The 55,309-nt window shown below is 66.9% G+C and carries 58 protein-coding genes and 2 tRNA genes (1 of these 60 cut by a window edge); 19 read left to right on the forward strand and 41 right to left on the reverse strand.

All coding sequences use genetic code 11. From position 1 onward, the window contains the following. Window positions 1–95: 95 nt before the first annotated feature. From aroC to BG61_RS19955, 3 genes are all read right to left on the reverse strand, one after another. Window positions 96–1,196, reverse strand: coding sequence for a chorismate synthase (gene aroC / locus BG61_RS19945; protein WP_035924519.1), 1,101 nt, complete (start codon window positions 1,194–1,196; stop codon window positions 96–98). Window positions 1,197–1,305: 109 nt separating this feature from the next. After that, complete coding sequence (locus BG61_RS19950) at window positions 1,306–3,246, reverse strand: MFS transporter (protein WP_035924517.1); 1,941 nt, start codon at window positions 3,244–3,246, stop codon at window positions 1,306–1,308. Between the two features lie 222 nt (window positions 3,247–3,468). After that, window positions 3,469–3,921 (reverse strand): CBS domain-containing protein, encoded by a 453-nt coding sequence (locus BG61_RS19955; RefSeq protein ID WP_035924515.1) that lies wholly within the window; start codon window positions 3,919–3,921, stop codon window positions 3,469–3,471. 234 nt (window positions 3,922–4,155) lie between these two features. Between BG61_RS19955 and BG61_RS19960 the strand changes: the two genes are divergently transcribed. From BG61_RS19960 to BG61_RS19970, 3 genes are all read left to right on the forward strand, one after another. Then, window positions 4,156–5,475, forward strand: a complete 1,320-nt coding sequence (locus tag BG61_RS19960; protein ID WP_035924570.1) for an O-acetylhomoserine aminocarboxypropyltransferase — start codon at window positions 4,156–4,158, stop codon at window positions 5,473–5,475. Then, the gene (locus BG61_RS19965) at window positions 5,472–6,305 is read left to right on the forward strand and encodes an alpha/beta fold hydrolase (protein WP_035924513.1); all 834 of its coding nucleotides are present in this window, start codon (window positions 5,472–5,474) and stop codon (window positions 6,303–6,305) included. Before BG61_RS19960 ends, BG61_RS19965 begins: the two co-directional genes overlap by 4 nt. Window positions 6,306–6,418: 113 nt before the next feature. Then, on the forward strand, window positions 6,419–6,739 hold the full coding sequence (locus tag BG61_RS19970) for an Mpo1-like protein (protein WP_035924510.1): 321 nt from the start codon (window positions 6,419–6,421) through the stop codon (window positions 6,737–6,739). A 104-nt stretch (window positions 6,740–6,843) separates the two neighbouring features. Here the strand turns inward: BG61_RS19970 and BG61_RS19975 are convergent, their stop codons facing one another. Next, a complete protein-coding gene (locus BG61_RS19975; protein ID WP_035924509.1) occupies window positions 6,844–8,160 on the reverse strand; it encodes a YihY family inner membrane protein in 1,317 nt (438 codons plus the stop codon). A 110-nt stretch (window positions 8,161–8,270) separates the two neighbouring features. Between BG61_RS19975 and wrbA the strand changes: the two genes are divergently transcribed. From wrbA to BG61_RS20000, 5 genes are all read left to right on the forward strand, one after another. Next, window positions 8,271–8,882: an NAD(P)H:quinone oxidoreductase gene (gene wrbA / locus BG61_RS19980; protein WP_035924507.1), complete on the forward strand. Its 612-nt coding sequence runs from the start codon at window positions 8,271–8,273 to the stop codon at window positions 8,880–8,882. Window positions 8,883–8,887: 5 nt separating this feature from the next. Continuing rightward, on the forward strand, window positions 8,888–9,295 hold the full coding sequence (locus BG61_RS19985; RefSeq protein ID WP_035924504.1) for a DUF2069 domain-containing protein: 408 nt from the start codon (window positions 8,888–8,890) through the stop codon (window positions 9,293–9,295). A gap of 102 nt (window positions 9,296–9,397) precedes the next feature. Beyond that, window positions 9,398–10,900 (forward strand): FAD-binding oxidoreductase, encoded by a 1,503-nt coding sequence (locus BG61_RS19990; RefSeq protein WP_081868132.1) that lies wholly within the window; start codon window positions 9,398–9,400, stop codon window positions 10,898–10,900. Next, on the forward strand, window positions 10,897–11,700 hold the full coding sequence (locus BG61_RS19995; protein WP_035924502.1) for a metallophosphoesterase: 804 nt from the start codon (window positions 10,897–10,899) through the stop codon (window positions 11,698–11,700). Before BG61_RS19990 ends, BG61_RS19995 begins: the two co-directional genes overlap by 4 nt. Window positions 11,701–11,736: 36 nt before the next feature. Next, entirely contained in the window at window positions 11,737–12,507 is a 771-nt protein-coding gene (locus BG61_RS20000; RefSeq protein ID WP_081868133.1) for an SOS response-associated peptidase, read from the forward strand. 34 nt (window positions 12,508–12,541) lie between these two features. Here the strand turns inward: BG61_RS20000 and BG61_RS42865 are convergent, their stop codons facing one another. Next, window positions 12,542–12,706 carry a hypothetical protein gene (locus BG61_RS42865; protein WP_158447124.1) on the reverse strand — a complete coding sequence of 55 codons (165 nt, stop codon included), beginning with the start codon at window positions 12,704–12,706 and terminating at the stop codon, window positions 12,542–12,544. 129 nt (window positions 12,707–12,835) lie between these two features. Further along, complete coding sequence (locus tag BG61_RS20005; RefSeq protein ID WP_035924500.1) at window positions 12,836–13,786, reverse strand: LysR family transcriptional regulator; 951 nt, start codon at window positions 13,784–13,786, stop codon at window positions 12,836–12,838. A gap of 164 nt (window positions 13,787–13,950) precedes the next feature. On the opposite strand from BG61_RS20005, the gene BG61_RS20010 reads away from it, so the two are divergent. The 4 genes from BG61_RS20010 to BG61_RS20025 are packed head-to-tail and all read left to right on the forward strand — an operon-like array spanning window position 13,951 to window position 18,835. Continuing rightward, complete coding sequence (locus BG61_RS20010; RefSeq protein ID WP_035924498.1) at window positions 13,951–15,495, forward strand: efflux transporter outer membrane subunit; 1,545 nt, start codon at window positions 13,951–13,953, stop codon at window positions 15,493–15,495. An 8-nt stretch (window positions 15,496–15,503) separates the two neighbouring features. Beyond that, window positions 15,504–17,732, forward strand: coding sequence for an FUSC family protein (locus BG61_RS20015; RefSeq protein ID WP_075584191.1), 2,229 nt, complete (start codon window positions 15,504–15,506; stop codon window positions 17,730–17,732). Then, entirely contained in the window at window positions 17,722–17,922 is a 201-nt protein-coding gene (locus tag BG61_RS20020; RefSeq protein ID WP_035924495.1) for a DUF1656 domain-containing protein, read from the forward strand. Before BG61_RS20015 ends, BG61_RS20020 begins: the two co-directional genes overlap by 11 nt. A 49-nt stretch (window positions 17,923–17,971) precedes the next feature. Then, window positions 17,972–18,835, forward strand: a complete 864-nt coding sequence (locus BG61_RS20025) for an efflux RND transporter periplasmic adaptor subunit (protein ID WP_035924492.1) — start codon at window positions 17,972–17,974, stop codon at window positions 18,833–18,835. Window positions 18,836–18,857: 22 nt separating this feature from the next. Here the strand turns inward: BG61_RS20025 and astE are convergent, their stop codons facing one another. The 12 genes from astE to BG61_RS20085 all read right to left on the reverse strand — a co-directional run bounded on the left by astE (window position 18,858) and on the right by BG61_RS20085 (window position 32,108). After that, window positions 18,858–19,880: a succinylglutamate desuccinylase gene (astE, locus tag BG61_RS20030; protein ID WP_035924490.1), complete on the reverse strand. Its 1,023-nt coding sequence runs from the start codon at window positions 19,878–19,880 to the stop codon at window positions 18,858–18,860. Next, on the reverse strand, window positions 19,864–21,204 hold the full coding sequence (astB, locus tag BG61_RS20035) for an N-succinylarginine dihydrolase (protein ID WP_035924558.1): 1,341 nt from the start codon (window positions 21,202–21,204) through the stop codon (window positions 19,864–19,866). Before astB ends, astE begins: the two co-directional genes overlap by 17 nt. A 2-nt stretch (window positions 21,205–21,206) precedes the next feature. Continuing rightward, entirely contained in the window at window positions 21,207–22,697 is a 1,491-nt protein-coding gene (gene astD / locus BG61_RS20040) for a succinylglutamate-semialdehyde dehydrogenase (RefSeq protein WP_035924488.1), read from the reverse strand. Window positions 22,698–22,736: 39 nt separating this feature from the next. Next, window positions 22,737–23,774, reverse strand: a complete 1,038-nt coding sequence (gene astA / locus BG61_RS20045) for an arginine N-succinyltransferase (RefSeq protein WP_035924486.1) — start codon at window positions 23,772–23,774, stop codon at window positions 22,737–22,739. Continuing rightward, window positions 23,771–24,820 (reverse strand): arginine/ornithine succinyltransferase subunit alpha, encoded by a 1,050-nt coding sequence (gene aruF / locus BG61_RS20050; RefSeq protein ID WP_035924555.1) that lies wholly within the window; start codon window positions 24,818–24,820, stop codon window positions 23,771–23,773. The genes astA and aruF overlap by 4 nt, the downstream gene beginning before the upstream one ends. A 69-nt stretch (window positions 24,821–24,889) precedes the next feature. Then, the gene (locus BG61_RS20055; RefSeq protein ID WP_035924484.1) at window positions 24,890–26,119 is read right to left on the reverse strand and encodes an aspartate aminotransferase family protein; all 1,230 of its coding nucleotides are present in this window, start codon (window positions 26,117–26,119) and stop codon (window positions 24,890–24,892) included. A 325-nt stretch (window positions 26,120–26,444) separates the two neighbouring features. Next, window positions 26,445–27,410, reverse strand: a complete 966-nt coding sequence (locus BG61_RS20060) for a GlxA family transcriptional regulator (protein WP_232255944.1) — start codon at window positions 27,408–27,410, stop codon at window positions 26,445–26,447. A gap of 73 nt (window positions 27,411–27,483) precedes the next feature. Then, window positions 27,484–28,275, reverse strand: a complete 792-nt coding sequence (locus BG61_RS20065) for an ABC transporter ATP-binding protein (protein ID WP_035924480.1) — start codon at window positions 28,273–28,275, stop codon at window positions 27,484–27,486. A gap of 61 nt (window positions 28,276–28,336) precedes the next feature. Then, window positions 28,337–29,050 (reverse strand): ABC transporter permease, encoded by a 714-nt coding sequence (locus tag BG61_RS20070; RefSeq protein WP_035924478.1) that lies wholly within the window; start codon window positions 29,048–29,050, stop codon window positions 28,337–28,339. Window positions 29,051–29,062: 12 nt separating this feature from the next. Then, window positions 29,063–29,752 carry an ABC transporter permease gene (locus BG61_RS20075; RefSeq protein WP_035924475.1) on the reverse strand — a complete coding sequence of 230 codons (690 nt, stop codon included), beginning with the start codon at window positions 29,750–29,752 and terminating at the stop codon, window positions 29,063–29,065. A gap of 267 nt (window positions 29,753–30,019) precedes the next feature. Continuing rightward, window positions 30,020–30,451 (reverse strand): hypothetical protein, encoded by a 432-nt coding sequence (locus BG61_RS20080; protein WP_035924471.1) that lies wholly within the window; start codon window positions 30,449–30,451, stop codon window positions 30,020–30,022. A gap of 79 nt (window positions 30,452–30,530) precedes the next feature. Then, window positions 30,531–32,108 carry an EAL domain-containing protein gene (locus BG61_RS20085; protein WP_035924551.1) on the reverse strand — a complete coding sequence of 526 codons (1,578 nt, stop codon included), beginning with the start codon at window positions 32,106–32,108 and terminating at the stop codon, window positions 30,531–30,533. A gap of 457 nt (window positions 32,109–32,565) precedes the next feature. Here BG61_RS20085 and BG61_RS20090 point away from each other — a divergent pair, with 457 nt between their 5' ends. The 4 genes from BG61_RS20090 (at window position 32,566) to rpsU (ending at window position 34,634) form a co-directional block, all read left to right on the forward strand. Further along, entirely contained in the window at window positions 32,566–33,117 is a 552-nt protein-coding gene (locus BG61_RS20090) for a GNAT family N-acetyltransferase (RefSeq protein ID WP_035924470.1), read from the forward strand. Window positions 33,118–33,283: 166 nt separating this feature from the next. Continuing rightward, a complete protein-coding gene (locus BG61_RS20095) occupies window positions 33,284–33,877 on the forward strand; it encodes an IMPACT family protein (protein ID WP_035924467.1) in 594 nt (197 codons plus the stop codon). A 22-nt stretch (window positions 33,878–33,899) separates the two neighbouring features. Then, complete coding sequence (locus tag BG61_RS20100; protein WP_035924465.1) at window positions 33,900–34,229, forward strand: 2Fe-2S iron-sulfur cluster-binding protein; 330 nt, start codon at window positions 33,900–33,902, stop codon at window positions 34,227–34,229. 192 nt (window positions 34,230–34,421) lie between these two features. Further along, window positions 34,422–34,634 carry a 30S ribosomal protein S21 gene (rpsU, locus tag BG61_RS20105; protein ID WP_006999077.1) on the forward strand — a complete coding sequence of 71 codons (213 nt, stop codon included), beginning with the start codon at window positions 34,422–34,424 and terminating at the stop codon, window positions 34,632–34,634. 410 nt (window positions 34,635–35,044) lie between these two features. Here rpsU and BG61_RS20110 read toward each other — a convergent pair. The 3 genes from BG61_RS20110 to BG61_RS20120 form a co-directional block, all read right to left on the reverse strand. Further along, window positions 35,045–35,121: transfer RNA gene (locus BG61_RS20110), tRNA-Met, on the reverse strand. Window positions 35,122–35,234: 113 nt separating this feature from the next. Further along, window positions 35,235–35,873: a LysE family translocator gene (locus tag BG61_RS20115; protein WP_035924459.1), complete on the reverse strand. Its 639-nt coding sequence runs from the start codon at window positions 35,871–35,873 to the stop codon at window positions 35,235–35,237. An 81-nt stretch (window positions 35,874–35,954) separates the two neighbouring features. Next, window positions 35,955–37,037, reverse strand: coding sequence for a porin (locus BG61_RS20120; protein WP_035924548.1), 1,083 nt, complete (start codon window positions 37,035–37,037; stop codon window positions 35,955–35,957). A 321-nt stretch (window positions 37,038–37,358) separates the two neighbouring features. Between BG61_RS20120 and BG61_RS20125 the strand changes: the two genes are divergently transcribed. Next, the gene (locus BG61_RS20125; RefSeq protein WP_035924456.1) at window positions 37,359–38,105 is read left to right on the forward strand and encodes an SDR family oxidoreductase; all 747 of its coding nucleotides are present in this window, start codon (window positions 37,359–37,361) and stop codon (window positions 38,103–38,105) included. Window positions 38,106–38,107: 2 nt separating this feature from the next. On the opposite strand, the gene BG61_RS20130 is transcribed toward BG61_RS20125, so the two are convergent. The 15 genes from BG61_RS20130 to napE all read right to left on the reverse strand — a co-directional run bounded on the left by BG61_RS20130 (window position 38,108) and on the right by napE (window position 49,861). After that, complete coding sequence (locus BG61_RS20130; protein WP_035924453.1) at window positions 38,108–38,779, reverse strand: ribonuclease HI family protein; 672 nt, start codon at window positions 38,777–38,779, stop codon at window positions 38,108–38,110. Window positions 38,780–38,846: 67 nt separating this feature from the next. Continuing rightward, the gene (gene ccmI, locus BG61_RS20135) at window positions 38,847–39,740 is read right to left on the reverse strand and encodes a c-type cytochrome biogenesis protein CcmI (RefSeq protein WP_051672670.1); all 894 of its coding nucleotides are present in this window, start codon (window positions 39,738–39,740) and stop codon (window positions 38,847–38,849) included. Then, the gene (locus tag BG61_RS20140; protein ID WP_035941805.1) at window positions 39,737–40,219 is read right to left on the reverse strand and encodes a cytochrome c-type biogenesis protein; all 483 of its coding nucleotides are present in this window, start codon (window positions 40,217–40,219) and stop codon (window positions 39,737–39,739) included. The genes ccmI and BG61_RS20140 overlap by 4 nt, the downstream gene beginning before the upstream one ends. Continuing rightward, window positions 40,216–40,752, reverse strand: a complete 537-nt coding sequence (locus tag BG61_RS20145) for a DsbE family thiol:disulfide interchange protein (protein ID WP_035924448.1) — start codon at window positions 40,750–40,752, stop codon at window positions 40,216–40,218. Before BG61_RS20145 ends, BG61_RS20140 begins: the two co-directional genes overlap by 4 nt. Further along, complete coding sequence (locus tag BG61_RS20150) at window positions 40,749–42,845, reverse strand: heme lyase CcmF/NrfE family subunit (protein WP_075584190.1); 2,097 nt, start codon at window positions 42,843–42,845, stop codon at window positions 40,749–40,751. The genes BG61_RS20145 and BG61_RS20150 overlap by 4 nt, the downstream gene beginning before the upstream one ends. Continuing rightward, window positions 42,842–43,309, reverse strand: a complete 468-nt coding sequence (ccmE, locus tag BG61_RS20155) for a cytochrome c maturation protein CcmE (RefSeq protein ID WP_035924445.1) — start codon at window positions 43,307–43,309, stop codon at window positions 42,842–42,844. Before ccmE ends, BG61_RS20150 begins: the two co-directional genes overlap by 4 nt. Continuing rightward, complete coding sequence (gene ccmD / locus BG61_RS44045) at window positions 43,299–43,511, reverse strand: heme exporter protein CcmD (RefSeq protein WP_035924442.1); 213 nt, start codon at window positions 43,509–43,511, stop codon at window positions 43,299–43,301. Before ccmD ends, ccmE begins: the two co-directional genes overlap by 11 nt. Further along, the gene (gene ccmC, locus BG61_RS20165) at window positions 43,508–44,266 is read right to left on the reverse strand and encodes a heme ABC transporter permease CcmC (protein ID WP_035924440.1); all 759 of its coding nucleotides are present in this window, start codon (window positions 44,264–44,266) and stop codon (window positions 43,508–43,510) included. The genes ccmD and ccmC overlap by 4 nt, the downstream gene beginning before the upstream one ends. Before the next feature lie 49 nt (window positions 44,267–44,315). Beyond that, window positions 44,316–44,984 (reverse strand): heme exporter protein CcmB, encoded by a 669-nt coding sequence (ccmB, locus tag BG61_RS20170; RefSeq protein ID WP_035924437.1) that lies wholly within the window; start codon window positions 44,982–44,984, stop codon window positions 44,316–44,318. Next, window positions 44,972–45,670 (reverse strand): cytochrome c biogenesis heme-transporting ATPase CcmA, encoded by a 699-nt coding sequence (gene ccmA / locus BG61_RS20175; RefSeq protein WP_051672671.1) that lies wholly within the window; start codon window positions 45,668–45,670, stop codon window positions 44,972–44,974. Before ccmA ends, ccmB begins: the two co-directional genes overlap by 13 nt. An 11-nt stretch (window positions 45,671–45,681) precedes the next feature. Beyond that, window positions 45,682–46,296 (reverse strand): NapC/NirT family cytochrome c, encoded by a 615-nt coding sequence (locus tag BG61_RS20180; RefSeq protein WP_035924435.1) that lies wholly within the window; start codon window positions 46,294–46,296, stop codon window positions 45,682–45,684. Between the two features lie 9 nt (window positions 46,297–46,305). Further along, window positions 46,306–46,800: a nitrate reductase cytochrome c-type subunit gene (locus BG61_RS20185; protein ID WP_035924432.1), complete on the reverse strand. Its 495-nt coding sequence runs from the start codon at window positions 46,798–46,800 to the stop codon at window positions 46,306–46,308. A gap of 9 nt (window positions 46,801–46,809) precedes the next feature. Then, the gene (gene napA / locus BG61_RS20190; RefSeq protein ID WP_035924538.1) at window positions 46,810–49,311 is read right to left on the reverse strand and encodes a periplasmic nitrate reductase subunit alpha; all 2,502 of its coding nucleotides are present in this window, start codon (window positions 49,309–49,311) and stop codon (window positions 46,810–46,812) included. Then, window positions 49,283–49,618 (reverse strand): chaperone NapD, encoded by a 336-nt coding sequence (locus BG61_RS20195; protein WP_051672672.1) that lies wholly within the window; start codon window positions 49,616–49,618, stop codon window positions 49,283–49,285. Before BG61_RS20195 ends, napA begins: the two co-directional genes overlap by 29 nt. Window positions 49,619–49,690: 72 nt before the next feature. Continuing rightward, complete coding sequence (napE, locus tag BG61_RS20200) at window positions 49,691–49,861, reverse strand: periplasmic nitrate reductase, NapE protein (protein ID WP_035924536.1); 171 nt, start codon at window positions 49,859–49,861, stop codon at window positions 49,691–49,693. A gap of 436 nt (window positions 49,862–50,297) precedes the next feature. Here napE and BG61_RS20205 point away from each other — a divergent pair, with 436 nt between their 5' ends. Beyond that, complete coding sequence (locus BG61_RS20205; RefSeq protein ID WP_035924427.1) at window positions 50,298–50,795, forward strand: PRC-barrel domain-containing protein; 498 nt, start codon at window positions 50,298–50,300, stop codon at window positions 50,793–50,795. Between the two features lie 125 nt (window positions 50,796–50,920). Here BG61_RS20205 and BG61_RS20210 read toward each other — a convergent pair whose 3' ends face one another. Next, a complete protein-coding gene (locus BG61_RS20210; protein ID WP_035924424.1) occupies window positions 50,921–51,166 on the reverse strand; it encodes a hypothetical protein in 246 nt (81 codons plus the stop codon). 106 nt (window positions 51,167–51,272) lie between these two features. Between BG61_RS20210 and BG61_RS20215 the strand changes: the two genes are divergently transcribed. Next, window positions 51,273–51,497 carry a hypothetical protein gene (locus BG61_RS20215; protein ID WP_035924421.1) on the forward strand — a complete coding sequence of 75 codons (225 nt, stop codon included), beginning with the start codon at window positions 51,273–51,275 and terminating at the stop codon, window positions 51,495–51,497. A gap of 104 nt (window positions 51,498–51,601) precedes the next feature. Here BG61_RS20215 and BG61_RS20220 read toward each other — a convergent pair. The 4 genes from BG61_RS20220 to acs all read right to left on the reverse strand — a co-directional run. Continuing rightward, window positions 51,602–51,691, reverse strand: a tRNA-Ser gene (locus BG61_RS20220). A gap of 48 nt (window positions 51,692–51,739) precedes the next feature. Further along, a complete protein-coding gene (locus tag BG61_RS20225; protein ID WP_035924418.1) occupies window positions 51,740–53,803 on the reverse strand; it encodes a sodium:solute symporter family protein in 2,064 nt (687 codons plus the stop codon). Next, complete coding sequence (locus BG61_RS20230) at window positions 53,800–54,150, reverse strand: DUF4212 domain-containing protein (RefSeq protein WP_035924415.1); 351 nt, start codon at window positions 54,148–54,150, stop codon at window positions 53,800–53,802. The genes BG61_RS20225 and BG61_RS20230 overlap by 4 nt, the downstream gene beginning before the upstream one ends. 121 nt (window positions 54,151–54,271) lie before the next feature. After that, window positions 54,272–55,309 carry the 3' portion of an acetate--CoA ligase gene (acs, locus tag BG61_RS20235; RefSeq protein WP_035924413.1) on the reverse strand. Its footprint extends 948 nt past the window's final position, so only the last 1,038 of its 1,986 coding nucleotides appear in the window; its start codon lies off the right edge, out of view; the stop codon is at window positions 54,272–54,274.

Raw genomic sequence — 55,309 nt, forward strand, 5'->3', positions numbered from 1 at the left:
ATCCGAACATGTGAGCGGAAGAACGCCCATGTAAAAAAGGCGTCGGCCCACAGCCGACGCCTTTTTTCATTCCACCGCCAGAGCGCGTTCGACGCTCACGGCACGTGCGGCGCGATCTTCGGCGTGTTCACCGACACGTCGCCGCATTGCGCGCGATGGCGCAGCGCATGATCGATCAGCACGAGCGCGAGGAGCGCTTCTGCGATCGGCGTCGCCCGAATGCCGACGCACGGGTCATGGCGCCCGAACGTCTCGACGACGGCGGGGTTCCCCGCCTTGTCGATGGAATGCCGCGGCGTGCGGATGCTCGACGTCGGCTTGATCGCGATCGACACCGTAATGTCCTGTCCGCTCGAAATGCCGCCGAGCACGCCGCCCGCGTTGTTCGCCGCGAAACCATCGGGCGTCATTTCGTCGCCGTGAACCGAGCCGCGCTGCGCCACGCTCGCGAATCCCGCGCCGATTTCGACGCCCTTCACCGCGTTGATGCCCATCATCGCCTTCGCGATGTCGGCGTCGAGCCTGTCGTAGAGCGGCTCGCCCAGTCCGACCGGCACACCGGTCGCGATCACGCTGATGCGCGCGCCGATCGAGTCGCCGTCCTTTCGCAGCGCGTCCATATACGCTTCCAGTTGCGGCACGACGTCCGCGTTCGGCGCGAAAAACGGATTCTGATGCACGTCATCCCACGACACGAACGGCACCTCGATCTCGCCGATCGCGCTCATGTAGCCACGCGTCTCGATGCCCATGCGCTCGCGCAGCCACTTCTTCGCGACCGCACCCGCCGCGACGGTCGGCGCGGTCAGCCGCGCGGACGACCGGCCGCCGCCGCGATAGTCGCGGATGCCGAATTTCTGCCAGTACGTGTAGTCGGCGTGGCCGGGACGGAACGTCTCGACGATATTGCCGTAATCCTTGCTGCGCTGATCCGTGTTGCGGATCAGAAGCGCGATCGGCGTGCCCGTCGTCCTGCCTTCGAACACGCCCGACAGGATCTCGACCTGGTCGGCCTCCTGGCGCTGCGTGACGTGCCGCGACGTGCCGGGGCGGCGGCGATCGAGCTCGACCTGGATGTCGGCTTCGGTGAGCGCCATGCCGGGCGGGCAACCGTCGATCACGCAGCCGATCGCGGGCCCATGCGACTCGCCGAAGTTCGTGACGGTGAAAAGCGTGCCTAACGTGTTGCCGGACATGTGCGTCGCCCTGGAAAGTTGAATCGGGGAAACCGATATTATGCCAGCGGCCGCCCGAGCGAGCCGCGCGTGCCGGAGGCCGCGCCGCCGCGCCCCTGCTTGCGCGCCCTTATTTGCGCACGCCCCGCAGCGCGCTCACCACCCGCTGCAGGTGCTCGGGGGTCGCGTCGGCGGGATCGAGCGGCTCGCCGACCGTGAGCGTCAGCCGGCTCATCACGCCGCGCCGGATCGGGCGCGGCACGCGCCCGCCCTCGTCGCGTGAAAACACGCTGCCCCACAGCCCGCCGAGCGCCATCGGCACGACGGGCGCCGCACGCCGCAACAGAATTTCCGAGACGCCGCGCCTGAACTGATTGATCTCGCCTGTGCGCGTAAGCTTGCCCTCCGGGAAAATGCAGATCAGTTCGCCGGCTTCGAGCGCGCGGCCGCAGGCGTCGTAGGCGCGTTCGAGCAGCGCGGCGTCTTCGTGCGCGGGCGCGATCGGAATGGCCTTCACATGGCGAAACAGCCAGCCGATGAAACGCGCATGAAAGATCTCGTGATCCATCACGAAGCGGATCGGGCGCGGGCTTTCGCCCATGATGACGATCGCGTCGACGAAACTCACATGGTTGCACACGAGCACCGCGCCGCCGCGCCGCGGAATGCGCTCGGCGTTGACGAGCCGGATGCGGTAGAACGTGTGCACGAGGAGCCACGCCAGAAACCGCAGCAGGAACTCGGGCACGAGCGAGTAGATGTAGGCGGCCACGACGACGTTCAGCAGCGCGGTGACAAGGAAGATCCCCGGAATGCCGACGCCGAGCGACGTCAGCCCGAGCGCCATCAGCGACGACACGATCATGAAGAACGAGTTGAGGATATTGTTCGCGGCGATGATGCGCGCACGGTGCGTCGGCTGGCTGCGGCTCTGGATCAGCGCGTAGAGCGGCACGCTGTAGAACCCGCCGAACATCGCGAGCAGGAACAGGTCCGCGAGAATGCGCCAGTGCGAGGCGACCGCCAGGAACTCGCCGACATCGAGCAGATGCCCGGCGGGCGGGATGCGATGGCTCGCGAAGAAGAGGTCGATCGCGAACACGCTGATACCGATCGAGCCGAGCGGCACGAGCCCGATCTCGACGCGCCGCTTCGACAGCTTCTCGCACAGGAGCGACCCGGTGCCGATGCCGATCGAAAACGTCGCGAGCAGGATGGTGACCACGTCCGGGTTCGCCGACAGCACGTCCTTCGCGAAATTGAAGAACGATGTGAGAAAGGTCGCGCCGACGAACCACAGCCACGAAATGCCCAGCAGGCTCAGGAACACGGTGCGGTCTTCCCTCGCGAGGGCGAGATTGCGCCAGGTTTCGCTAAACGGATTCCAGTTGATGCGCAGGTCCGGCTGCGGCGCTTCCGACTTCGGCACGAAGCCCGACACCGCCCGCCCGATCAGCGCGAACGCGAGGCACGCCGCCGCGAGCAGCGTCGCGCCGTGCGCGGCGAGCCCCGCCGCCGCCCCGCCGACGATCGTCCCGACCAGGATCGCGACGAACGTGCCCATCTCGACGAGCCCGTTGCCGCCCACCAGTTCCGACGACTTCAGGTGCTGCGGAAGATACGCGTACTTGACGGGCCCGAACACCGTCGAATGCACGCCCATCAGGAAGGTGCAGACATAGAGCAGCGGCGCGCTGTGCAGCATGAACCCCGCGCCGCCGACGAGCATCACCGCGATCTCGAATGTCTTGACGAGGCGCGTGAGCGTCGCCTTGTCGTATTTGTCCGCAATCTGGCCGGAAGTCGCGGAAAAGAGCACGAACGGCAGGATGAAGATCGCGGAAATGAGGAAGGCGGCGGTGTTCGGATCGACGCCGGAAAAGCGCGCGGCCTGGAACGTCACGAGCGACGAGAAGCCGACCTTGAACACGTTGTCGTTCATCGCGCCGAGAAACTGCGTCCAGAAGAACGGTGCGAAGCGGCGTTCGCGCAGCAGGCGAAACTGGCTGTCGCCGTCGTCGCCCGCGCGGCGGGACGCCTCGCGCGAAGCGGGAAGCGGGTGCTCACTCATGGATTGTTGAATGTGTTGGCTGAGGGGGTCGAAGCTGGCGCCGCCAGTGTGCGGCAAACCCGGAAAAACCGCTGGTACGGCGACGCGGCGAGCGCGCACCGCGCCGGACGAAAAAAAGGCGCGCCGAGCGCAGCGCGCCTTCTATTGCCGATGTCCTGCTGTGCCGGGTGATGCGTACGTCTCGACGAGGATGAGGATCAACGCACTGAAAGCACTGAAAGATCAGCGCGCTTCTTCCTGCTGCTCCGGCCAGTCGCGGATATAGGCCTTCAGCATGCGGTTTTCGAAGCTCTGCTCCTCGACCACGGCGCGCGCCACGTCGTAGAACGAGATCACGCCCATCAGCGCGCGGTTTTCCATCACCGGCAGATAGCGCACGTGATGCTCGAGCATCATGCGGCGCACCTCGTTCACGTCCGTTTCCGGCGTGCAGGTGAGCGGATGGTCGTCCATGACCTTGCGGATGGCCGTGGTGCCGACGCTGCCGCCGTTGTCGCGCAAGGTCAGGATGATCTCGCGGAACGTGAGCATGCCGACGAGGTCGCCGTACTCCATGACGACGAGCGAGCCGATGTCGTGCAATGCCATCGTATTGATTGCATCGTGCAGCGGCGTATCGGGTGTTACGGTAAAGAGCGCGTTGCCCTTCACCTTGAGAATGTCGCTGACTCGCATGATTGTCTCCTCGCGAAAAGCCGAATCTTGGGTCGATCCTAGCGGAAAGACCGTTAAAAGGAAAGCGCGGCGGGGCCTTCTCCGATTGCCCGCGCGGCCCGTCAGACAAGCTTTTCGCGCTTTCGCCCGGGTTCGCGCCCTAGGTCTGCGCCCTAGGTCCGCGCGACCCGCCCCGATGTTACGATAATTGACCTTCGACCCTTGCCGGCCGCCCCGCGCGGCCCGCCGCCCACGATGCCCGCCAACCGTTTCGACACCCTCGTGCTGCACGCGGGCGCCGCCCCCGACCCGGCCACGGGCGCCCGGGCGACGCCGATCTACCAGACGACGTCGTTCTCCTTTCGCGACACCGACCACGCCGCCGCCCTCTTCAACATGGAGCGCTCGGGGCACGTCTACTCGCGCATCTCGAACCCGACCGTCGCAGTGTTCGAGGAACGGGTCGCCGCGCTCGAGGGCGGCGTCGGCGCGATCGGCACGGCAAGCGGCCAGGCAGCGCTGCACCTCGCGATCGCGACGCTGATGGGCGCGGGCTCTCACATCGTGGCATCGAGCGCGCTCTACGGCGGCTCCCACAATCTGCTGCATTACACGCTGCGGCGCTTCGGCATCGAAACGACGTTCGTCGCGCCGCACGATCTCGACGCCTGGCGCGCCGCCGCGCGGCCGAATACGCGGCTGTTCTTCGGCGAGACGCTCGGCAATCCGGGGCTCGACGTGCTCGATATCGCGGGCGTCGCCGAGATCGCGCATGCGAACCAGGTGCCGCTCCTCGTCGATTCGACGTTCACGACGCCCTATCTGCTGCGGCCGTTCGAGCACGGCGCCGACCTCGTCTATCACTCCGCGACCAAGTTCCTGGGCGGCCACGGCACGACGATCGGCGGCGTGCTGGTCGACGGCGGCACGTTCGACTTCACCGCCACCGATCGCTTTCCCGAATTCACCGAACCCTACGACGGCTTTCACGGCATGGTGTTCGCCGAAGAGAGCACGGTCGCGCCGTTCCTGCTGCGCGCGCGCCGCGAGGGCCTGCGCGACTTCGGCGCGTGCCTGCATCCGCAGGCGGCGTGGCAACTGCTGCAGGGCATCGAGACGCTGCCGCTGCGCATGGACCGCCATGTCGCCAATACGCGCAAGGTGGTCGAGTTCCTGCTCGCGCATTCGGCGGTCGAGGCGGTGGCGTACCCCGAGCTGCCGACGCACCGCGATCACGCGCTCGCCGGGCGCCTCCTGCCGCGCGGCGCGGGCGCCGTGTTCAGCTTCGACCTGCGCGGCGACGTCGCCGCCGCACGCCGCTTCATCGAGACGCTCAGCCTCTTTTCGCATCTCGCGAACGTCGGCGATGCCCGCTCGCTCGTGATCCACCCGGCGTCCACGACGCATTTCCGCATGGACGCCGCCGCCCTCGCCGCGGCGGGCATCTCGCCGGGCCGCATTCGCCTCTCGATCGGCCTCGAAGACCCGGACGACCTGATCGACGACCTGAAGCGCGGCCTCAAGGCGGCGCAAAAGGGCGATTCCGCCGCGCCCTCGCCCTGGAGCCGCGCATGATCCTCGACGTCCACGGCAAGGCGGCCTACGCCTACACCGGCGGCAAGGCATTCGACGCCAGCCGTCCGGCGGCGGTATTCATCCACGGCGCCGAGCACGACCACAGCGTGTGGGCGCTGCAGACGCGCTACTTCGCGCATCACGGATTCGGCGTGCTCGCGCTCGATCTGCCCGGCCACGGCCGCAGCGACGGTCCCGCGCTGCGCGACGTCGCGTCGCTCGCCGACTGGGTGATCGCCGCGCTAGACGCCGCCGGGGCCCGTGAGGCGCTCGTGATCGGCCACAGCATGGGCTCGCTCATCGCGATGGATGCCGCCGCCCGCCATCCGGCGCGCGTCTCGAAACTCGCGCTCGTCGCCACCGCCGTGCCGATGGCCGTCTCCGACGCGCTGCTCGACGCCGCCCGCGAGCACGAGCCGCAGGCCATCGACATGGTCAACCAGTGGTCGCATTCGACGATTGCCGCCAAGCCCTCCAGCCCCGCGCCCGGCTTCTGGCTGCACGGCATGAACCAGCGCCTGATGGAGCGCGTCTCGGCGCGCGGCGAGGGCCAGCTCTTCCATACCGATTTCACCGCGTGCAACGCCTACGCCGACGGCCTCGAACGCGCGGCGGCCGTGCGCTGTCCGGTGCTCGTGCTCTGCGGCCGGCGCGACCTCATGACGCCGCCAAAAGCCGCGCGCGCCGTCGCGATCGCGATGTCGAAAGCCGGGGTTCAGGTCGATACCGTCTCGCTCGACGCCGGCCACGCGCTGATGGCCGAGCAGCCCGACGCGACGCTCGACGCGCTGTTCGGCTTCGCCACACGCCAGGAACACGCTCGAGAATAAGCGGCCGGAAAGCGCTTCGCCATCGGCCGAACGGCCAGGTTGCGCCGCGCCGCCCTTCGGTCGCACAATGGATCGTGCCTGCTTGCCGGGCATCGATCGAAAGGGAGGCAGCCATGGCTCATACGGCACACAGCGACCACTTCACGAATTTCGCCGAGTTCTATCCCTACTATCTGGAAGAGCATCGCAATCTCGTGTCGCGCAGACTGCACTTCATCGGCTCGCTCGGCGTGATCGGCTGCCTCGCCATGGCGCTCGCCACGGGCGACTGGCTCTGGCTGCCCGCGGCCGTCGTGTGCGGCTACGGGTTCGCGTGGATCGGGCACTTCTTCTTCGAAAAGAACCGCCCCGCCACGTTCCGTCATCCGGTCTACAGCCTGATGGGCGACTGGGTGATGTTCAAGGACATCTGCGTCGGGAAGATTTCGCTTTAGGGCGCGGCCCGGGCGGTGCGTCCCGCGTGCGTTTTGCCGACCTTTTGCGTGCCTTTTACGTACCTTTTGCGTACCTTTCGCTTGCCGCGCGGCCGCTCATGACTTCACGCGCCGAGTCCGGCCGATGAGGCGTCGGGCATGCGCGACGGGTCCCGAAGACGCGCGTTCGTGAGCGCAGAGGTGCGCGCCGCGATCAGCGACCCGAGCGTGATGTCGAGCTTCTCGTTCTCGAGCGCGCTCATCAGCGCGGCCCGGTCGACCTGCGTGGCGTCGAGCCGCAACTGATAATCGAGCTCCTCGCGGTCGATCACGAAGAGGTCGAACAGCATCGTCACGGTAATCTGGCTCGGGTTCGCGATCAGCACGTAGCGCGGCGCGTGCGCGTCTTCCAGCCGCCCCACCCAGCCCTCTGCCTCCACGCGCGCGAGAAGCCGCGTCGACGTGTCCATATCGCAGCGCAGCATTTTTGCGAGCTGCAGCGCCGTGTAGCCGGGCTTTCCCTCTTCGCGCGTTTCGACGAGCCTCGCCAGCAGTTCCAGCGTGTCGAGCAGATCGCTGCCGGGAAAATCGCGCCGATGAAACTGGCCGATGCGGATCGCAGGCAGCGCCGACGTCACCATCGCGCCGATCAGCGCGATCATCCAGCACAGATACACCCACAGCAGGAACACCGGCAGCGCCGCAAACGCGCCGTAGACGGCCGTGTAGGTCGGAATCCGCCGCACGTAGGAGCCGAAGCCGCGCTTGCCCAGTTCGAACGCGACCGCCGCGATCAGGCCGCCGATCGCGGCGTCGCGCCATTCCACCTTGCAGTTCGGCATGTACACATAGAGCATCGTGAACGCAAGCACGGTGAGCGGCAGCGAAACGCCCGTGAGCGCCCATTCGACGATCGGCGGCAGCAGGTTGTGGGAGCCCGCGAACGCGATCGACTGCGCGAACAGGTACGACGAGATAGACAGGCTCACGCCGAAGAAAATCGGCCCGAGCGTGATGATCGCCCAGTACACGAGCACGCGCTGCGCGAACGGCCGCGCCTTGCGCACCCGCCAGATCACGTTGAACGCGGACTCCACGGTCATCATCGTCATCACGGCGGTCACGAACAGGATGATCATGCCCGCCGTGGTCAGCCCCTTCGCCTTCGACGCGAACTGGTTCAGGTACTTGAAGATCTGGCTGTTGATCTGCGAGGGCATCAGATGCACGGCCAGAAAGTCCTGCAGCGACGACTGGAACGAACTGAAGATCGGGAACGCGGTGAAGAGCGCGAACGCGACGGTCGCGAGCGGGACGAGCGAGAGCACGCTCGTGAACGTGAGGCTGCCGGCGACCTGGGCGACGCGATCCTCGCCGAGGCGCCTCGCGACGAAGCTCGCGAGGCGCCTGACGGTGGCGAGATCGATGGAAGGCTTCCGCAAAAACGATTCTCCTCAAACGTGGCTTCTCGCGGCGAGCATGATCGCCGAAATCCCCCGAACGCCACGAACGTGAACCCTATCCCTATAATACCCGTTCACTAAAAAGGCTTATGAACGACATTCTTGTGCTCTATTACAGCCGGCACGGCGCAACGCGCGAACTCGCCCTGGCGATCGCGCAGGGCATCGACAGCGTGCCCGGCATGCAGGCGCGCGTGCGCACGGTCCCGCCCGTGTCGGCCGTCTGCGAGGCGACCCAGCCCGACATTCCCGCCGACGGCCCGCCCTACGCCGAAGTGCGCGATCTCGAGGAATGCGCGGGACTCGCGCTCGGCTCGCCCACACGCTTCGGCAACATGGCGGCGCCGCTCAAATATTTCCTCGACGGCACGACACCCCAGTGGCTCTCCGGCGCGCTCGCGGGCAAGCCGGCGTGCGTGTTCACGTCGACGGGGAGCCTGCACGGCGGGCAGGAGACCACCCTGCTCTCGATGATGCTGCCGCTTTTGCATCACGGCATGATGATCCTCGGCATCCCGTACACCGAGACAAAGCTCACCACGACCCAGACCGGCGGCACGCCCTACGGCGCCTCGCACTACGCGCGCGCGAGCAACGAGGACGGCAACGGCCACGGCATCTCCGCCGACGAAAAGGCGCTCGCGGTGGTGCTCGGCGCGCGCCTTGCACGCGCCGCTTCGCAACTCGTGCGCGGCGCATGAACCCCATGGGCCAGCCCATAGTCCGCCCCCCCGCCACGGTCCGAACCGGCTTTGCCACCGGCGCGCTGCTGAGCCTCGTCGCGCTGATCGCACTGTCGCTCGCGTGGGAACTCTGGCTCGCGCCGCTGCGCCCGGGCGGCTCCGCGCTCGCGATCAAGGCACTTCCGCTCGCCTTCGCCCTGCCCGGCGTGTGGCGGCGCAGCGTCTACACGCTGCAATGGACGTCGATGCTGGTGCTGCTCTATCTGGCCGAAGGCGTCGTGCGCGGCATGACCGACGGCGGCCTGTCCGCGCGTCTCGGCTGGGCCGAAGCGCTGCTCTCGCTTGCCTGCTTCACCTGCGCCCTCTGCTACGTCGCGCCGTTCAAGCGCGCCGCGCGCGCCGCGAAACGCCTGCGCCAGGACGCTTTGTAACACGGATGCCCGCGTGCGTTGCGGGCCTATGCCATTCGGCCAGGCATCGCGCCGGCGCGGGCTGCGCGATACTGTGAACTATGCTTTTCGATTTCGAACGCCATGACCGCTGCTGACCGACCATCCGATACCCGCGCCTTCGTCGCCGCCTGCGGGCAGGCGCTCGGCGCAGCACACGTGCTGACCGACGCGCACGACACCGCACCGTTTCTCGCCGACTGGCGCCGCCGCTACCTCGGCCGCGCGTGCGCCGTGCTGCTGCCCGCCGACACGCGCGAGGTCGCGGCCGTCGTGCGCCTCGCGCGCGAGTACCGGGTGGCGCTCGTGCCGCAGGGCGGCAACACCGGACTTGCGGGCGGCGCGACACCCGACGCAAGCGGCGCGCAGGCCGTCATCAGCCTGAAGCGCCTGAACCGCATTCGCGACGTCGATGCGCACAACAACACCATCACCGTCGAGGCGGGCGTCGTGCTCGCCGAGATCCAGGCGCGCGCGCAGGCCGAAGCGCGCCTTTTCGCGCTGAGTCTCGCTGCCGAAGGCAGCTGCACGATCGGCGGCAATCTGTCGACCAACGCGGGCGGCACCGGCGTGCTGCGCTACGGCAACACGCGCGAGCTGTGCCTCGGGCTCGAAGTCGTGACGCCGCAAGGCGAGATCTGGGACGGCCTGCGCGCCCTGCGCAAGGACAACACCGGCTACGACCTGCGCGACCTCTTCATCGGCGCGGAGGGCACGCTCGGCATCATCACGGCCGCGGTCATGAAACTGCATCCGGCGCCCGTCGCGAAGGTAACGGCGCTGGCGGGCCTCGCGTCGCCGCACGCCGCGCTCGATTTCCTCTCGATGGCGCAGCGCCACGCCGGCGCGCTCCTCACCGGTTTCGAGTTGATGTCCGATTTCTCGCTGCGGCTCGTCGGCCGGCATTTTCCGCAGATGCGCTATCCGTTCGCCCACACGCACGCGCAAACCGTCCTGCTCGAACTCTCCGACAGCGAAAGCGAGGAGCACGCCCGCGCCCTCTTCGAGCGGCTGATGGAAGAGGCGCTCGAAGAGGGCATCGTCGCGGATGCGGTAGTCGCGGAGAACCTGTCGCAGTCGCGGGCGTTCTGGGACCTGCGCGAACACATTCCGCTCGCGCAGGCCGAAGAAGGGCTCAACATCAAGCAGGACATTTCGGTGCCGATTTCGAGCATCGGCCGCTTCATCGAGGAAACCGACGCGCTGATCGCAAGGGCCGCGCCCGGCGCGCGCATGGTGACGTTCGGCCATCTCGGCGACGGCAATCTGCACTACAACGTGCAGTCGCCCGAGGGCGTCGATCCGAAGCGCTTCCTCGACGAATACCAGGCGCGCATCAACACGCTCGTCTACGAGCAGGTGCATGCGCATCGCGGCAGCATCAGCGCGGAACACGGCCTCGGGCAACTGAAGGTGAACGAGGCGATGCACTACAAGTCGCCCGTCGAGGTGCGCCTCATGCAGACCATCAAGGCCGCGCTCGATCCCGACAATCTCATGAATCCCGGCAAGGTCGTCCCAGAGGCGCGCCCTTCCGGCCTGCGCCCCGGCACCGCGCCCGACCATACCGAGGAGAGCGCACCGTGAAAATTCGCGTTCTGTCCGACCTGCATCTCGAAGCCGACGAGCCCCTCGCGATTCCCTACGCGCAGGCCGATCTTGTCGTGCTCGCAGGCGATATCCACAACCACGCGGAAGGCGTGCGCTGGGCGGCGGAGAACTTCGATTCCGACGTGCCCATCGTCTACGTGCCGGGCAATCACGAGTACTACGACGGCGAGTTCGGCGCGCTCGAAGCCGCGATGCAGGACGCGGCGCGCAGCGTCGACAACGTGCATTACCTGAACAACGCGACGCTCGTCGACCGGTACGGCAAATGGCGCGTGCTCGGCACGACGCTCTGGACCGACTTCGCGCTCTTCGGCGTGTCCGGCGACGCGCTCACCCGCGCGCAGGAAGCGTGCGCGCGGGTGATGCTGGACTATCGCGGCGTCATCCAGATTTCCTGGCCCGAGCCCGACGGCGAGCCGCGCTCGTTCGCCACCAGCGACTCGCTGGCGCTTCACGAACACGCGCGGGCGTGGCTCGAAAGCGAACTGGCGAAGCCGTTCGGCGGCAAGACCATCGTCGTCACGCATCACGCGCCGTTCAAGGAAAGCCTCGCGGAAAAGTACGCGCAGGACGTGGTGTCGGCGGGGTTCGTGAACGACCTGCCCTCGCTCGCGCGCGAGCCGGTGTCGCTGTGGATTCATGGCCACACGCACACGGCTTTTGATTACACGGTGGGGAACACGCGCGTCGTCTGCAATCCGCGCGGCTATATCGACCGGCGCACGCGCCAGCTCGAAAACCCGCACTTCGCGTGGGATAAGATCGTCGAGGTCTGAAAGTCGGAAATCCGTTGGACTTTGCGGAGGAACGCCATGTGTGGCCGAATCAGCCAGTACCGGTTACCGATGCACTATGCGCAGCGCCTGCATCTGAAAAATCCGTTCGTGCTCGTCGATGCCGCCGACCGCCGCCCGGGCTACAACCTTTCGCCCGGCACGCATCCGCTCGCGATCTACCCTGACGAGACGATTCGCGCCGTCCACTGGGGCTACTGCCCGCCGTGGGCAATCCAGAAGAAGCTTCCGCAGACGATCAACGCCCGCGTCGAGACAGCGGCGACCAGCGCATATTTCAAGGCATTGTGGAGAAAGGCGCGCATCCTCGTGCCCGCCGACGGCTGGTTCGAATGGCGCGTCGAAGCGGGCCCGGCCGGGGCGAAGCCGTTCAAGCAGCCCTACTTCATCCGGCGCACGGACGGCGAACCGATGTTTCTCGCCGCGCTCACCAGCATCCAGACCGAGGACGATGCGCTCGTGCCGGGCGCGGGCCTCGTCATCGTGACAGCCGCCGCCGACGAGGGGCTCGTCGACGTGCACGACCGGCGCCCACTCGTATTGCCGCCCGCGGCGGCGCGCCGCTGGCTCGATCCGGCGCTCGGCGCGGAAGAACTCGCGGCGCTCGGCAGCAAGGAAGTCGTGGCGGCGTCGCAGTTTTCGTGGCATCGCGTGTCGAGCGACGTCAACCGCGTCATCAACGACGATCCGCGTCTCATCGAGCCGCTGGAACCGGAGCAAGCCGCGCAACCCGGGCAGGCGTCGCTCGAATTCCCGCTCGACGTTCCGCTCCAGTCGCCGCGATCATGAAAAAGGGACTGACGAATCAGTCCCTTGTGGTAAATCAGCGATCCTGCGGGTCGCGCGGGCGATTGGCGCGCTCGATCCGGATCGGCACGAGCCGGCGTCTCGCCGACTGGTCGCGCTTCGCGCGAAGCAGTTCACGGGTGGCAGGCACGGCGATCAGCGCGAGCAGCGTGGCGAGGGCGAGTGTCAGCGGCGTATTCATCAGGCTTCCCCGGTCGTGAACGAGTGGACATGGCTCGAAAGTATCAAGATGCGGTCGAAAATAAAAGTAAGCAAGTGTTGCACCGCACATATTGATTGTTACGAGACATCCCGCGGCGCTTGTTCGCGCTCATGTGCCCGCTGAATCGAGCACGAACTCTTTCAGCGATTCGACGTCGCGGGCGAGCGTGGCGGGCAGTTCGTCGCGCATGAAATCCACCCACGTGCGGATCTTGGCGTCGAGATACTGCCGCGACGGATAGAGCGCGTACACGCTCAGTTCCTGCATCGTGTATTGCGGCAGCACGCGCACGAGCTTGCCGGCGCGCAAGCCCGGCAGCGCCGACGGAGTGGGCAGCACGCCGATTCCCATACCTTCCTGGATCGCCACCGCCAGCGCGTCGGCGACGTTCACCGTGAAGGTCGTCGGCCCGAGCCCGACGGTTTCCTGGCCGTTCGGGCCGTCGAAGGTCCATTTGTCAGGAGGAAATACGGGCGTGATCAGTTGCAGGCACGCATGGCTCGCCAGATCGGAGAGCACGTGCGGCGTGCCGTGCCGGGCGATGTACGCCGGCGAAGCGCACACGATGCTGAACACACTGCCAAGCCGCTGCGACACGAGCCCCGAGTCCGGCAATTCCGACGCGAGTACGAGCGACACGTCATAGCCCTCGTCGAGCAGGTCCGGCATGCGCTGCGCGAGCGTCAGATCGACCTGCACCGACGGATGGCGCGCCTGATAGCGCGAGATCATCGGCACCGCGTAGTGCTGGCCGAAGCTCGTCATCGAATGCACCTTGAGCTTGCCCGACGGCCGCGCGTGGGCGTCGCCGGCTTCCGCCTCGGCCTGGTCGACGTACGCCAGGATCTGCTCGCAACGCTGCAGATAGCGCTCGCCCGCCTCCGTGAGCGCGATGCGCCGCGTCGTGCGGTTCAGGAGCCGCGTGCGCAGGTGCGCCTCCAGGTCGGAAACGGCGCGCGATGCGTAGGCGGTGGTTGTATTGAGGTGCTGAGCCGCCGCAGTAAAGCTTCCGGCCTCGACCACGCGCGAGAACACCCGCATGTTTTGAAGCGTATCCATACGCCTTTACTCGTTCATCAATATCGTGACTGCATTGTTGCACGAGCAGCAATAAAGATTGTCACATATCCCGTAAAAATGCTTTGCATCGTTACGGGTTATTCGATAATCACCGGGAAAATATAATTGCTACCCATAGTCTAATTCATTTTTGGGAGCGAATCGTGCGAGCCCGGTTGTCGAAAAGCGCTGCTGCGGCCGCGGTTCTTACAGTTATCTTAACAATAGCCGGTTGCGCCAGCACGGGAAACGTCGCCCCCGAAAATACGCTCAAGGATGCTTCCACGCTCGACGCCGGCGCGGCCATCCGCGCGGCGAACGCGGAGGCCGGCTGGCCGTCCGCCCAGTGGTGGCGCACCTACGGCGATTCCCAGCTCGACCAGTGGATCGAGCGCGCGCAGGCCGGCAGCCCCACGCTCGCGATGGCGGCGGCGCGCGTGCGCGAGGCTCGGGCGATCGCGGGCATCGCGCGCTCGGCGCTTGCGCCGCACGTCGACGGCTCGCTGGAAGTCACGCGCCACGGCTGGCCGAGAAACGATTACTACGGCCCCGGCAGCTTCAACGACACGACGACGTGGGACAACACGGCGGCGCTCACCCTCTCCTACAACCTCGATCTCTGGGGCCGCGACGAAAACGCGACCGAACGCGCGCTCGACGCCGCGCACGCCCGCGCCGCCGACGCGCGCGCCGCGCAGCTCGAACTCGAGGCGAACGTGGTGCGCGCCTATATCGGGCTCTCGCAGAGTTTTGCGCTGCTCGACATCGCCCGCGCGACGCTCGAACAGCAGCAGCAGATCGTGGATCTGGCCCGCCGGCGCCTCGCGGGCGGGATCGGCACGCAGTTGGACCTGAGCCAGGCCGAAACGCCGCTGCCGGAATACGAGCGCCAGGTCGACATCTACAACGAGGAAATCGCGCTTGCCCGCAACCAGCTTGCCGCCCTCGCCGGCGAGGGCCCGGGCGCGGGCGCGTCGCTCACGCGCCCGGTGCTGTCGCTCGCGCAGCAGCGCGGGCTGCCATCGGCCCTGCCCGCGGAACTCGTCGGGCATCGGCCCGACATCGTCGCAGCGCGCTGGATCGTCGCCTCGCAGGCACGCGGCATCGATGTCGCGAAGGCGGAGTTCTATCCGAACATCAACCTGCTCGCGTCGGTGAGCCAGATGGCCGCCGGCGGCGCGCTGCTGACGTTCCTCGGCAGCCAGGGAACCGGCTTCAGCGCGGGCCCCGCGATCACGCTGCCGATCTTCGAAGGCGGCCGCCTGCGCGCGCAGCTGGGCGCGGCGTCGGCGCAATACGACCAGGCGGTCGAGCATTACAACGCCACGCTCGTCGGGGCGCTGAAGGATATCGCCGATCAGGTCGTGCGCGTGCGCTCGCTCGACTCGCAGCTCGATGCGTCGGGCCGCTCGGTCGCCGCCGCGAGCAAGAACTACCGGCTCGCGAACGAAGGCTACCGGCGCGGACTGACCGACTATCTCAACGTGCTCGCCGCGCAGACGCAACTGCTGCGCGCACAGGACGGAGAAGCGCGCGTGCGGGCGCAACGGCTCGCGGCGTATGCGTCGCTGTCGGCGGCGCTCGGCGGCGGGCTCGACGATCCGGCGAATGGCCCGGAGCAGACCGCGCTCGCGCCATCGAAGCATATCGGACCCTTGCGTGCGCTGAGTGCGCTGAGCGGGTCCAGCGGATCAAAGGACGCGAAGTGAGGCGCGCCGTGCCCCCCTCCTCCGTGCCCGGCAACGCGCCGCGCGAGTCGCTTCGCAGCGTACTCGCGAACTGGGCGCAGACCGAAGGTCTCGCGTGGGTCTACATCTTCAAGGCAGCGCTCGCCGCGATGCTCACGCTCTGGATCGCGATGCGCCTCGACATGCCGCAGCCGCGCACCGCGATGACGACGGTGTTCGTCGTGATGCAGCCGCAAAGCGGCATGGTGCTCGCGAAGAGCTTCTACCGCTTTTGCGGGACGATGGTCGGGCTCGCCGTGATGCTGGTGTTCATCAGCCTCTTCTCGCAGCAGCCGGTGCTCTTTCTTACCGCGACGGCGCTGTGGGTCGGCATCTGCACGGCGGGCGCCGCGCGCAACCGCAATTTCCGCTCGTACGGCTTCGTGCTCGCCGGCTACACCGCCGCGCTGATCGGCATTCCGGCCGCGCAGCATCCGGACGGCGCGTTCCTCTCGGCGCTCACGCGCGTCGCCGAGGTGACGATCGGCATTCTCTGCGCGGGCACCGTGAGCGCCCTCGTGTTCCCGCAGCACGCGGGCGAGCAGATCAAGGCGACGGTGCGCACGCGCTTTTCCGGCTTCGTCGATTACGTCTGCCGCGCGCTCTCGGGCAGGATGGACCGCTCGCAGATCGAGACGACCAACGCCGCGTTCGTCACGGATATCGTCGGCTTCGAGGCCGTGCGCAGCGTGGCCGTGTTCGAGAATCCCGAGACGCGCATGAAAAGTGGCCGTCTCGCGCGGCTCAACAGCGAATTCATGAGCGCCTCGACGCGCTTTCACGCGCTGCATCAGCTGATGAACCGGCTGCGCGAGACCGGTTCGGCCGTCACGATCGCCGCGCTCGAACCGTATTTCCGCGAAGTCGCGCCGCTGCTCGGCAAGTCGGGCGAACCCGTGATGAACGCCGCCGATGCCGCCCACGCCACCGCGCAGCTCGCAGCGTTCAAGGCCGCGCTGCCCCGCCGCATCCGTGTAACACGCACGGAACTCGAGGCCCGGCCCGGATTTGCGCAACTCGAATTCGACACCGCTTCCGAACTGCTCTACCGCTTCGTCGACGACCTGCTTGCCTACACGCAGACCTACGCATCGCTCGCCGTGCCGATGCACGCGCGCGAGCGCTGGTTCGCGGGCTACGTGCCGAAGACCAATCTGCTCGTGGCCGCCATTGCCGGCTTGCGCGCGGCCGTCGTGATCCTCGCGCTCGGCGCGTTCTGGATCGCGACCGCCTGGCCGAGCGGCGGCACGATGGTGCTCAACGCGGCGGCGGTGTGCGCGCTCGCGTCCGCGTCGCCGCGCCCGACGCTGATGGCTTTCCAGATGGCGTGCGGCACGGTGCTCGCCACGATTGCGGGCATGATCGTCGTGTTCGGGCTCTATCCGCGCATGGACGGCTTCCTGCTGCTCTCGGTCACGCTCGTGCCCTTCCTGCTGCTCGGCTCGTACCTCAGCACGCGGCGCGGGCTCGCAGGCGTGGGCGTCGGCTACTGCATCTTCTTCTGCTTTCTCGCGGGCCCGGACAACCTCGTCCACTACGATCCGGCCGGCTTCATCAACGATGCGATCGCGCTGATCCTCTCGATGATCGTGTCCGCGCTCGCGTTCGCCGTGCTGCTGCCGACCGACGCGCCGTGGCTGCGGCGCCTGCTGCTGCGCGACCTGCGCCGCGAGGTCGTGCTCGCATGCCGCGGCCGCCTCACGCGTCTCGCGACGCGCTTCGAGAGCCGCACGCGCGACCTGCTCTCGCAGATCAACGCGCTGCCCGCCGCGCGGCCCGAGCTGCGGCGCGACGCGCTGCAGTGGCTCTTCGCGGTACTGGAAGTGGGCCACGCCGTCATCGACCTGCGTCACGAGCTGAGCGCCGTCGGCCACGACGCGCGCCATGCGGCGGGCACGCCGTGGCGGCGCGCGATCGCCGCGACGTTCGCCGCCGTCACGCATCTCTTCGACCGGCCGGATGAGGCGCGCTTCGACACGGCGCTGTCGTCGACGAGCCGGGCGATCGCCGATGTCCGGACCTTGCTCGACACCGCGCACCCGCGCGAGGAACGGCACCGGCTGCAGCGCATCCTGAGCCATCTGCATTTCATCCGTACCGCACTGCTCGACCCGCAGTCGCCGCTCGAACCGTTCGCCGGCAACGCACGCGAAGCAGGAAAAGCGCGCGAGGCGGGCAAGGCGCGTGAAGCGCGCGAAGGAGCCCACCATGCCACGTAACATCGCGATCCTCGACGCCTATGTGCCGACCATCCTGCTGCTCTTTCTCGCGGGTGCGCTCTTCACCTGGCTCTTCGACCGCGTGCTCGCGCTGACCGGGCTCTATCGCGTCGTATGGCATCCGGCGCTTTTTCGCGCGAGCCTGCTCGTGTGCGTGTGCGGGCTGCTCGGCCTCGCCGTGTATCGATGAGCCGCGCGCATCACATCACAAGCAATCTGGACTCTGGACGAATCGCATCATGCTGATCAGAAAAATCATGGGTTTTCTCCTGACGGCGCTCATTTTCGCCGCCGCCATCCTGCTCGGCCGGGCGCTATGGGTGCACTACATGGACGAGCCGTGGACGCGCGACGGCCGCGTGCGCGCCGACGTGGTCAACGTTGCACCCGACGTGTCGGGCGCGGTCGTAACGATGCCCGTTGCCGACAACCAGTTCGTGAAGAAAGGCGACCTGCTGATGGAAATCGATCCGTCGCACTACCGGATCGCCGTGCAGCAGGCGCAGGCGAACGTCGCGGCGCGGCAGGCCGAGTTGCGCATGCGCCGTGCGGACGCCGCGCGCCGCGCGGACCTCGACAGTCTCGTGGTATCGAAGGAGCAGCGCGAGAACGCGATGCAGACCGCCTCCACCGCCGAGGCGCAATTGCAGCAGGCGCAGGCCGCGCTCGACGCGGCGCGGCTCAATCTCGAACGCACGCGGGTGGTGTCGCCGGTCGACGGCTATGTGACCAATCTGAACGTGCATCGCGGCGACTATGCGAACGCCGGCACGCCGAAGCTCGCCATCGTCGACAGCCATTCGTTCTGGGTCTATGGCTACTTCGAGGAGACGAAGCTGCCGCACGTGCGCATCGGCGACAAGGCGGAAATGCGCCTGATGAGCGGCGGCGTGCTGAAGGGTCGCGTGGAAAGCATCTCGCGCGGCATCTACGACCGCGACAATCCGCAAAGCCGCGAACTGCTGGCCGATGTGAACCCCACGTTCAACTGGGTGCGGCTCGCGCAGCGCGTGCCGGTGCGCATTCGTATCGACGAGGTGCCGGCGGGGACGGTGCTATCGGCGGGGACGACGTGTACGGTGGTGATTGCGCCGTCGGTGTGAGCGGGAGACGAAGCGAAAACGCCTAGCGCAGCGACGCGAACGTCTCCTCGGTCGTATCGACGACCATCAGTCCGGCGCGCAGGCCCGGCTTGACCTTCGGATTCGGAAACACGATGCGCTCCACGTCGTGCGTGACCTGATAGCGATACGCGCCGTCGCGGGCAAGCACGGTTCCCGCCGGGAACGGCGTGAAGTTCGGCACGTCGCTCGCGACGTCCAGTTCGAACTGCTCGGAGAGCTTGTCGATCTGGCCGACCACGGTGAAGACGCGCAGCGGCCGGGCGGCGCCGGCCGCGCCCTCGCCCGCGATCAGCCGGCGCAGCGCTTCATCCGACGCGGCGAACCGCGCAAGGTCGTTCTGCCCGAACGGACGCACCTTGCCGAGTTCGAGCGTGCAAGAAAGCGCCCCCGAGCGCTCCGCCGTGAAATGCGTGAACGTGTTGGACTTCTCGCGATGCAGGAGCACCGCTTCGAGACGCGCGTCGCGCAGCCAGTTGAACATCGCGCGCGAGAGCGGCGCGCCCGTGTACGGCAGAAGCGCGAACTGCTCGAAGACGGATGCGCGGATCGCCGTGTGCATGTCGATGTGCCACTTCGGATGTGTGACGCCGTCGAGAAAAGCGAGCGCCGCCCGTTCCAGTTCGGCCGCGCGCGGTGCCTCGCGGCTTGCCGGCAGCGACAGATGGCGGCCGTTGAAGAGCCGGTTCAGGTCGTCGTCGAGGTAGCGGTCAGCCGCGCGCATCGCGTCGATGTTGCCGAGGATCACGAGCAGCCGGCTTTCGAGCTTCGCCGCGCCGATCGCGATATCCGCGACGAGCGCCGAGAGGATTTCGATCGGCGCCGTTTCGTCGCCGTGAATGCCCGCCGACGCAATCACGCTCTGCGCCGCGTCGCCCTGCGGTTCGAGGCTCAGGATGCCGTCGCCGAGCCACGTCCAGCGCACACCCGATGCCGCCGTCCCTTCGCGCAGCGCCGGGCGCTTCGCCGCGAGCACGAAGGCGAGGAAACCGGCGAGCATGCCGTCGTGCTCAGCGCTGGAAGTCATACACGGCACCCAGGCTCAGGATCGTCGTCAGTTCGTCGAGCGCGGCACGCGACTCGTCGAGCAGCTTCGGGTCTGCGAGATCGTCCGGTGCGAGCCGGTCGCGGTAGTGCGTGTCGATCCACGCGTCGAGCCGCGCGAAGAGCCGGTCGTTCATCCACGCGGCCGGGTTCACGGCCGCGCGCTCGGCGTCGTTCAGCACCACGCGCAGACGCAGGCACGCCGGCCCGCCACCGTTCTTCATGCTCTCGCGCAGGTCGAAGACGAGGACGTCGTCGATCGGCGACGCGCGGCGCCCGAGCGAATCCAGATACGCCGCGACGCGCGCGTTCTCCCGGCACTCCTGCGGCACGACGAGCACCTGGCGGCCGTCCGTGCGCGTCAGCAACTGGCTGTTGAAGAGATACGACGAAACCGCATCCTCGACGCTCACCTCGTCTTCCGGCACCTCGATCGCGGTGAATGCGGCGCCGTGCGCGTCCAGCTTCGCGCGCAGTTCGTCGTAGACCTTCGGCTGATCGAGAAACGCCCGCTGGTGGCAAAAGAGCGTCGTGCGGTTGCCGACCGCAATCACGTCGTTGTGAAAGACGCCCGCGTCGATCACGTCGGGAAGCTGCTGCGCGAAGACCGTCGCGTCGTCGCTGAGGCCGTGCAGGCGCGCGACCGCGCGGCTCGCCTCGAGCGTCTGGCGCGCCGGAAAGCGCTGCGGCTGCGGGCCCTGGCCGTACTCGCTGCGTCCATAGACGAAGAACTCGACGCCCTTCGCGCCGTACTCGCTGCAAAAGCGCGTATGGTTCGCCGCGCCTTCGTCGCCGAGCGCGGGCGTGCCGGGCAGCGCGTGATGGATCTTGAAGCGCGCTTCGTCAGCGAAGATCGCGGACAGCGAGCGCCGCGTCTCGCCGTGCTCGATCGCCCGGTGCAGCTTGCTCGCGAGGTTCGCGGGCGTGAAGTGCACACGCTGGTCGGCCGTGTCCGCCGACGGGCTGACGGTCGCGGCGTTGGCCGTCCACATCGCCGATGCGGAGCTCGCCGCGGCAAGCAATTCGGGCGCTTCGCGCGCGGCGCGCTCGATCACGCTCGCGTCGGTGCCGGTGAAGCCGAGTTCGCGCAGCAGCTTGAGCGACGGCCGCTCGAGCGGCGGCAGCACGCCCTGATGGAAACCGAGCTCCGCAAGCTGCTTCATCTTGCGCAAGCCCTGTTTCGCCGCGGCCTTCGGGTTCGCCACCGACTTCTCGTTGTTGCGCGACGCGACATTGCCGAACGACAGCCCCGCGTAGTTGTGCGTCGGGCCGACCAGCCCGTCGAAGTTCGCTTCGAATGCTTGCATCATCAGTCCTTCGCGGGTCTTTGGAATTCGAGTCCGGGCGAAACGGTCGCCGGCATCTGCAACTGCGTGCTTTCGACCGAGGCCATCGGATACGAGCAGTAGTCAGCCGCGTAGTACGCGCTCGGCCGCTGGTTGCCCGAGCGTCCGACACCGCCGAACGGCGCCGCCGACGATGCTCCGTTGGTCGGCCGGTTCCAGTTCACGATGCCGGCGCGAATCGTGTGCTGGAACTGCACCCAGGCGGCTTCGTCGTCGGCGAGAAGGCCCGCGGACAGGCCGTAGGCCGTATCGTTCGCGCGCTCGATCGCTTCGTCGAACGTCCTGTAGCGCGTGACCTGAACCATCGGGCCGAAGTGCTCTTCGTCGGGGACGTTGCGCGCGTTCGTCACATCGAGGATCGCGGGCGAGACGAGGCCGAGATGGGCCTCGCGCTGCTTCATGGCGAGCACTGGCGCAGCGCCCGCCTCGATCAGCTGGGCCTGCGCGGCGACGAGCTTCGCCGCGGCGCGCGCCGAAATCACGGCGCCCATGAAGGGCTGCGGTTCGGCGTCGAAGGCGCCGAAGCGGATGGCCGACGTCACTTCGGTGAAGCGGGCCATGAAACGCTCGCCGAAGGCGTCGTCCGGAACGAAGAGCCGCCGCGCGCAGGTGCAGCGCTGCCCCGCCGACAGGTACGCCGACTGGATCGTGTGATGCACGGCGGCGTCGATGTCCTCCACCTTCCCGACGACGAGCGGGTTGTTGCCGCCCATTTCCAGCGCGAGCACGATCTCGGGGCGGCCGCCGAACTGCCTGTGCAGGAGCGTGCCGGTGTCCGAGCTGCCGGTGAAGAAGAGGCCGTCGATCTGCCGATGATTCGCGAGCGCGACGCCCGTGTCCTTCTCGCCCTGCACGAGGTTCAGCACGCCGGCGGGGAGCCCCGCCTGCGTCCACAGCGCGACGGTCGCGGCGGCCACGCCCGGTGCGAGTTCCGACGGCTTGAACACCACCGCGTTGCCCGCGATCAGCGCCGGCACGATGTGTCCGTTCGGAAGATGGCCCGGAAAGTTGTACGGCCCGAATACCGCGACCACGCCATGCGGGCGATGCCGCAGCACCGCGACGCCGTCGGCCATCGGCGCGCGCTTTTCTCCGGTGCGCTCGTGATAGGCCTGCACCGAGATGTCGACCTTCGCGGCCATCGATGCCACTTCCGTGCGCGCTTCCCAGAGCGGCTTGCCGGTCTCGCGGCCGATCGTGTGCGCGAGCGCTTCCTTGTTTTCGGTGAGGAGCGCGGCGAAGCGCCGCGCAATGCCCACGCGCTCGTCGAACGTCAGCGCCGACCACGACGCGAACGCGCGGCGCGCAGCCGTCACTGCGCGATCCACGTCCGCCGCGTCCGCGCTCCTGCCTTCCCACACGCGCTCGTCCGTGGCGGGATTGCGCGACGCGAACGGCGCACCCTTGCCCTCGGCCCACGCGCCGCCGATATACAACTGATTCGAGATTTCCATTGTCTGTCCTTGATCCCCTGATCCCTGAGCCCTGATCCTTCAGGCTGCCTGTCTTGCACGCGGAGGCGAAGCGAGCACGCGCACGGTGTCGCCTTCGTTCACGCGCAGCGCGGCGGCTTCTTCGGCGGTGAGCAGGAACGTGCCGTCGTGCGGCACGCCCGCTGTCGCCCCGACGCGAAAGTCGTCGAGCGACGTATTCGACACGAGGCTGCGCGCGTCGCCCTCTTCCCCGCGCTCGCCGATGCGCACCTTCGCCAGCACGCTCTCGCGCACCGTGCGCAAGTCGGCGATGTGGCATTCGAGGACCGGGCCGGCATCGAAGATATCGACGTGGTTTTCATAGCGCAGCCCTTCCGCTTCGAGCATCTTGCGCGCGGGCGCCGTGTCCTTGTGCGTGACGCCGACCACCTTCTGCGCCGCTTCCGGCAGCAGGTCGACGTACACCGGATAGCGCGGCATCAGTTCGGCGAGAAACGACTTCTTGCCGTGCGAGCTGAGATAGTCGGCCTCGTTGAAATCGATCTGGTAGAAGTGCGAGCCGACCGCGTTCCAGAACGGCGATTCGACGCGCTCGTCGAAATGCCCGCGCAGTTCCGCGCAAAGCCGCTGCGGAAATCGTTCGCGAAACTGCGCGATGAACATGAAGCGCGAACGCGACAGCAGGCCGCCGACGCCCGCCGTGCGGTAGCGCGGGCTCAGGAAGAGCGAGCACACTTCGGCGTAGCCCGTCAGGTCGTGCGAGATGTTGAGCAGCGACATCTTGGTCCACACGCCGAGATCCTTGCTCGCATGCACGACCGTCGACACACGGTAGTTGTAGAACGGCTGCTCCAGGCCGACTTCCGTCTCGATGCCGCAGACGCCCGCGATATCGCCCGTCGCCGTGTCTTCCATCGCGAAGAGATAGCCCGCCTCGTACGGCTTCGCGACGCCCGCGAGCGTGCGGCGCGCACGTTCGACGCGCGCCGTGAGCGCTTCGCGGTCCGGCTTGAAAGTGGTGAGTCCGGGGCCCGTCTCCAGAGCGAGCGCGACGAGCGCGTCGACGTCCCCGGGCTGCACGCAACGCACGACGATCATTGCAATTCTCCCGACGCAAGATGCAACGGCACACAGCGCACCGTATCCTTTTCGTTCACGCCGAGCGCCTCGCGCATCGGCGCCGTGAGGGTCGCGCCGTCGGCGCGGGTGGGCGGCAGCGTCGCGAGCGCGCAGCGAAACGAATGCGCGCCGCCCGCGGCCACGAGGTACGGCGTGCCCGCCGACGGCACGCCGTCGTGCACGGTGCGCAACTCGTTCGTCGTGACCGACGCGCTGCGCTCCACCGCGATGGTGAGCACGGGGCCGGCGTCGAAGATATCGACGAAGCGGTCCGGCTCGAAGCCTTCCTCCAGATGGATGTCGTAGGCGAGCAGTGCGCCCTTCGCGGGCTCGCCCAGCACGCGCTGCGCTTCCGCGGGCAGGAGCGGCACATAGAGCGGATAGCTCGGCATCACTTCCGCGATGAACGTGCGGCTGCGTCCGCCCGACTCCAGCTCCACCTGCTCGAAATCGCGCCCGAAGAACTTGCGCCCGACCGCTTCCCAGAACGGCGAGACGCCCGCGTCGTCGGTCACGCCGAGCATCAGCGAGAACACCTCGTCGGAAAAGCGCTTGCGGTTCGCCGCGACGTACATCATGCGGGCGCGCGAGAGCAGGTGCGCGGCGGCGTCATCGTGCGCCTCGTCGCGCAGCGCGGGGTCGATGTAGAAGCCCGTCAGACGGCTCTTGCCCGTCAGTTCATGCGACATCGTGAGCGCGTGGATCTTGCGGTTCACCTTGAGCTCGCGCGACGCGTGGATGAGCGCGTCGTTGCGAAACGCGTAGAACGGCTCCGAGTATCCCGCTGACGCCACGATGCTCGACGTGCCGTGCAGCGCGCCCGTGTCGGTGTCCTCCAGTACGAAGAGATAGAACTCCTCGCCCGGAAAATCGACTTCGGCGCGAAACGAGTCCTCGGAAAGCGCGACGCGCGTTTCCAGCGCCCGGCGGTCGCGCGGCAGCGAGTGCAGCACGGGTTGGGCCGCGCGAGCCATCCGCTCGAGCGCGTCGAGATCGGAGAGTCTTGCCGGTCGGACGAATAGCATCATCGGTTCCAGTGTCTAGGGTTGCCAGGTACGCGGGAGAATGCGGCGGCGCCGGTTTCAGCGTGAATTTCAGCGCGCCGCAACGGCTTCGCCCGCCACTTCGGCGATTGCCTTCTCGATCCGCCTGAAGCCTTCATCGAGATCGGCTATCGGCATGATGAGCGACGGCGCGAAGCGCAGCACGTTCGGCCCCGCGATCAGCATGATCACGCCGTTCGCCGCCGCCGCGTTGAGCACGTCCTTTGCGCGGTCCTTGTAGGCATCCGCGAGCTCCGCGCCGATCAGCAGGCCCTTGCCGCGAACCTCCCTGAACATCGAGAAGCGCTCGTTGATGCGCGCGAGATGCGCGCGGATCGCCTCGCTGCGCTCGGTGACGCCCGCGAGCAGCTTCGGGTCGCTGATCAGCTCGACCACCTTTTCCGCGATCGACGCGCCAAGCGGGTTGCCGCCGTAGGTCGTGCCGTGCACGCCGACCTTGAAGTGCGAGGCGATGTCGTTCGTGGTCAGCATCGCGCCGATCGGAAAGCCGTTGCCGAGCGCCTTGGCGGTCGTCAGGATGTCCGGCGTCACGCCGTACTGCATGTACGCGTAGAGCGAGCCGGTGCGGCCGACGCCCGTCTGCACCTCGTCGAAAATAAGGAGCGCGCCGTGCTGGTCGCACGCTTCGCGCAGGCCTTCGAGAAACGCCGGATCGGCCGGCAGCACGCCGCCCTCGCCCTGGATCGGCTCGACGATCACCGCGCAGGTCTTCGCGCCGATCGCCTCGCGCGCCTTCTCGAGATCGTTGTATGGCAGATGGCGGATGCCCTGCGGCTGCGGGCCGAAGCCTTCAGCGTACTTCGGCTGTCCGCCGACGCTCACCGTGAAGAACGTGCGGCCATGGAACGACTGCGTGAACGAAATGATTTCGATCTTCTCGGGGCCGAACTTTTCGATGGCGTAACGGCGCGCGAGCTTGAGCGCGGCTTCGTTCGCTTCCGCGCCGGAGTTCGCGAAGAAAGCGCGGTCGGCGAAAGTCAGGTCGGTGAGGCGCTTCGCGAGCCGCAGCACCGGCGCGTTCGTGTAGCCGTTGCCGATGTGCCAGAGCTTCTCGCCCTGTTCGTGGAGCACCTTCAGCAGTTCCGGATGCGCGTGGCCCAGCGCCGTCACCGCGATGCCGCCTGCGAAATCGATGTAATCCTTGCCCTCGGTGTCCCAGACGCGCGAGCCGCGGCCGCGATCGGGCACGAAATTCGCCGGGGCGAATACCGGGACCATCACTTCGTCGAAGGTGCCGCGCGTTACGTTGATGTCGGTCATGAGCCACTCCTTGTCTGGGTTCAGTGCTTCGTTACTACTGATATTAGGTAATGACGCGGTTTCCGTCTTGCGCGTTCGCGACATGCTTCAGGCGGTATCGCGGGATTTTTTATGCACAAGGGAGTTCGCTGGCGCTTGGGGTTTGGGGTTCTACACCGTTTGATGCACATAGGCTCCGATGAAACTTGCTTTGTCTTTGGTCTATTAGCTGGCCCCTGTCCGGGGCGAGCTAATAGACCGCGAACAAGGCAAATTTCATAGAGGCCGAAGTGCATCAAACGGTGTAAACAACAAACCCCAACCCCCAGCGCCAGCGGCCCTCCCCTCACTCGCCTGCTTCAAGCAGCGCACCACCCCGCGGCTCATCGGATGCACCGCCGCGGTGCTTCTCGATCCAGTTGCGGCGGTCCTCGCGCGGCGTCACGCCGAAGCGGTCGCGGTACGCGTTCGAGAAGTGCGCCGCTGACGAAAATCCGCACGCAAGGCTGATCTGCACGACCGACTTGCTCGTGCGCTGCAACTGCGTGCGCGCCTTCGCGAGCCGCAGGTTGAGGTAGTACTTCGAGGGCATCGAGCCGAGGTATTGCCGAAAAAGCCGCTCGAGCTGGCGCCGCGAGATGCCCACGAGGCCCGCGATCTCGTCGGTGGCGAGCGGGTCCTCGATGTTCGCTTCCATCAGTTGCAACGCGTCGTTCAGGCGCGGATGGCGCTCGCCCGGCGCCGTGACGAACGGAATGCGCTGGCGCTCCTCGCCCGCGCGCAGCACGCCGATGCCGAGCGAGTCCGCAATCCGCTCCGCAAGGTCGCGCCCGTGCTCGCGCGCAATCATCGCAAGCATGAAGTCGACGCTTGCCTGGCCGCCCGCGCACGTCGCGCGGTCGCGGTCGATTTCGAAGATCTGCTGCGTAACGATGGAACGCTCGAACTCCTCCGCGAACTGCTGGTAGGTTTCCCAGTTCACCGCGACGCGATAGGCGCTCAACTGGCCCGCCATCGCAAGCCACCACACGCCGTGGTGGATGCCGGTGACAAGCGGCGTGCGGGTCGCAACCCGCGCGAGGCTCGCGAGAAAGAGCCGGTAGTCGGCGAACTGCTGATAGCGCTCGGAGACGACGATCAGCCAGTCGCATCTGACGGCGTCGCCGAAGGCGGCGTCGGCCGGAAGCTGCGCGCCGCCCGTGAGCGGCACCGGGCGGCCGTCCCACGAGCAGATGGTCCAGTCGTAGAGCAGATGGCCGTCGATCTCGTTCGCGAGATGCAGGCTGTCGACGATCGGCCCGATACCGCTCATCGAACAGGGCGGCAAGGCGACGATCGCGACCTGCAATGGCTTCGGCGCCGCGCCCGGATTGACGCTCACCGCGTTACTTGAGGCTGCCGGAGAGGAACTGCCTGAGCCGCTCGCTCTTCGGCGCGCTCAGCACGTCGGCGGGCGCGCCCTCTTCCTCGGTGCGGCCCTGATGCAGGAACATCACGTGATTCGACACGTTGCGCGCGAAGCCCATCTCGTGCGTCACGACGATCATCGTGCGGCCTTCCTCCGCGAGCTTCTGCATCACCTTCAGCACTTCGCCGACGAGTTCCGGGTCGAGCGCGGAGGTGGGCTCGTCGAACAGCATCACGTCCGGATGCATCGCGAGCGCGCGGGCGATGGCGACGCGCTGCTGCTGCCCGCCCGACAAATGCGACGGATACTGCTTCTCCATGCGCGGCGCGAGCCCGACCTTCTCCAGATACGTGCGCGCACGCTCCTCGGCTTCCTTCTTCGAGAGGCCGAGCACGTGCATGGGCGCTTCCATCACGTTCTCGATGGCCGTCATGTGCGACCACAGGTTGAAGTGCTGGAAGACCATCGCGAGCTTGGTGCGCACGCGCTGCAACTGCTTGTGATCGGCGACGTCGAGATTGCCCGCACGGTCGGCTTTCGTGCGCACGGTCTCGCCGTCGACGACGATCTGCCCCGCGTTCGGCTTTTCCAGAAAATTGATGCAGCGCAGGAACGTGCTCTTTCCCGAGCCGCTCGCGCCGATGATGCTGATCACATCGCCGGCCTTGGCCGCAAGCGAAACGCCCTTGAGCACTTCGTTGTCGCCGTAGCGCTTGTGAATGTCCTGCGCGACGAGTTTCGTCGCGACGTCTTTGGCGGTTGGCTCCAACTCATCTCTCCCGGGGTGACATGTGGTCCTGCATTTCGACACTGCGAATTCTAGCCGTACATCAGCGGCGGCCGGCGCCGAGATAGCCCAGCCAGCGCTTTTCCGCCCGCCTGAACGCCGCGACGAGCGCGAACGAGATCGCCAGGTACATCAGCGCGGCGATCCCGAACGATTCGAACGACTGGTACGTCGCCGAATTGGCGTCGCGCGCGACCTTCAGGATATCCGGCACGGTCGCCGTGAACGCGACGGTGGTCGCGTGCAGCATCAGGATCACTTCGTTACTGTACAGCGGCAATGAGCGGCGCAGGGCGGACGGCAGGATCACGCGGCGGTACATCGTGAACCAGCCCATGCCGTAGGCGCGCGCCGCCTCGACCTCGCCGTGCGGAATCGCGCGGATCGCGCCGGCGAAGATCTCGGTCGTATAGGCGCAGGTGTTGAGAGCGAACGCGAGGATCGCGCAATTGAAGCCGCTGCGGAAAAACGCGTCCAGCAGCGAATGCGTGCGCACGAACTCAAGGCTGTACATGCCGGTATAGAGCAGCAGCAACTGCACATAGAGCGGCGTGCCGCGAAACACGTAGGTGTAGAAGCGCACCGGCGTGGAAACCCAGCGGTTTCGCGACACCCGCGCGCACGCGAGCGGCACCGCCGCGACGAAGCCGAGCGCAATCGACGCGACCAGCAGCCACAGCGTGACGACGAGGCCCGATGCGCGCATTCCGTCGGAATAGAGAAACGGTCGCCAGTATTCGGCAAGGATCTGGATCATGACGGGCCCCGGTTACAGTTCAGCGTGCCGCACGCCGATGGAATAGCGGCGTTCGAGCATCATCAGCACGATGTTCGAAGCGGTGGTGATGACGAGATACGCGAGCGCCGCGATCAGGATGAAGAAGAACATGTTGAAGGTGCTCTTGCCCGCGTCCTGCGCGGCCTTGACGATATCGGCGAGGCCGATGATCGACACGAGCGCCGTCGCCTTCACGAGCACCTGCCAGTTGTTGCCGATGCCCGGCAGCGCAAAGCGCATCATCTGCGGAAACATGATGCGGCCGAACACGCGCATGCCGCTCATGCCGTACGCGCTGCCCGCTTCGAGCTGGCCGCGCGGCACGGAGAGAAACGCGCCGCGAAACGTCTCGGTGAAATAGGCGCCGTAGATGAAGCCGAGCGTGAGCACGCCGGCGGTGAACGGATCGATGTCGAACTGCGGGAGGCCGAATGCGTCGGTGAGGTTGTTTATCGCGATCTGGATGCTGTAGAAGAGCAGCAGCATCAGGACGAGATCGGGCACCGAGCGGATCAGCGTGGTGTAGGCGGTGGCGATGCCGCGCAGGAACGCATGCCGGGACAGCTTCGCGCTCGCGCCGAAGAGGCCCAGCACGACCGATACCGCGAGGGAAAGCACCGCGAGGGCGATGGTCTGTTTGGCGCCCGCGAGAAGCAGCGGGCCATAGCCGTATAGGAACACGTGCGTCTCCGTCTGGATATGAATCGGCGTCGGCTGGATTCAAGCGGTTTCCAGCGATTGGCGCCGATAGTCGCAGGCGAAAATCAATTGCTCAAATGCGGCGGGACCGTTTTATTGCGGCGCAACACGAGGCGCGGCACGCCGCAGCCGGGCGCAATCACGCTTGCGACAAGGCTCGCGCCCGGTGGCAATCATGAAAACCCGAACACGCGCGGCGGCGTGAATTCGCAGGTTTTTGGTCGCTTTTTCGATAGAACGCGGCGCCCCTCAGCGGCCGTCCGCCTCGCCCGGGAGTTTGTCGCCGGCGGGCGCGGCCGCCCGCACGAGCTGCGCCACCCGGCCGTTCGCGAGCGCGATTTCAGGGCTGTCCTGCAACAACGGCAGGTATTGTTGCGCGAACTCGGCGCTGCGCGTCTTCGCCGTGAACATCGCGACGACCGCCGAGGCGATCTCGATACGCCCCGCCGCCGTGGCCTCCTTGTCGTCGAGGACGTCGTCGAGCGCGGCGATCAGCGTGGAAAGCGGCGACAGCCAGCGATAGGCCGTGCCGTTGATCACGATCTGCAGGAATTCTCCCGGCGACACCGGCCCGAACTCGGCCTCGTGCCGCGCGCGCAGTTCGCCGAGCACGCTGCGGTGCAGCGCGAGAAGCGGATGGCGCACGTCGTTGAGAAAGGTCGTGGCGGCTTGATCGTTCATGGCGGTGGCTCGTCGGTGAAGAGGGATGACATGACAAGTCATGACAGATGCGTCCGCGCGCGCGGATTTCAATGCCGGCTCAGGCGCCGCGCGTCCTGCCCGCGTAGCGGATGAATTCGGCGGCGGTAAGCGGCGGCGAAAAGAGCCAGCCCTGGCCGAACTGCGCGCCGCGCGCATGCAGGTAGATCGCCTGCTCCTCGCGCTCGATGCCCTCCGCGACCACCTGCACCTCGAGCGTCGCCGCCATCTCGATGATATGCGACGCCACGCTGCTCGATGCCGCGTCCTGCCCGATCGTATCGACGAACGACTTGTCGATCTTGAGCCCGTCGACGCGAAAGTTCTGCAGATGCGACAGGCTCGAATAGCCGGTGCCGAAGTCGTCGATATAGACCGGGTGGCCCGCCTCGCGAAACGCGCTGATCACTTCCTTCGCGGCCTCGGCGTCGAGAAAGCCGCGCTCGGTCGCCTCGATGCGGATCTGGTCCGGCTTCACGCCCTGCTCGGCGACGGCGGGCCTGAGATTGTCGAGAAAGCGCGGCGTGGTGAGATCGATCGCGCTCAGGTTGATCGACACGTAATACTCGCGATAGCGCGTGAGAAATTCGCCCAGTTCGAGCAGCACGGTGTCGAGCACCTGGTCGGTGATCGCCTGGATCAGCCCGCCGTGCTCGGCAAGCGGGATGAAGTCGTCGGGACGCACGATGCGGTCGTGGTGCTTCCAGCGCACGAGCGCCTCCGCGCCCACGCAGCGGCGCGTCGCGAGATCGACGATCGGCTGGTACGCGACGATGAACTCGTGGCGGCGCACAGCGTCGGTCAGCTGGCCGCGCGGCGACATCCGCTGCACGATGAGATACGCCACCCAGCACGCGAGCGCGATGCCGGTCGCGACGCCGCCGAAGAGCCATCCCCACGGCAGGCTGCGGATGCGCTCGGGCAGCGCCTGGCGCGGCGCGCTCACGACGACGGCGAGCGGCATCGATGTCGAACGGCGCACGACGTAGGGAGTGGTGCAGCGCACGCCGTCGTCGGGACGGCGGTAGAGCGCGAGCAGGCGCGAGGGATCGGCGCTCGGCGTCGTCGCGATCACGCGGCTCGCCTGCGTATTGATGATGCCGAGGCCGCTCGCGGTGCCGTCGACGTAGGCCGCCGGATCGGCTGCGACGTAGGAGCCGCTGCGCCCCAGCACGAGCGACGTCTCGCCGCCCGGCAGATGCAGCGGGCCGAACCACGCGCTCAGGCCGTCGCTGCCGCGCCAGTCGGGCGGCGGCAGGCGCTCTGCGTCGGGCGATGCCGCCTCCGGCCCGTGCGCGCCGCGCAGCGACGAGCATTGCAGGCGGCCGTCGTTCCCGTAGGCGCCGGCATCGCGCACCTGCCGGTGCATCAATGCGATGCGGCGAAGCTCCGTCAGGTACGAGGCCGTGCACGGCTCGCCCGCCACGCGCGCGATTTCCGCGAGCGCGCTCGACAGGCTTCGTGTGACGTCTTCTGCGCGCGCGAGCGCGGCATCGGCGACTCTGCTGAGCCGCTCGGTCTCGTCGAGCCGCAGGCTGCGTTGCGCAAGGATAAAGCCCGCTGCCGCCGGCGCAAGCGCCGCGGCCAGCACGACGACGACCAGAAGCGCCGCCAGTCCCCCGCGTTGTAGTTTGTTCATTGCGTGTTGTCGCCCGGCGCCGCGTCGCGTCTTCGGCACAACGCGCGCGCCGCTGAAATGCCATCCCGTACGTATCCCGTCGCGCTCGTCGCGCGCGCCAGGCGTGCCCGACAGGCATCCGATACGTACCCGATCCGTACCCTTTCGCGCGTTCCCCCAGCGTGAATCCGGCCCGTTCGCAGCTTTGTGCAAACGACCTAGTGTAGAGGGCCGCCGGGCCGTGGCTCAACGCTTTCTTTTATTGAAAGCATGGCTGTTTGGTGGTCTGCCGCACGGCCGCCGCGACGTTTTTTTGCGTGCGAATCAGAGTGCGCGGGACGGTTCGCCGGACAGTGGGCCGGACGGGTGCGGAACGGGCGCAGAACGGGCGCCGGGTGTGCGCTGGCAACGCGCCGGCGTGCGAAAATCGGCACCTCCACGATGCAAGCGCGCGTCTCACGCTTCAGGAATCGCTCCGATGACCACCCGCACCGCAAACGAGCCCGCCCGCCCCGTCGTGCGCGACGCACGCCCCGCCGACTTCGACGCCATCGCCAGAATCTATGCGCACTACGTGGAGAACGCGCTCGCGACGTTCGAGGAAATCGCGCCCGCCGTCGACGAAATGCGCGCGCGCCACGCGTCGATCACCGGCGCCGGCCTGCCCTACGTCGTCGCCGAGTTGGAGGGCGCGGTGGTCGGCTATACCTATGCGACGGCGTACCGGGCGCGCTCGGCGTATCGTCACACGATCGAGGACTCGGTCTATATCGCCGACGGCTTCAACGGACGCGGCATCGGGCTCGCGCTCCTCTCGGCGTTGATCGCGCGCTGCGAAGCGGGGCCGTGGCGCCAGATGATCGCGGTGATCGGCAACAGCGGCAACGCGGGCTCGATCGCGCTCCATGCGCGGCTCGGGTTCGAGCACGTCGGCGTGCTGCGCAACGTCGGGTTCAAGCATGGCAGGTGGGTCGATACGGTGCTGATGCAGCGGCCGCTCGGGGCGGCTTCGGCGGAGGCGGCCGCGTGAAGGCGGCTGCGGCGCCTTCCGATCCGGTTCCGCGCACGCGCTGAAGGCCGCTCCCCGCGCGATGGCGCCGCTTGCAAGAGCGCATCGCCGGGAATATGTACCGCGCGGCGTGCGCCCCTTTCCCGTTACCATTTCAGCTTCGCCGTCCATCCAGCGCGTTTTCCAGTTGCCAACCTACACGCTTGCCGCCCCCGTCACCGCCGAAATCGACATCCGCAAGAGCCGGTTCATCGCGCTCGCGATTCCCGTTGCGGACCGCGCCGCCGCGATGGCCCGGCTCGAATCGCTGCGCGCCGAGCATCCGGCGGCGACGCACGTCTGCTGGGCGCTGCTCGCGGGCGGCCAGTCGGGCATGTCGGACGACGGCGAGCCGTCCGGCACCGCCGGGCGTCCCATTCTCGAAGTGCTGCGGCATCACGAAGTCGACGGCGTGCTGGCCGCCGTCGTGCGCTACTACGGCGGCATCAAGCTCGGCGCGGGCGGGCTCGTGCGCGCCTACACCGACGCGATCGCAACCGCGATGCAGGCCGCCGAGCGCATCGAGCGCGTCGCGCGGGGCACACTGCGGGTGCAGACCGATTACGCGGACGAAGCGCGCGTGCGCCGCTGGATCGAGCAGGAAAACGGCGAACTGGTCGAGATCGCGTACGACATGGGCGTGCGGCTCGTGATCCGCGTTCCGCTCGCGTCGCGCGAGAAGGCCGCGGCCGAGTTGCGCGACCTCACCCACGGCCGCGCGACGATCGCGCTCGACGCATGACGGGCGCATGCGAGGCCACCCCATGACCGGCCGCCGCTTCACACTGCGCATCGAGCCGCTCGCGCGCACCGTCGAGGTGGCCGGAGACGCGTCGCTGCTCGAAGCCGCGTCGCAGGCGGGCATCCGTCTGCCGAGTTCGTGCCGCAACGGCACGTGCCGCGCGTGCCTGTGCCGGCTGAGTTCCGGCGAAGTGCGCTACCGGATCGAATGGCCGGGACTTGCCGCTGACGAAAAGGCGGACGGCTGGATTTTGCCGTGCGTCGCCGTCGCCGCATCGGACGTGACGATCGAGCAGCCCGCGGCGTCCGAGGAAACTGCTGCCGCCCGCCGGGTGAACTCCCGCGGCTTCTGATTCCGTTCTTTGCACATTCCTTTCAGCGGACGCGGGTAATTCAGGATTGTCGTCTCTATTCAACGACCTACGATGTGATTCCCGAGCGTCGGCACGTGATGGTCGACTCGAGCCCGTGCCGTTCGGCTCTCAAAAAGTGTACAATTGCCCTTTGCCCTAATTTCTGGCAGGGCCAGATCAACCGAGAACTCAATGACTAAAGTACTGTTGAAAGAGAACGAGCCTTTCGACGTCGCCATGCGTCGGTTTCGCCGTACCGTGGAGCGCACGGGCCTGATTCAGGAACTCAAATCGCGCATGGCTTACGAAAAGCCCACCACCGAGCGCAAGCGCAAGAAAGCTGCTGCTGTCGCTCGTCTGCGCAAGCAGATCCGCCGCGCGCAATTGCCGAAAAAGTTTTATTGATGCACGACACGCGTAATCGCTGATCCCGATCAGGCAGAGCGCGGCCGAGCGAAACAGCAGCCGGTCTGCTGACTGCGCCGCCGCATCGATACAGCGATTTGCGTGAATGCCCGCCCTGCCCGCGGCTCGACGCAGCGGCGTGCCCCGAAGCATGGCTTCATGCATTACAGCGACACGGCAAGTTCATCGCGATAGCGGTTCGTACGCCGATCGTCGCGCATCAACGAATGACGAATACAAAAAGCCTGCATGACTTCGCGTCATGCAGGCTTTTCGTGCTTTGGGTATCGGCTTTTGCGGGAATTTACTCGTTCTGATTATTCGCCCACCGTACTTTAGCTTCGCACGACATACGAACACGCGACGCAAAAACAAAAAGCCCGGCGAGCCGGGCTTTTTGTTTGAAAACTTGGTTGCGGGGGTAGGATTTGAACCTACGACCTTCGGGTTATGAGCCCGACGAGCTGCCAGACTGCTCCACCCCGCGTCTGAAGAATTAAAGTATAGCTGAAAAGCGCGATTCAGGTCAAACGAAGATTGGCGTTTTCCCTGATGCCGGCATCGACGGGGAGCCGCAGCGATCCGAAGATCGAGCGCCGATCACGTTGCCGGACGGCGAACGAACGCAAGCATGATGCCGAAGCCGATCATCAGCGTTCCGCTCACGCGGTTGAACCACTTGAAGCCCCGGGCGCCGTTCGCAACCGACCCGAGCCGCGCGCCCAGCGCCGCATAAACCGCGATGGCAACGAGTTCGAGCACCAGAAACGTGACGCCCAGCACGGTAAAGCTCGTCGCATAGGCGGAGCGGTCGACGAATTGCGGGAAGAACGCGGTAAAAACGAGAATCGCCTTCGGATTGCCCGCCGCCACCAGAAACTCCTGCTTCGCAAGCTTCGCGAGGGGCGTCGGCGCATGCGGCGCGCCGTCGCCGTTTGCGTGCGCGACGAGCGCCGGCCCCGAGCGGATCAGCTTGATGCCGATCCACACCAGATAAGCCGCGCCGCCGAACTTGATCAGCGTGAAAAGCGTCTGCGAAGCCATCAGGAGCGCGCCGAGCCCGAGTCCCGCGATCGCGATCATGATCGCGAAGGCGACGAGCCGCCCGGCCGACGCGAGCACCGACGTGCGCACGCCCTCGCGCGCGCCGTTCGACAGCGAGAGCACGTTGTTGGGCCCGAAGGCCATGTTGATGGCGAAGCACGCCGGCACGAACAGCGAAAAGGTCTGCAGCGACATCCGCGTCACCTTCGATAGCGCAAAAGAATCAAGCCGTTACGCTACCAGATTCGCGTGCGCGTGCCGAGGGCCGGCGCGCGCTCAGAAGCGATGCCGGATGCCCATCGCCACCATCAGCTGGTTGTTGCCGCTCGCCGGGTCGTTGGTGTTGATCACCGCCGGCGCGCCCGACGAGGCCCGCTGATAGATCGACTCCAGATACACGTCGGTGCGCTTCGACAGCAGATAGTCCACCTGCACGGCGCCCTGATGCCAGTGCACACCGCTGCCGTTCGTGTAGTTGTACATGCCGGCGAGCGCGATGGCCGGCGTCAGTTGATACGTCGCGTTGATTTCGTAGTTGTTCAGCGCGATCGACGAAGCCGGGTCGCCGGTATCCGCATTGGTCACGCCGGAGTTGATCGAGCGCGAAAAAGCGCCCGCCACCGTGAGTTCGCCGATCACGTAGCTCGCGCCGACGCCGAACGTGTTCTGGCGCTGAACGTTCGCGCTGAAGACCGTCCGGTCGGGGCCGGGCAGGTTGAGCGGCTCGTATGCGCCGCCCGCGGTGTTGCCGCGCCCATTGTTGTGCAGATAGGCGGCGCCCGCGGAGAACGGACCCAGCGAGTAGTTGGCGCCGACGCTCCACGCGCGGTTGTTCGCAAACTGCCCCGCCTCATTCGAGAACGCGTACAGGCCGCCGAAACTGAAGCCGGCGTACGTCTCGCTCGTGTATTTGATCGAGTTCGACGCGAGAAACGAGTTGTTCGCGTTGTCGTTGTCGAAGGGATGCGCGAACGCCGTGCCGCCCGTGCCGCCGGTGAGCGTGAAGGGGGCGAAGTAGTCGTGGATCGAATCGTACTGATGGCCGAGCGTGATCGTGCCGAGCGTGTCGGTGCCGAGCCCGACGTAGTACGGATGATCGTTGAAGCCCTCGCCCGTCGCGATCGAGAAGCCGCGCTCGAGCTTGAAGACCGCCTTCATGCCGCCGCCGAGGTCCTCGGTGCCTTCCAGGCCCCAGAAGCTGCCGTCGATCACGCCCGTCGTGAACTTGTAGAGCGCGTGATCGGCAACGTTGTTGACATAGGCCAATCCGCCGTCGATTTCGCCGTAAAGCGTTACCGAGCTTTGCGCCGATGCCGCGCCGCTCGCGAGCGCGAGGGAGCAGGCGCACAAGGCCGTCATGCCATTGCCGTTCCTGAGGCGGTTATGCATGGTTCGTTCTCCAGTTGTTAACAACGTGAATACGAGAGACAGGCACCTGTAATGATAGTGATTGTCATTTGGAGATAAGCCGCCGGCAACGAGAATCCTTCGCATTTCAACGTTTTCGCGGCTTCGACGCTTCGCGATTCCCAAATTCGTTGCTTGCACGCATCAGACGCTCGATTCATAGGACGATTGACGCGCAATCGGAGGGGCGAAACGCCCGCTTTTTGCGCGGCCGGACGGCTGCGCGGCTCGCGAGTAAGATCACGGCTTTCCCCGACTGGATCAGGCACCGGCATGAACAAACCCATCACGAAGGCAATCGTCACCGGACACACGCGCGGACTGGGCGCGGCGCTCGCGGAGTACCTTCTGTCGCTCGATATCCCCGTGCTCGCGCTGTCGCGCTCGCGCAACCCGGCGCTCGCCGCGCGGCATGCGGGCAGGCTCGAAGAAGCGGAGCTGGATCTCGCCGATCTGGCGGGCCTCGAAACGTGGCTCGCCGGCGACGGTCTGCGCCGCTTTGTCGCGGGCGCTCGGACCGTCTTGCTCGTCAACAACGCCGGCATGCTTCAGCCGGTCGGTCCGATCGAGGGCCAGGACGCGGGCGCGATCGCGCGCGCCGTGAGCGTGAACGTGGCGGCGCCGCTGATGCTCGCGAGCGCGCTCGCGGCGGCGAGCGGCGAGGCGCAGGACCGGCGCATCGTCCATGTGTCGAGCGGCGCGGCGCGCAACGCGTATCCCGGCTGGAGCATCTATTGCGCGACGAAGGCCGCGCTCGATCATCACGCCCGCGCGGTCGCGCTCGACCCGAACCGCGCGCTGCGCATCTGCAGCGTGGCGCCGGGCGTGATCGATACGGACATGCAGGCCGAGATCCGCGCAACGGGCCTCGACCGCTTTCCGCAGCGCGAACGGTTCGAAGCGCTGAAAAACGAGGGCCGCCTCGCGACGCCCGACCAGGCGGCGAAAAAGCTCGTGGACTACGCATTGAGCGACGCGTTCGGCACGACGCCTGTCGCGGATGTTCGCGAGCTCGCCTGAACTCAGGCCGGCGCGCCGGCCCGAACAGCCTGAAGCGCCTGGCGCGACAGGACATCGGCGCTCGCGTTCCCGCCGCGCGGAATCCAGTGGAGGCGGACATCGCCGAGCTCACCGATCAGCCGCCGGGCATGCTCCGCATGCCCGGCGAGCACGGATGAGCCCGTGTCGCTGTCGCGCCGCACGTCGTCGATGACGACGCGGCTGTCGCCATAGATCACGAGCCTCGCCGGGCGCACGCGCAACGCGGCTTCGAGCACCGAGATGAGCGCGAGGTACTCGGCCTTGCTGCTGTCGCCGTGCCCGGCGGCGGCGCTGATTGCCACGACCTCGCCCTCCGGGCTCTGCAGCACGCCGCCGATGCCGATGCGCCCCGGATTCGGCAGCGCCGAGCCGTCGAACCACGCGAGCCACGCGCCCGGCGGATGGTCATGCCGCCCGGCGGGCGCGCGCGAACGCGACCTGCGCTCCCCGCGCGCGACGAGCGCCGCGTGCGCCCTCGCTTTTGCCGCCTTGCGCGCGTGCACCAGATCGCCCAGCGACTGGACGCCCGCCGCCTTCTCCAGCGTTTTCACGAGCGCGTCGTGCGCGGATATCGACCCGCCCTTCGCGAGGCGCCGGCTGAGCGCGCGCTCCTTCTTGTAGGCGATGGCAAGCAGCTCTTCGAAAGCGATCATGGGCGCGCGCGTAATGGACGAACGCCGAGCTTAGCAAAAAACGGGGCGCGGTCGCGCGCACCGGCTCTCACTTCGCCGGTGCCCGCCCGGCGAGCCGCGCACGCGTCTCCTCGACTTTCCGGCGCGCCTGCTCCGCCGCCGGGGAATCGGGCGCGAGCGACGCCTCGAGCCGCTGCCAGTATCCGAGCGCGGCGCCGAAGTCGCGCCGGTCCTGAGCCGCCGATCCGGCAAGCGCCAGCGCCTTCGGGTTCGTCGGATCGATGGCGAGCGCCGCGTCGATCTGCTGCTGCGCCGGCCCGGCGAGACTGCCGTCCTGCGCGCTCGCGAGCGCATCGGCGTAATCGGCGCGCAATTGCGCGTCGCCCGGCGCCAGCGCGACCGCGCGGGCGTAGGCGGCGGCCGCGTCGTCCGGGCGCTCGAGCACCTGGTAAGAGCGGGCGAGCATCGACCAGCCCGGTGCGTCGTCCGGCTGATCGCGCAGGCGCATCGCGAGCCGCGACACCATCAGTTCGACCGAACCCGTGGTCATCTCGTGCGGCTCGACGCCGGCGTCATCGAGCATCAGCGCGGCGGGCGCGCCGAGTTGCAGATAGAGTGCGAACGCTCCGGCGGGAATCAGCGCGATCAGGAGCGCCGCGGTGCCCGCCCGAGTCGCGAGGCTGCGCGCCGTGGCGGCGGCCGACGCCGGCGCTTCAGCCGGCGCCGCCGCGGACTGCGCCGGCCCCACGTCCTCCAGGAGCCGCGCTTCGATGTCGCGCCGCGTCACGGCATGCAGTTCGGGGGACAGCGTGCCCGCATGAAGCTCGGCATCGGCGCGTGCCAGCTCGCCCTGATACAGCGTGACGAGCAGCGCACGGCCGCCGGGCGTGCTCCCCTCCTCCGCGCGCCGCATCAGCGGACGAGCCACGCAGAAAAGCGCGCCGGCGAGCATCGCGCCGGCCGCCAGCCAGAAGCCGATCATGGTCCGCAATCCTCCGATGTACGGTTGAGCAGCGCATCGGCGCGGCGGCGCTCGTCGGCGGAAAGCTGCGGCGGTCGCATCGCGCGGCGGCGCGCCACCACGCGCGCGAGCACGAGCGCACCCGCGCAAAGCAGCAGGAACGGTCCGAGCCAGAGCAGCCACGTGAGCGGCTTGAACGGCGGCTTGTACAGGACGAAATCGCCGTAGCGCCGCACCATGTAGTCGCGCACCTGCGCGTCGGTCGCGCCGTTCGCCACCTGCTCTGCGATCTTGCCGCGCAGATCGGCGGCGAGGTCGGCGCTCGAATCGGCGAGCGCCTCGTTCTGGCACACGAGGCAGCGAAAACTCTGCTCCAGCTCGCGGATGCGCACGGCGTCGCTCTCCGCCGCCCGCGACGGGCCGCCGTGCAAGGCGCCGCAAAGCACGACGCAGAGCGCCGCGCGAACCGTCCATCGGGTGAGGTGAAGGCGTGGTTTCATCGGACCTGCTCGCTCTGCAGCCTGCGCACGAGCGGCACGATGCGCGTATCGAGCGCCGCCGCGGTGAGCGGCCCCGCGTGCCGGTAGCGGACCACGCCGTGCTTGTCGATGACGAACGTCTCCGGCACGCCGTAGACGCCATAGTCGATGCCCACCTGCCCGTTGCCGTCGACGATCGACGCCACGTAAGGATTGCCCGAGCGCGAGATCCATTCGCGCGCGGCGTCCGGTTCGTCCTTGTAGTTGAGCCCGTAGAGCGGCGCGACCCCGCGCCGCGCGAACTCGACGAGCAGCGCGTGCTCGTCGCGGCAGGACACGCACCACGACGCCCAGACGTTCAGGAGCCAGACCCGTCCCTTGAGGTCGGCATTCGAGAGGCGCGGGCCGTCCGGCTGCAGTTGCGGCAGATCGAACGCGGGCGCGGGCTGCCCGATCAGCGCGGACGGCAGGCGCCGCGGGTCGTGCGACAGCGCCGCCGCCAGAAAGGCGCTCAGCACGGCGAACACGGCGAGCGGCAGGAGAAAGCGCTTCATCGGCTGGCCTCCCCCGCTTCGGAGCCCGTGCCGGCTTCACGCGTGGCCGTGCCGGGCGCAGGCGCCGCGCCGCGCGGGCTGCGGGGCACGGTCAAAGACACAGACGCAGACGCAGGCGCAGACACAGACACAGGCGCAGGCACGGCCGCGCGCCGCTTGCGCGGCACGAGCCGGTAGCGGCGGTCGCAGGCGGCAAGCGCGCCGCCCAGCGCCATCAGGAGGCAGCCGGCCCAGATCCAGTTCACGAACGGCTTGATATGAACGCGCATCGTCCACGCGTTCCCCGCGCCGACCTGCTCGCCCATCGCGACGTACAGATCGCGGAACACGCCGCGGTCGATCGCGGCTTCGGTCATCGGTGTCTGCTGCACGATGAAAAGGCGCTTCTCCGGATGCAGCACCGCGACCGTGCGACCGTCGCGGCTCACTTCGACGGTCGCGCGCGCGGCGCGATAGTTCGGGCCGTCGATCTCGCGGGTGCCGGTGAACCGGAACGCGTAGCCGCCCTCGGTCAGCGACTCGCTCGGTTCGAGGCGCACGTCGCGCTCGGTCTCGTAGCCCTTCACGAACGTCACGCCGACGATGAACACGCCGATTCCCACATGCGCGAGCAGCATGCCGCAGAAGGCGGACGGCAGGCGCGAGAAGCGCGCGGCGAGCGGCCCCTGCTGTTGCGCGATGCGCTCCCACAGCGCCACCGCCGACGCGCTCACGCACCACGCGGCAAGCAGGATGCCGAGGCCGACGAGCGGTTTCCAGCCGCCGACCACCCACGGCAGCGCAAGCGCCGCGACGACGCTCGCCGCGCCCGCCCAGCGCAGCCGCACCGCGAGTTCGGGCAGGCGCGCGGACTTCCATCGCGCGATCGGGCCGATGCCCATCAGGAACACCGCGGGCGTCATCAGCGGCACGAAGATGCTGTCGAAATACGGCGGCCCGATCGAGATCTTGCCGAGACCGAGCACGTCGAGAAAGAGCGGGTACAGCGTGCCGAGCAGCACCGAGGCCGTGGCAACCATCAGCAGCACGTTGTTCGACAGCAGCAGCGACTCGCGCGAGACGGTGTCGAAGCCCCCGCCGAGCCCGATCTTCGGCGCACGCCAGGCGAACAGCAGCAGCGCGCCTCCCGCCACGATCGAGAGAAACGCGAGGATGAAGATGCCCCGCGCGGGGTCGGCCGCGAACGAATGAACCGACGTGATCACGCCCGAGCGCACGAGGAACGTGCCGAGCAGGCTCAGCGAGAACGTGCAGATCGCGAGCAGCACGGTCCAGCTTCGGAAGGCGCCCCGTTTTTCCGTGACGGCGAGCGAGTGGATCAGCGCCGTGCCGGCGAGCCACGGCATGAACGAGGCGTTTTCCACCGGGTCCCAGAACCACCAGCCGCCCCAGCCGAGCTCGTAGTACGCCCAGCCGCTGCCGAGCATGATGCCGAGCGTGAGGAAGATCCAGGCGGCCGTCGTCCAGGGACGCGACCAGCGCGCCCACGCGGCGTTCAGCTCGCCCGAGAGGAGCGCCGCGATCGCGAAGGCGAACGCCACCGCGAAACCCACGTAGCCCATGTAGAGAATCGGTGGATGCGACACCATGCCCGGGTCCTGCAGCAGCGGATTCAGATCGCGGCCGTCGACGGCGGGCGGCAGAAGCCGCGCGAACGGATTCGACGTGAACAGCATGAAGAGCAGAAACCCCGCCGCAATCCAGCTCATCACGCCAAGCACGCGCGCGACCATCGCGCGCGGCAGTTGCCGGCTCAATACCGACACGGCCGCCATCCACAGCGTGAGCAGCAGCGTCCAGAGCAGCAGCGAGCCTTCATGGCCGCCCCAGACGGCCGTTACGCGGTACACGGGCGGCAGCATGGAATTCGAATGGCTCGCCACGTACAGCACCGAGAAATCGTTGCCGAGAAACGACGCGGCGAGACACCCGAACGCGATCGCGACCAGCACGAACTGCGCGCGCGCGACCGGCCAGGCCACGCGCATCCAGTGGGTCCAGCCGCGCGCCGCGCCGACGATCGGCAGCACGCCGTTCACGAGCGCAAGCGCGAGCGCGACGATCAGCGCGAAGTGGCCGATTTCCGGGATCATCGCCGCGCCTCCGCCGACGCCCCGCCCGACACCCGCAGGGTCGAGCGCGCCCTGTTGACGGCATCGGCGGCATCGGGCGGCATGTAGTTCTCGTCGTGCTTCGCGAGCACCTGATCGGCCACGAACGTGCCGTCCGGCATCAGCGTGCCCTGCGCGACCACGCCCTTGCCCTCGCGAAAGAGATCGGGCAGGACGCCGCGATAGACGACCGGAATGGCCCGCGCCGTATCGGTGACGCTGAAGCGCACCGTCAGCCCGTGTTCGTCGCGCGAGAGCGAGCCCTTCTCAACCAGGCCGCCGACGCGCAGCCGCGTGCCGCTCGCCACGTGTCCTTCGACGATCTGCGTCGGGCTCACGAAGAACATCACGTTCGACTGGAAGGCGTTCAGCACGAGCGCCGACGCCGCGCCGAGCGCCGCCAGTGCGCCCGCGATCCAGGCGAGCCGCCGCGCCCTAGGTTTCACGGCTGCGTTCCTCGAACTCGCGGCTCGCCACGAGCCGCACCGGAGCCCGCGCGCGGGCCGCGTCCGGTGCCCGGTCCGGCGTACTGCGCGCCCTTCTGCCCGCGGCCCGCACGAGCAGCACCTCGATCGCGAGCAACAGGAACGCCACGCCGAACGACACCCAGACGAACGGACCATAGCCCCAGCCTGCCCATGTGTTCATCGCGCGAGTCCTCCCGAATGTTGCGGCGGCGCCGGCACGGCGGCCGCCCGCGTGCGGATGATCACGCGCACGCGGGCGAGCACGATCGCAATCGCGTAGCACCACAGCGCGAGCGTCATCACGACGATGCCGTACGCCATCGACGGCGCCATCGACACGCCGCTGCCGAAGCTGAACGACGCGCCCTGATGCAGCGTGTACCACCACTGCACCGAGAAGTAGATGACCGGAATGTTCACCACGCCCGCGAGGACGAGCACCGCGCACGCGCGATCGGCGCGCTGCACGTCGTCGATGGCGGCATGCAGCGCGATGAAGCCCAGATAGAGGAAGAGCAGGATCAGCTCCGACGTGAGGCGCGCGTCCCAGACCCACCACGCGCCCCACGTCGGGCGGCCCCAGAGCGAGCCCGTGAAGAGCGCGATGAACGTGAAGAGCGCGCCGGTGGGCGCGAGCGCGAGCGCCATCATCGCCGGCAGCCGGGCGTTGAAGATCAGGCCGAGCGCCGCGTAACCCGCCATGACGACATAGACCAGCATCGACATCCACGCGGCCGGCACGTGGATGAACATGATGCGGTAGACCTCGCCCTGCACGGCATCTGCGGGCGCCGCGACAAGGCCGATATAGAGGCCGCACGGCGCGAGCACGAGGGCCGCGAGCGCGAAGCCCCGGATCAGGCGGGGCGCGAGCGCGTCGAACGTTTTCGGCGACGCGTAGCGAAACCAGTTCAGTCGTGCGGCGTGATCGTCCATGTGTCTCCTGCATTCCTTGGTTCTTGCCTGCGAGGCGCCGCTCATCCCCTTACTGCGCCGAGATCCGCAGCGCGGCGGCGGTCGCGCCCGGACACAGCGCGAGCGCGGCGATCAGCATTGCGCCGAGCAGCGAGAAGCTGGCCTCGGTCCACGCCGCCGCGCGCGCCGCATCCGCCGCGCCCACGCCGAAGACGAGCACCGGCAACTGCAGCGGAACGACCAGCACGGCCAGCAGCAATCCGCCGCCGCGCACGCCGATCGTGAGCGCCGCGCCGATCGACCCGATCAGGCTGAGCGCGGGCGTGCCGAGCAGGAGCGACGCCGTGAGCATCAGCACCGCGCGTGCATCGAGGTCGTACTGCAGCGCGATGACGGGCGTGAGCAGGACGAGCGCGAAGCCGCTCGTCATCCAGTGCGCCGCGATCTTCGCGGACACCACCGCGAAAAGCGACTGCGGCGAGAGCAGCATCTGGTCGAGCGAGCCGTCGTCGAAATCGTGCGAGAACAGGCGCGGCAGCGAGAGCATCGTCGCGAGGAGCGCCGTGACCCACAGCACGCCGGGCGCGATGACGTGCAGGAGCGCCGGATCGGCGCCGACGGCGATCGGAAAGAGACTCGTCGCGATGACGAAAAAGAGCAGGCAGCCGAGCGCGTCGGTGCGCCGCCGCCAGGTGAGCGCGAGTTCGCGGCGCATGACGCAGGCCATCAGAGAGAACATGTGCCGGTCCGCTCGAAGTGGAAGTGCCTCGTCACGGCGGCGACGGTGTCGATCCGCCGGTGCGTCGTCAGCACGACGATGCCGCCGCGCCCGACATGCTCCTCGATGCACGCGCCGATCACCCGCGCCGATTCGGCATCGAGGCCGGCGGTCGGTTCGTCGAGCAGCCACACCGGCTTGTGATCGAGCAGGAGCCGCGCGAGCGCGACGCGTCTTTGCTGGCCTTGCGACAGCGCGCCCGCCGCCCGGTTCTCGCAGGCGGCGAGGCCGAGCCGCCCGAGCACCTGATGCTCCGAGCACGGATCGGTCGCGCCGCCCGCAATCGCCGCGCCGAGACGCGCGGCGAACCGCACGTTCTCGACCACCGTCAGCTCCCGGCTCACCGCGTTCGCGTGCCCGAGGTACGCGAGCGAGCGGCGCCATTCTTCAGGATGCTGCATCGTGTCGGCGCCGTGCCAGCGGATCGTGCCCGCGCTCGGGCGCAGCAGCCCGGCGAGCACGCGCAAAAGCGTCGTCTTGCCACTGCCGTTCGCGCCCTGGATCTGCAGCACTTCGCCCGCGCCGGCGACGAACGTCACGTCGCTGAAGACCGTCTCGCCGCTGCGGCAGAACGCGAGCGCCGCCACCGACAGCGTCGCTGGCGGCGCGCCTGCCGCTTCGCTTCCGGGCCCGCCGTTCACACCCATGGCCGATCGCCTCACTGCGCCTGCGCCTCGCGCGCCTGTTCGTCGCGCATCGCCTGCGACATGTCGGGCAACTGGTGCGCGATGCCCTTGTGGCAGTCGATGCAGGTCTTCTCCCCGGTGCCGAGAAAGCGCTGATGCGCGTTCTGCGCCCGCGGGCTCTGGCGCGTGAAGTCCATCGACTCGAACGAGTGGCAGTTGCGGCATTCGAGCGAGTCGTTCGCCTTCATGCGCGTCCATTCGTGCTCGGCGAGCTCGAGCCGCTTGTCCAGAAACTTCTCGCGCGTGCTGATCGTGCCGAAGATCTTCCCCCACACTTCCTTCGACGCCTGCATTTTTCTCGCCATCTTGTCGGTCCAGTTGTGCGGCACGTGGCAGTCCGAGCACTTCGCGCGCACGCCGCTGCGATTGCTGAAGTGGATCGTGGTCTTCAACTCGGCGAACGTGTTGTCGCGCATTTCGTGGCAGCCCGTGCAGAAGACCTCGGTGCCGGAGAATTCGAGCGCCGTGTTGAACGCCCCCCAGAACACCACGCCCGCGATGAAGCCGCCGAGCGTGAGAAACCCCAGGCTGAAGTACGCGCTTGGCCGGTTGATCGTGCGCCAGTAGCGCTTCACGAGCTCGAGCATCGCGCGCCCCTAGTTGCGGCGGGCCGCGGCCGGCTTCGGGCCGGGCGCCACGCGGATATCCTCGATATCCGTGAAGGTGTTGCCGACAAGCGGTTTCGTGTCCGCCTGCGGGACGTGGCACTGCGTGCAGAAATAGCGGCGCGGCGCGAGGCTGCCGAGTGTCGCGCCGCTCCGGTCGCTGTAATGCGAAACGCCGATGGGCACGGCTCCGCTTTCCGCCGCGCGGCTGCGCGCATGGCACGAGAGACAGCGGTTGGCGTTCTTGTCGACCTGATAGCCGTCGATCTTGTGAGGGATCGTCGGCGGCTGCTGTGCGTAAGCGCGGCCACGGATCACGTCCTTGTTTTCGGTGGGGAAGATGAGCGGTGGCTTCGCCTCCTCGTCGAGCGGCGTGGTGCCGCGCAGGCCGTCGTGGAACGGCTCGGCGGGAATCGTGGGCTGCGCCGGCGCACCGGGCGGGCTCAGCAGGCAGCAGAGGGCGGCAAGTACGATCCAGTGGCGCATGGCAGCTCCCTAGACCTTGACGATCCTGACCGCGCACTTCTTGTAGTCGGTCTGGAACGAGATCGGGTCGGTGGCGTCGAGCGTCACCTTGTTGATCAGCTGGCTCGCGTCGAACCACGGCACGAAGACGAGCCCGCGCGGCGGCTTGTCGCGCCCGCGCGTCTCGATGCGCGTGAGGATGTAGCCGCGCCGCGACATCACCTTCACCTCGACGCCGCGCCGCAGGCCGAGCGCCTTTGCGTCGTCGGGATGCATGAAGCACACGGCATTCGGAAACGCGCGATACAGCTCGGGCACCCGCCGCGTCATCGATCCGGAATGCCAGTGTTCGAGCACCCGCCCCGTCGACAGCCAGAACGGATACTCCTTGTCCGGCACCTCGGGCGGCGGCTCGTAGGGCAGCGCCCAGATCACCGCGCGGCCGTCCGGGTTGCCGTAGAACTGCCAGCCCGTGCCGGCCTTCACGTAGGGGTCGGTGCCTTCCTTGTAGCGCCAGCGCGTCTCCTTGCCGTTCACGACCGGCCAGCGCAGGCCGCGCGCCTTGTGGTAGTCGTCGAACGGGGCGAGGTCGTGGCCGTGGCCGCGGCCGAACGTCGCGTACTCCTCGAACAGGCCCTTCTGGATATAGAAGCCGAACGCCTGCGCTTCGTCGTTGCGATAGGTCCGGTCGATGTCCTTCGCGGAGAACTTGTCCACGTTGCCGTTGCGGTACAGCACCTCATAGAGCGTCTTGCCCTTCAGCTCGGGCTTTTTCGCAATCAGCTCCGGCGGCCACACCTCCTCGACCTTGAAGCGCTTCGAGAATTCGACGAGCTGCCACAGGTCCGAGCGCGCGCCGTCCGGCGCCTGCACGAGCTGATGCCAGAACTGCGTGCGCCGCTCGGCGTTGCCGTAGGCGCCCTCCTTCTCGACCCACATCGCCGACGGCAGGATCAGGTCGGCGGCCACCGCCGTGGCGGTCGGATACACCTCCGACACGACGATGAAATTGTCCGGATTGCGATACCCCGGCAGCGTCTCCTGCATCAGGTTCGCCGCCGCCTGCATGTTGTTGTTGACCATCACCCAGTACGCGTTGAGCTTGCCGTCCTTCAGCATGCGGTTCTGCACGACGGCGTGAAAGCCCGGCTTGTCGGGAATCGTGCCGGGCGGAATCTTCCAGATCTCCTCCGCGTGCTTGCGATGCTCCGGATTGGTGACGACCATGTCGGCCGGCAGCCGGTGCGAGAAGGTGCCCACCTCGCGCGCCGTGCCGCACGCGGACGGCTGGCCCGTGAGCGAGAACGGGCTGTTGCCGGGCGTCGAAATCTTGCCCGTCAGCAAGTGCAGGTTGTAGACCATGTTGTTGGCCCACGTCCCGCGGGTGTGCTGGTTGAAACCCATCGTCCAGAACGAGACCACCTTGATCTTCGGATCGGCGTAGAGCTCCGCAAGCTGGTCGAGCTTCGACTTCGGCACCCCCGAAAGCTTCGTCACGTAGTCCGCGTCGTACTTCGCGACGAACTTCACGAAGCCGTCGTAATCCATCGGCGTGAAGCCGGTGGCGTCGTTCGCGTGCTTCGCGGCCTTCTGCAGCGGATTGTCCGGCCGAAGGCCGTAGCCGATATCCGTGAAGCCTTCCTTGAACACGGTGTGCTTCGTGACGAAATCGCGGTTCACGCGGTTGGTCTTGATGATGTAGTTCGCGATGTAGTTCATGATCGCGAGATCGGATTGCGGCGTGAACACGATCGGCAGATCGGCCAGCTCGAAGCTGCGATGCTCGAACACCGACAACACGGCGACCTTCGTCGTCGGCGTGCTCAGCCTGCGATCGGTCACGCGCGTCCAGAGGATCGGGTGCATCTCCGACATGTTCGAGCCCCACAGCACGAAGGCGTCGGCCTGCTCGATGTCGTCGTAGCAGCCCATCGGCTCGTCCATGCCGAAGGTGCGCATGAAGCCCGTCACCGCCGAGGCCATGCAGTGGCGCGCGTTCGGATCGATGTTGTTGCTGCGAAAGCCCGCCTTCATCAGCTTGACGGCAGCATAGCCCTCGAACACCGTCCACTGGCCAGAGCCGAACATGCCAACCGCCGTCGGCCCTTTCGTCTTCAGCACGCGCTTGAACTCGCTCTCCATCACGTCGAAGGCCTGGTTCCACGAGACCGGCGCGAACTCGCCTTCCTTGTCGTACTTGCCGTCCTTCATGCGCAGGAGCGGCGTCGTGAGCCGGTCGTCGCCGTACATCACCTTCGAGAGGAAATAGCCCTTCACGCAGTTCAGCCCGCGATTGACTTCGGCTTGCGGATCACCCTGGGTCGCGACGACCTTGCCGCCCTTCACGCCGACGCTGACGCCGCAGCCCGTGCCGCAGAAACGGCAAGGCGCCTTCGACCACGTCAGTTCGCCCGCCGCCACGTTAGCCGCCCTGTCCGCGCCGACCCCCAGCGCGGGCAGCGAAATACCCGCGGCGGAGGCAGCCGTGGCCGCGGCGGTTTGCTTAATGAATGCCCGCCGGGTGAGTTTCATCGCCAATCTCCTCGTCAAGGGATGCGACGTCTTCATGATGCTGATAGATAAGCGCCGCCGAATAGACACCGGGCAAGGCATGAATCGCATTCAATTGCCCGACGATATCGGCCGAGTGCGGCGCTTCGAGCGTCACCACCAGTTTTCCCGCTGAACTGATTGCGTGAATTTCCGCGCCGGGGAGTATCGAAATGGCCTGACGGATGAATTGAATCCGCTGGTTATCGGCGTGAACGACGACGCCGGCAATATGTACCTCAGGCACGGAGCCGATATTTTCCAGCATTACCCGCCGATACCCGGTCATATTCGATCTCCGGCCGCGGTTGTGTAGTAAGTATCCGCATATAAATTCCGTTACCGGCTGCGGAAGAGTTTATCAATGAGGCGGGCCGCCAATGAGAATCTGGTAGAACCAGACCACGAAGCCATACGCGGCAATGAACAGGACGGTCAGCACGGGAACCATGACCGCCGTCAGAAACAGGAAACTGCGGAGTTCCTCGCTTTTGCGAAGTCTGTTGTCGGCGCTTGTATCTGGATCTGGCATCGAATGGCTCAGCGTCGTGAGTATCGCGAGGGACCCTGTTTTTTGTAGCAACGTTATGAACGAATTGTTGTCGTTCCTTACGGCTTCGTCAAGAAACTTTTTGATCAAAAATTGTTATGCGGTACTTCTGCTTTTCGTTCCTGCTCCAAATAAAAACAGTGGTTCTTAAAATTGACGAGCGAGTGTTAACCGATTAACGGTCCGAATAATCGAATTAAAGCCGGGAATCGTTTCATTAAAAAATCACATGCCGCTTGTTTGCATCCCGATATCCGTATTTTCCCGAACCATCTCGCTCAATAAATACGTTCCGGCAAATCCGCCGTCGTTCGCGCATCAGTGCGCTCGACATGACGAAAAGAGTCGCATTGGGTACGCGCGTTGCTGAAAACGAAGCGGACGGCGCTACGCCCGTCCTCTCACGAAGGAGCAGATCATGAGCACCCCCACTTCCACTTCCGGCTCCGGCCAGGCCAACATCATCGGCAAGGGCGCCGCCACCGCCGAGGGTCCCGGCCCGGATGTCATGGCAGCCAGCACGATCGACGGCAACACCGTCCTTAGCAGCGACGGCGACGACGTCGGCACGATCAAGGAAATCATGCTCGATGTCCGGCGCGGCCGCGTCGCCTATGCGGTGCTGTCGAGCGGCGGATTCCTCGGCATCGGCGACAAGCTGCTCGCCATCCCGTGGAGCGCCCTCACGCTCGATACCGACCGCAAATGCTTCAGGCTCGACGCCACGTCCGATCAGGTGCGCAACTCGCCGGGCTTTGACAAGCAATCGTGGCCGTCGATGGTCGACCGGCAGTGGGCCACCTCCGTGCATCAGCATTACGGACGCGAGCCGTACTGGTCCGACGACGTGACCCGAACGGGCGCGATTCCTCCGGGCGGCGTGAGCGCGCCCGAGGCGGGCAGCGTGAAGCTCTGACGCGCGGGCGGAGCAGCGCGCGAGGTCCATCGCGGAGGGTGTGTAATTCGTCGAATGGTCGTGCCGCTGATTGGCGAACAGGGCTTGAGCGGGGCGCTGGACCGAACGCCGGTGAACGGCTCGCGCTACCGCTTGGCGATGAAATGACCAGGCGGGATATCGGCGTTATCCGGCTCGCCGAGGAGCGCGATCAGCACGTCGTTCGCAAAATCTTCGACCGCGGCGTGCCATTCGATGGAACCGACCGGAAAGTCGTTGGGACTCACCTTTCCCTGCGCCTTGCGGATCGCGCCGACGCTCAGGCTCAACGCCCGCGCGTGAAGGAAGTGCGGGTCGTCGGACTCGAAGAGGGGCTCTTGGTCGTGTTCCATGGACGCTTTTTCGGCGCGATCCGGCGGGACTTTAGGGTGATCGTGAGAAATATTTGGGTCAGCGCACGGAAAGAATTCGCGCACTGCCGGTTGCCGGGAGCCGCACATGCACGCGTACAAGAATCTGGCCGGCAATTCCGGCATCGAGTCGTACGAGATCCTGCGCGAGGGCGTCAAGGTTCGCTTTAAAGGCGGCGCGACTTACCTGTACGACTACCGGATTCCGGGCCGCAAGCAGGTGGAGGACATGAAACGGCTCGCACTCTCGGGGAAGGGGTTGAGCAGGTATATCGTGCAGCATGGCGTCGACTATGCGGACAAGTGGGAATGAGGCAGGAGTCGCCCGCAGATGGACGGGCGCGCAAAGGTGAACGACATGACAACAAGACAAAAGGCCCTGTGAGTCGACGATTCACAGGGCCTTTGAAAGCGTTCTGGCGGAGAGACGGGGATTCGAACCCCGGATAGGTTTTACCCTATACACGCTTTCCAGGCGTGCGACTTAAACCGCTCATCCATCTCTCCGGCAAGACCGTGATTATAGCAAACTCCGGCTCCCCCGCTACCCCCTCCCTACGGGTGCCGGATATAGTCGACGAGCGCGCGAGTATAGGCGTCCGGCTTCCTGTCGAAGAGACTCACCGCGATCGTCACGACGAACCCGGCCGGCACGCCGAACACGCCCGAACTGATCGATTCGATGCCGAACCACCTCGGCCCCGCAAAGCCGGTGAGTTGCGTGAAGAACGGATACGTCGAGACGATGTAGTAGATGCACACGACGAGCCCCGCCACCATCCCCGCCACCGCGCCGAGCTTGGTCGTGCGCTTCCAGAAGACACCCAGCACGAGCACCGGAAAGAGGCTCGACGCCGCCAGGGAAAACGCCGCGCCCACGAGAAACAGGATGTTCCCCGTGTTGAGTGAGGCGACGTACGAAGCGAACAGCGCCACGCCGAGCAGCAGGATTTTCGATATCGTCACGCGCCGCTGGCTCGTTGCGCGCTTGTCGACCATGCAGTAGTAGACATCGTGAGAAAGCGCGTTGGCGATGGTGAGAAGGAGCCCGTCGGCGGTCGAAAGCGCGGCTGCGAGCGCGCCCGCCGCGATCAGCCCCGAGATCACATACGGCAATCCGGCGATCTCCGGCGCAGCCAGCACGACCATGTCGGGCTGCATCTGGATGCCCGACCAGCGCACGATGCCGTCGCCGTTCACGTCGCTGATGCGGATCAGATACGGCTCGACCTTGCGCCATTGCATGACCCATTGCGGCAGGTCGGCGAACCGATGGCCGACAAGCCCCGTCAGCATTTCGTACTTGATCAGCACCGCGAGCACCGGCACCGTCACGTAGAAGAGCGCGACGAAGAAGAGCGTCCAGCCGACCGAGCGGCGCGCGGATGCCACCGACGTCGTCGTGTTGTAGCGCGTGAGGATGTGCGGCAGGCTCGCCGTGCCGAGCGACAGGCACAGCAGCAGCGACAGGAAATTGCGCTGATGCACGCGGCGGCTCTCTTCTTCCTCGGCCGATGCGGGCGATGTCGTCGCCGCGATCGTGGCTGTCGTTATGGCAGGAAAGGCCTCGGCCATCGGCACCGGCGCCGCGACCCGCTCGAGCAGCGCGTCGCGGTTGCGGCTCCACTTCACTTTCGCGTCGGCGGGATCTCTCGGAAAGGACGCAAGTTCGCGCTCGCGCTCGCTGATCTCGCGCAACGGCCCGTTATGCCGCCGCAGATCGGCGATCTCCTGAACGATCCGCGCATGATCCGCGCGAAACGATTCGGGCAGGGTGTCGATCTGCTGCTGGATCTGCGCGGCCTGGCGCCGGTAGTCCTCGCGCACGCGCGCTTCGTCGGGCGATGCGGCCACTTGCCGCTCGAGCGCCTCGACGCGTTCCATCACGCGGCCATAGTTCAGTTGCGGCAGCCAGCCGAGGCCTTCGCGATGTGCAATCATCGAAACCGGAATCAGCATCGCGCTGATCAGGATGATGTACTGCGCGACCTGGGTCCACGTGACGGCGCGCATGCCGCCAAGGAACGAGCACACGAGAATGCCCGCCAGCCCGCAGAAAATGCCGATCGCGAAATCGATGCCGATGAAGCGCGACGCGATGAGCCCGATGCCCTGGATCTGCGCGACGAGATACACGAACGAGCAAAGGATCGCCGCGAGGGCGGCGAGTCCGCGCACGAGGTTGCTCGAAAAGCGCGTGCCGAGAAAGTCGGGGATCGTGTAGCGGGCAAGCTTGCGCACGTACGGCGCGAGCAGGAACGCGACGAGGCAGTAGCCGCTCGTCCAGCCCATCACGTAGGCAAGGCCGTCGTAGCCGCTCGCGTAGATCGAGCCGGCGAGGCCGATGAACGACGCCGCCGAGAGCCAGTCGGCGGCCGTCGCCATGCCGTTGAACGCCGAGGGCACGCGCCGCCCGGCAACGTAATACTCGACGAGGTCCGACGTGCGCGACAGGAGTCCGATCACCGCATAGACGGCAATCGGCACGAACAGGAACACGTAGCCGATCCACATGCCCGGGCCGGTCACGCGCTCGATGCGCTCCATCACGTAGATGAAAAGCAGGAAGCCGAGCGTGTAGAGCGCGTAAGCGACGATCAGGCGATTGGTAAGCTTCATCGGCCGCCCTGCCCGCTCGCTTCGGCGGCCTGGCGGGCTCTGAGAAGGCGCGCGTCGGCGAACTGCATCAGCACGATGTAGATCAGGATCAGCGCCACATAGACGAGAATCGCGCCCTGCGCACCGACGTAGAACGGCAGCGGAAAGCCCGCGAACCGTACGCCGGCGAAGCGTGCGGCCATCAGCGGAACGCCGAACGACACGGTAAAGCCGATCGCCATCAGCACCACGATCAGCGCGACGTTGAAGCGCCAGTACGCGCGATGCGCGCGCGCCATCGTCGCCGATACGAGAGGCGGTTCGGGCGTGGCGGGAGAGCGGGAAGCGAGGGGTCGGGACGCGGCCATGCGCCTGTTTACCAAAACCTCGTTACGCCGGCAATCGGGATCGTCCGCTCGCGCGCGAATACCGCAACAAAAAACGGCTGCCCGAGGGCAGCCGTCGAGGGTTGGCCGTTGGCCGGCTTGCTCAGCGCGCCTCGCCGAGCTGATCGAGAATGGCGGGATTCTCGAGCGTGGAAACGTCCTGCGTGATCTCCTCGCCCTTCGCGAGCGAGCGCAACAGGCGCCGCATGATCTTGCCCGAGCGCGTCTTCGGCAGGTTCTCGCCGAAGCGGATGTCCTTCGGCTTTGCGATCGGCCCGATCTCCTTCGCCACCCACGCGCGCAGCTCGTTCGCGATCTTCGTGCTTTCGTCGCCCTCCGGACGCGAGCGCTTGAGCACGACGAACGCGACCACGGCCTCGCCCGTGGTGTCGTCCGGCCGACCGACCACCGCCGCTTCCGCGACGAGCGGATTCGCCACCAGCGCCGACTCGATCTCCATCGTGCCGAGCCGGTGACCCGACACGTTCAGCACGTCGTCGATCCGGCCCATGATCGTGAAGTAGCCGGTTTCCTTGTCGCGCACCGCGCCGTCGCCGGCGAGATAGAGCCGCCCGCCCAGTTCCTCGGGGAAGTAGCTCTTCTTGTAGCGGTCGGGGTCGCCCCAGACGTTGCGCAGCATCGACGGCCACGGACGCTTCACCACCAGGATGCCGCCCTGCCCGTTCGGCACCTCCTGCCCGGTTTCGTCGACGACCGTCGCCATGATGCCCGGCAGCGGCAGCGTGCACGAGCCCGGCACGAGCGGCGTCGCGCCCGGCAGCGGCGTGATCATGTGGCCGCCGGTTTCGGTTTGCCACCACGTGTCGATCACCGGGCAGCGCGCGCCGCCGACGTTCTCGTAATACCAGACCCACGCTTCCGGATTGATCGGCTCGCCGACCGTGCCGAGGATGCGCAGCGACGAAAGGTCATAGCTCTTCGGATGCACCTTGGCATCCGCTTCCGACGCCTTGATGAGCGAGCGGATCGCGGTGGGCGCCGTGTAGAAGATCGTGACCTTGTGCTTTGCGATCATGTCCCAGAAGCGGCCCGCATTCGGATACGTGGGGACGCCCTCGAACATGACCTGCGTCGCGCCGATCGCCGTCGGCCCGTAGGTGATGTAGCTGTGGCCCGTGAT

It is taken from the genome of Caballeronia glathei, from assembly GCF_000698595.1.
GTDB classification, from domain to species: Bacteria; Pseudomonadota; Gammaproteobacteria; order Burkholderiales; family Burkholderiaceae; genus Caballeronia; species Caballeronia glathei.

Bases quoted from the DNA above. Each gene is read 5' to 3' on its own strand.
- aroC (WP_035924519.1), bottom strand. From the start codon at position 1,196: ATGTCCGGCAACACGTTAGGCACGCTTTTCACCGTCACGAACTTCGGC.
- BG61_RS19950 (WP_035924517.1), bottom strand. From the start codon at position 3,246: ATGAGTGAGCACCCGCTTCCCGCTTCGCGCGAGGCGTCCCGCCGCGCG.
- BG61_RS19955 (WP_035924515.1), bottom strand. From the start codon at position 3,921: ATGCGAGTCAGCGACATTCTCAAGGTGAAGGGCAACGCGCTCTTTACC.
- BG61_RS19960 (WP_035924570.1), top strand. From the start codon at position 4,156: ATGCCCGCCAACCGTTTCGACACCCTCGTGCTGCACGCGGGCGCCGCC.
- BG61_RS19965 (WP_035924513.1), top strand. From the start codon at position 5,472: ATGATCCTCGACGTCCACGGCAAGGCGGCCTACGCCTACACCGGCGGC.
- BG61_RS19970 (WP_035924510.1), top strand. From the start codon at position 6,419: ATGGCTCATACGGCACACAGCGACCACTTCACGAATTTCGCCGAGTTC.
- wrbA (WP_035924507.1), top strand. From the start codon at position 8,271: ATGAACGACATTCTTGTGCTCTATTACAGCCGGCACGGCGCAACGCGC.
- BG61_RS19985 (WP_035924504.1), top strand. From the start codon at position 8,888: ATGGGCCAGCCCATAGTCCGCCCCCCCGCCACGGTCCGAACCGGCTTT.
- BG61_RS19990 (WP_081868132.1), top strand. From the start codon at position 9,398: ATGACCGCTGCTGACCGACCATCCGATACCCGCGCCTTCGTCGCCGCC.
- BG61_RS20000 (WP_081868133.1), top strand. From the start codon at position 11,737: ATGTGTGGCCGAATCAGCCAGTACCGGTTACCGATGCACTATGCGCAG.
- BG61_RS42865 (WP_158447124.1), bottom strand. From the start codon at position 12,706: ATGAATACGCCGCTGACACTCGCCCTCGCCACGCTGCTCGCGCTGATC.
- BG61_RS20005 (WP_035924500.1), bottom strand. From the start codon at position 13,786: ATGGATACGCTTCAAAACATGCGGGTGTTCTCGCGCGTGGTCGAGGCC.
- BG61_RS20020 (WP_035924495.1), top strand. From the start codon at position 17,722: ATGCCACGTAACATCGCGATCCTCGACGCCTATGTGCCGACCATCCTG.
- BG61_RS20025 (WP_035924492.1), top strand. From the start codon at position 17,972: ATGCTGATCAGAAAAATCATGGGTTTTCTCCTGACGGCGCTCATTTTC.
- astE (WP_035924490.1), bottom strand. From the start codon at position 19,880: ATGACTTCCAGCGCTGAGCACGACGGCATGCTCGCCGGTTTCCTCGCC.
- astB (WP_035924558.1), bottom strand. From the start codon at position 21,204: ATGCAAGCATTCGAAGCGAACTTCGACGGGCTGGTCGGCCCGACGCAC.
- astD (WP_035924488.1), bottom strand. From the start codon at position 22,697: ATGGAAATCTCGAATCAGTTGTATATCGGCGGCGCGTGGGCCGAGGGC.
- astA (WP_035924486.1), bottom strand. From the start codon at position 23,774: ATGATCGTCGTGCGTTGCGTGCAGCCCGGGGACGTCGACGCGCTCGTC.
- aruF (WP_035924555.1), bottom strand. From the start codon at position 24,820: ATGCTATTCGTCCGACCGGCAAGACTCTCCGATCTCGACGCGCTCGAG.
- BG61_RS20055 (WP_035924484.1), bottom strand. From the start codon at position 26,119: ATGACCGACATCAACGTAACGCGCGGCACCTTCGACGAAGTGATGGTC.
- BG61_RS20060 (WP_232255944.1), bottom strand. From the start codon at position 27,410: ATGAGCGGTATCGGGCCGATCGTCGACAGCCTGCATCTCGCGAACGAG.
- BG61_RS20070 (WP_035924478.1), bottom strand. From the start codon at position 29,050: ATGATCCAGATCCTTGCCGAATACTGGCGACCGTTTCTCTATTCCGAC.
- BG61_RS20080 (WP_035924471.1), bottom strand. From the start codon at position 30,451: ATGAACGATCAAGCCGCCACGACCTTTCTCAACGACGTGCGCCATCCG.
- BG61_RS20085 (WP_035924551.1), bottom strand. From the start codon at position 32,108: ATGAACAAACTACAACGCGGGGGACTGGCGGCGCTTCTGGTCGTCGTC.
- BG61_RS20090 (WP_035924470.1), top strand. From the start codon at position 32,566: ATGACCACCCGCACCGCAAACGAGCCCGCCCGCCCCGTCGTGCGCGAC.
- BG61_RS20100 (WP_035924465.1), top strand. From the start codon at position 33,900: ATGACCGGCCGCCGCTTCACACTGCGCATCGAGCCGCTCGCGCGCACC.
- rpsU (WP_006999077.1), top strand. From the start codon at position 34,422: ATGACTAAAGTACTGTTGAAAGAGAACGAGCCTTTCGACGTCGCCATG.
- BG61_RS20115 (WP_035924459.1), bottom strand. From the start codon at position 35,873: ATGTCGCTGCAGACCTTTTCGCTGTTCGTGCCGGCGTGCTTCGCCATC.
- BG61_RS20120 (WP_035924548.1), bottom strand. From the start codon at position 37,037: ATGACGGCCTTGTGCGCCTGCTCCCTCGCGCTCGCGAGCGGCGCGGCA.
- BG61_RS20125 (WP_035924456.1), top strand. From the start codon at position 37,359: ATGAACAAACCCATCACGAAGGCAATCGTCACCGGACACACGCGCGGA.
- BG61_RS20130 (WP_035924453.1), bottom strand. From the start codon at position 38,779: ATGATCGCTTTCGAAGAGCTGCTTGCCATCGCCTACAAGAAGGAGCGC.
- ccmI (WP_051672670.1), bottom strand. From the start codon at position 39,740: ATGATCGGCTTCTGGCTGGCGGCCGGCGCGATGCTCGCCGGCGCGCTT.
- BG61_RS20140 (WP_035941805.1), bottom strand. From the start codon at position 40,219: ATGAAACCACGCCTTCACCTCACCCGATGGACGGTTCGCGCGGCGCTC.
- BG61_RS20145 (WP_035924448.1), bottom strand. From the start codon at position 40,752: ATGAAGCGCTTTCTCCTGCCGCTCGCCGTGTTCGCCGTGCTGAGCGCC.
- BG61_RS20150 (WP_075584190.1), bottom strand. From the start codon at position 42,845: ATGATCCCGGAAATCGGCCACTTCGCGCTGATCGTCGCGCTCGCGCTT.
- ccmD (WP_035924442.1), bottom strand. From the start codon at position 43,511: ATGAACACATGGGCAGGCTGGGGCTATGGTCCGTTCGTCTGGGTGTCG.
- ccmC (WP_035924440.1), bottom strand. From the start codon at position 44,266: ATGGACGATCACGCCGCACGACTGAACTGGTTTCGCTACGCGTCGCCG.
- ccmB (WP_035924437.1), bottom strand. From the start codon at position 44,984: ATGTTCTCTCTGATGGCCTGCGTCATGCGCCGCGAACTCGCGCTCACC.
- ccmA (WP_051672671.1), bottom strand. From the start codon at position 45,670: ATGGGTGTGAACGGCGGGCCCGGAAGCGAAGCGGCAGGCGCGCCGCCA.
- BG61_RS20180 (WP_035924435.1), bottom strand. From the start codon at position 46,296: ATGCTCGAGCTCGTGAAGCGCTACTGGCGCACGATCAACCGGCCAAGC.
- BG61_RS20185 (WP_035924432.1), bottom strand. From the start codon at position 46,800: ATGCGCCACTGGATCGTACTTGCCGCCCTCTGCTGCCTGCTGAGCCCG.
- napA (WP_035924538.1), bottom strand. From the start codon at position 49,311: ATGAAACTCACCCGGCGGGCATTCATTAAGCAAACCGCCGCGGCCACG.
- BG61_RS20195 (WP_051672672.1), bottom strand. From the start codon at position 49,618: ATGACCGGGTATCGGCGGGTAATGCTGGAAAATATCGGCTCCGTGCCT.
- napE (WP_035924536.1), bottom strand. From the start codon at position 49,861: ATGCCAGATCCAGATACAAGCGCCGACAACAGACTTCGCAAAAGCGAG.
- BG61_RS20205 (WP_035924427.1), top strand. From the start codon at position 50,298: ATGAGCACCCCCACTTCCACTTCCGGCTCCGGCCAGGCCAACATCATC.
- BG61_RS20210 (WP_035924424.1), bottom strand. From the start codon at position 51,166: ATGGAACACGACCAAGAGCCCCTCTTCGAGTCCGACGACCCGCACTTC.
- BG61_RS20215 (WP_035924421.1), top strand. From the start codon at position 51,273: ATGCACGCGTACAAGAATCTGGCCGGCAATTCCGGCATCGAGTCGTAC.
- BG61_RS20225 (WP_035924418.1), bottom strand. From the start codon at position 53,803: ATGAAGCTTACCAATCGCCTGATCGTCGCTTACGCGCTCTACACGCTC.
- BG61_RS20230 (WP_035924415.1), bottom strand. From the start codon at position 54,150: ATGGCCGCGTCCCGACCCCTCGCTTCCCGCTCTCCCGCCACGCCCGAA.